At 74.3% G+C, this 55410-nt stretch carries 48 protein-coding genes and 2 pseudogenes (1 of these 50 only partly in view); 21 read left to right on the top strand and 29 right to left on the bottom strand.

Translation table 11 applies throughout. The features are described 5' to 3' along the window. Positions 1 to 106 precede the first annotated feature (106 nt). On the bottom strand, positions 107 to 466 hold the full coding sequence (locus ACIO9K_RS33355; protein ID WP_400335395.1) for a zinc ribbon domain-containing protein YjdM: 360 nt from the start codon (positions 464 to 466) through the stop codon (positions 107 to 109). Between the two features lie 288 nt (positions 467 to 754). Between ACIO9K_RS33355 and ACIO9K_RS33360 the strand changes: the two genes are divergently transcribed. Continuing rightward, positions 755 to 1993: a styrene monooxygenase/indole monooxygenase family protein gene (locus ACIO9K_RS33360; RefSeq protein WP_400335397.1), complete on the top strand. Its 1239-nt coding sequence runs from the start codon at positions 755 to 757 to the stop codon at positions 1991 to 1993. Positions 1994 to 2068: 75 nt separating this feature from the next. Here ACIO9K_RS33360 and ACIO9K_RS33365 read toward each other — a convergent pair whose 3' ends face one another. The 3 genes from ACIO9K_RS33365 to fxsT are packed head-to-tail and all read right to left on the bottom strand — an operon-like array spanning position 2069 to position 11044. After that, the gene (locus tag ACIO9K_RS33365) at positions 2069 to 3097 is read right to left on the bottom strand and encodes a hypothetical protein (RefSeq protein WP_400335399.1); all 1029 of its coding nucleotides are present in this window, start codon (positions 3095 to 3097) and stop codon (positions 2069 to 2071) included. Beyond that, the gene (locus tag ACIO9K_RS33370; protein WP_400335401.1) at positions 3094 to 4350 is read right to left on the bottom strand and encodes a CHAT domain-containing protein; all 1257 of its coding nucleotides are present in this window, start codon (positions 4348 to 4350) and stop codon (positions 3094 to 3096) included. The genes ACIO9K_RS33365 and ACIO9K_RS33370 overlap by 4 nt, the downstream gene beginning before the upstream one ends. Before the next feature lie 4 nt (positions 4351 to 4354). Continuing rightward, positions 4355 to 11044 carry an FxSxx-COOH system tetratricopeptide repeat protein gene (gene fxsT / locus ACIO9K_RS33375; RefSeq protein WP_400335404.1) on the bottom strand — a complete coding sequence of 2230 codons (6690 nt, stop codon included), beginning with the start codon at positions 11042 to 11044 and terminating at the stop codon, positions 4355 to 4357. Positions 11045 to 11181: 137 nt separating this feature from the next. Here fxsT and ACIO9K_RS33380 point away from each other — a divergent pair, with 137 nt between their 5' ends. Next, the gene (locus tag ACIO9K_RS33380; RefSeq protein ID WP_400335406.1) at positions 11182 to 11742 is read left to right on the top strand and encodes a putative glycolipid-binding domain-containing protein; all 561 of its coding nucleotides are present in this window, start codon (positions 11182 to 11184) and stop codon (positions 11740 to 11742) included. 13 nt (positions 11743 to 11755) lie between these two features. Here the strand turns inward: ACIO9K_RS33380 and ACIO9K_RS33385 are convergent, their stop codons facing one another. Together ACIO9K_RS33385 and ACIO9K_RS33390 are read right to left on the bottom strand one after the other, a co-directional pair. After that, entirely contained in the window at positions 11756 to 12499 is a 744-nt protein-coding gene (locus ACIO9K_RS33385; RefSeq protein ID WP_400335408.1) for an SOS response-associated peptidase, read from the bottom strand. Between the two features lie 37 nt (positions 12500 to 12536). Further along, positions 12537 to 13280: an AraC family transcriptional regulator gene (locus ACIO9K_RS33390; RefSeq protein ID WP_400335493.1), complete on the bottom strand. Its 744-nt coding sequence runs from the start codon at positions 13278 to 13280 to the stop codon at positions 12537 to 12539. Positions 13281 to 13309: 29 nt separating this feature from the next. Here ACIO9K_RS33390 and ACIO9K_RS33395 point away from each other — a divergent pair, with 29 nt between their 5' ends. After that, positions 13310 to 13441 (top strand): hypothetical protein, encoded by a 132-nt coding sequence (locus ACIO9K_RS33395; RefSeq protein ID WP_400335409.1) that lies wholly within the window; start codon positions 13310 to 13312, stop codon positions 13439 to 13441. 67 nt (positions 13442 to 13508) lie between these two features. Next, positions 13509 to 14651, top strand: a complete 1143-nt coding sequence (locus ACIO9K_RS33400; RefSeq protein WP_400335411.1) for an MFS transporter — start codon at positions 13509 to 13511, stop codon at positions 14649 to 14651. On the opposite strand, the gene ACIO9K_RS33405 is transcribed toward ACIO9K_RS33400, so the two are convergent. Continuing rightward, positions 14641 to 15486, bottom strand: coding sequence for a PaaX family transcriptional regulator C-terminal domain-containing protein (locus tag ACIO9K_RS33405; RefSeq protein ID WP_400335414.1), 846 nt, complete (start codon positions 15484 to 15486; stop codon positions 14641 to 14643). The genes ACIO9K_RS33400 and ACIO9K_RS33405 overlap by 11 nt on opposite strands. 67 nt (positions 15487 to 15553) lie before the next feature. On the opposite strand from ACIO9K_RS33405, the gene ACIO9K_RS33410 reads away from it, so the two are divergent. Together ACIO9K_RS33410 and ACIO9K_RS33415 are read left to right on the top strand one after the other, a co-directional pair. Beyond that, positions 15554 to 15847, top strand: coding sequence for a hypothetical protein (locus ACIO9K_RS33410; RefSeq protein WP_400335416.1), 294 nt, complete (start codon positions 15554 to 15556; stop codon positions 15845 to 15847). A 51-nt stretch (positions 15848 to 15898) separates the two neighbouring features. Then, positions 15899 to 17083: a saccharopine dehydrogenase family protein gene (locus ACIO9K_RS33415; RefSeq protein WP_400335418.1), complete on the top strand. Its 1185-nt coding sequence runs from the start codon at positions 15899 to 15901 to the stop codon at positions 17081 to 17083. Positions 17084 to 17158: 75 nt separating this feature from the next. Here the strand turns inward: ACIO9K_RS33415 and ACIO9K_RS33420 are convergent, their stop codons facing one another. From ACIO9K_RS33420 to ACIO9K_RS33435, 4 genes are all read right to left on the bottom strand, one after another. Further along, positions 17159 to 19234, bottom strand: a complete 2076-nt coding sequence (locus ACIO9K_RS33420; RefSeq protein WP_400335420.1) for an RICIN domain-containing protein — start codon at positions 19232 to 19234, stop codon at positions 17159 to 17161. Between the two features lie 103 nt (positions 19235 to 19337). Continuing rightward, positions 19338 to 21761: an RICIN domain-containing protein gene (locus ACIO9K_RS33425; protein ID WP_400335422.1), complete on the bottom strand. Its 2424-nt coding sequence runs from the start codon at positions 21759 to 21761 to the stop codon at positions 19338 to 19340. A 260-nt stretch (positions 21762 to 22021) separates the two neighbouring features. Beyond that, a complete protein-coding gene (locus ACIO9K_RS33430; RefSeq protein WP_400335424.1) occupies positions 22022 to 22771 on the bottom strand; it encodes a sulfite exporter TauE/SafE family protein in 750 nt (249 codons plus the stop codon). Beyond that, a complete protein-coding gene (locus ACIO9K_RS33435; RefSeq protein ID WP_400335426.1) occupies positions 22768 to 23196 on the bottom strand; it encodes a rhodanese-like domain-containing protein in 429 nt (142 codons plus the stop codon). The genes ACIO9K_RS33430 and ACIO9K_RS33435 overlap by 4 nt, the downstream gene beginning before the upstream one ends. Positions 23197 to 23922: 726 nt before the next feature. Between ACIO9K_RS33435 and ACIO9K_RS33440 the strand changes: the two genes are divergently transcribed. Next, complete coding sequence (locus ACIO9K_RS33440; protein WP_400335428.1) at positions 23923 to 24480, top strand: rhodanese-like domain-containing protein; 558 nt, start codon at positions 23923 to 23925, stop codon at positions 24478 to 24480. Positions 24481 to 24532: 52 nt separating this feature from the next. Here the strand turns inward: ACIO9K_RS33440 and ACIO9K_RS33445 are convergent, their stop codons facing one another. Further along, a complete protein-coding gene (locus tag ACIO9K_RS33445; protein WP_363622909.1) occupies positions 24533 to 25162 on the bottom strand; it encodes an HNH endonuclease signature motif containing protein in 630 nt (209 codons plus the stop codon). A 233-nt stretch (positions 25163 to 25395) separates the two neighbouring features. Here ACIO9K_RS33445 and ACIO9K_RS33450 point away from each other — a divergent pair, with 233 nt between their 5' ends. Together ACIO9K_RS33450 and ACIO9K_RS33455 are read left to right on the top strand one after the other, a co-directional pair. Then, entirely contained in the window at positions 25396 to 25866 is a 471-nt protein-coding gene (locus tag ACIO9K_RS33450; RefSeq protein WP_400335430.1) for a hypothetical protein, read from the top strand. Next, the gene (locus tag ACIO9K_RS33455; RefSeq protein WP_400335432.1) at positions 25856 to 26299 is read left to right on the top strand and encodes a DUF6262 family protein; all 444 of its coding nucleotides are present in this window, start codon (positions 25856 to 25858) and stop codon (positions 26297 to 26299) included. Before ACIO9K_RS33450 ends, ACIO9K_RS33455 begins: the two co-directional genes overlap by 11 nt. Positions 26300 to 27047: 748 nt before the next feature. Here the strand turns inward: ACIO9K_RS33455 and ACIO9K_RS33460 are convergent. From ACIO9K_RS33460 to ACIO9K_RS33470, 3 genes and pseudogenes are all read right to left on the bottom strand, one after another. Beyond that, positions 27048 to 27364: pseudogene (locus ACIO9K_RS33460) on the bottom strand (ribonuclease BN); the annotation flags it as partial. A 258-nt stretch (positions 27365 to 27622) separates the two neighbouring features. Further along, entirely contained in the window at positions 27623 to 28222 is a 600-nt protein-coding gene (locus ACIO9K_RS33465) for a cation transporter (protein WP_400335434.1), read from the bottom strand. A 127-nt stretch (positions 28223 to 28349) separates the two neighbouring features. Then, positions 28350 to 29009: a TetR/AcrR family transcriptional regulator gene (locus ACIO9K_RS33470; RefSeq protein ID WP_400335436.1), complete on the bottom strand. Its 660-nt coding sequence runs from the start codon at positions 29007 to 29009 to the stop codon at positions 28350 to 28352. Between the two features lie 111 nt (positions 29010 to 29120). Here ACIO9K_RS33470 and ACIO9K_RS33475 point away from each other — a divergent pair, with 111 nt between their 5' ends. Continuing rightward, positions 29121 to 29549, top strand: coding sequence for a nuclear transport factor 2 family protein (locus ACIO9K_RS33475; protein WP_400335438.1), 429 nt, complete (start codon positions 29121 to 29123; stop codon positions 29547 to 29549). Next, positions 29546 to 30394 (top strand): NAD(P)H-binding protein, encoded by an 849-nt coding sequence (locus ACIO9K_RS33480; protein ID WP_400335440.1) that lies wholly within the window; start codon positions 29546 to 29548, stop codon positions 30392 to 30394. The genes ACIO9K_RS33475 and ACIO9K_RS33480 overlap by 4 nt, the downstream gene beginning before the upstream one ends. 192 nt (positions 30395 to 30586) lie before the next feature. Here ACIO9K_RS33480 and ACIO9K_RS33485 read toward each other — a convergent pair whose 3' ends face one another. Next, positions 30587 to 31234, bottom strand: a complete 648-nt coding sequence (locus tag ACIO9K_RS33485) for a TetR family transcriptional regulator (protein WP_400335442.1) — start codon at positions 31232 to 31234, stop codon at positions 30587 to 30589. Positions 31235 to 31343: 109 nt separating this feature from the next. Between ACIO9K_RS33485 and ACIO9K_RS33490 the strand changes: the two genes are divergently transcribed. The 4 genes from ACIO9K_RS33490 to ACIO9K_RS33505 all read left to right on the top strand — a co-directional run bounded on the left by ACIO9K_RS33490 (position 31344) and on the right by ACIO9K_RS33505 (position 35745). Next, entirely contained in the window at positions 31344 to 31871 is a 528-nt protein-coding gene (locus ACIO9K_RS33490; protein WP_400335444.1) for an HXXEE domain-containing protein, read from the top strand. Positions 31872 to 32076: 205 nt separating this feature from the next. Next, positions 32077 to 33858 (top strand): endo-1,4-beta-xylanase, encoded by a 1782-nt coding sequence (locus ACIO9K_RS33495; protein ID WP_400335446.1) that lies wholly within the window; start codon positions 32077 to 32079, stop codon positions 33856 to 33858. A 37-nt stretch (positions 33859 to 33895) separates the two neighbouring features. Further along, positions 33896 to 35080, top strand: coding sequence for a sensor histidine kinase (locus tag ACIO9K_RS33500; RefSeq protein ID WP_400335448.1), 1185 nt, complete (start codon positions 33896 to 33898; stop codon positions 35078 to 35080). Continuing rightward, a complete protein-coding gene (locus tag ACIO9K_RS33505) occupies positions 35077 to 35745 on the top strand; it encodes a response regulator (protein WP_400335450.1) in 669 nt (222 codons plus the stop codon). The genes ACIO9K_RS33500 and ACIO9K_RS33505 overlap by 4 nt, the downstream gene beginning before the upstream one ends. A 127-nt stretch (positions 35746 to 35872) precedes the next feature. On the opposite strand, the gene ACIO9K_RS33510 is transcribed toward ACIO9K_RS33505, so the two are convergent. After that, positions 35873 to 36310 carry an aquaporin gene (locus ACIO9K_RS33510; RefSeq protein ID WP_400335452.1) on the bottom strand — a complete coding sequence of 146 codons (438 nt, stop codon included), beginning with the start codon at positions 36308 to 36310 and terminating at the stop codon, positions 35873 to 35875. 389 nt (positions 36311 to 36699) lie between these two features. Between ACIO9K_RS33510 and ACIO9K_RS33515 the strand changes: the two genes are divergently transcribed. Continuing rightward, complete coding sequence (locus ACIO9K_RS33515; RefSeq protein ID WP_363622932.1) at positions 36700 to 36903, top strand: cold-shock protein; 204 nt, start codon at positions 36700 to 36702, stop codon at positions 36901 to 36903. Between the two features lie 426 nt (positions 36904 to 37329). On the opposite strand, the gene ACIO9K_RS33520 is transcribed toward ACIO9K_RS33515, so the two are convergent. After that, positions 37330 to 37872, bottom strand: a complete 543-nt coding sequence (locus tag ACIO9K_RS33520) for a CGNR zinc finger domain-containing protein (protein ID WP_400335454.1) — start codon at positions 37870 to 37872, stop codon at positions 37330 to 37332. A 76-nt stretch (positions 37873 to 37948) separates the two neighbouring features. Here ACIO9K_RS33520 and ACIO9K_RS33525 point away from each other — a divergent pair, with 76 nt between their 5' ends. Continuing rightward, positions 37949 to 39535 carry an FAD-dependent monooxygenase gene (locus ACIO9K_RS33525; protein ID WP_400335457.1) on the top strand — a complete coding sequence of 529 codons (1587 nt, stop codon included), beginning with the start codon at positions 37949 to 37951 and terminating at the stop codon, positions 39533 to 39535. Positions 39536 to 39673: 138 nt separating this feature from the next. On the opposite strand, the gene ACIO9K_RS33530 is transcribed toward ACIO9K_RS33525, so the two are convergent. The 4 genes from ACIO9K_RS33530 to ACIO9K_RS33545 form a co-directional block, all read right to left on the bottom strand. Beyond that, positions 39674 to 40150, bottom strand: coding sequence for an SRPBCC family protein (locus ACIO9K_RS33530; protein ID WP_400335460.1), 477 nt, complete (start codon positions 40148 to 40150; stop codon positions 39674 to 39676). A gap of 28 nt (positions 40151 to 40178) precedes the next feature. Beyond that, positions 40179 to 42485, bottom strand: a complete 2307-nt coding sequence (locus ACIO9K_RS33535) for a condensation domain-containing protein (protein ID WP_363622940.1) — start codon at positions 42483 to 42485, stop codon at positions 40179 to 40181. A 62-nt stretch (positions 42486 to 42547) separates the two neighbouring features. Next, a complete protein-coding gene (locus tag ACIO9K_RS33540) occupies positions 42548 to 43336 on the bottom strand; it encodes an SDR family NAD(P)-dependent oxidoreductase (RefSeq protein WP_363586376.1) in 789 nt (262 codons plus the stop codon). A 91-nt stretch (positions 43337 to 43427) separates the two neighbouring features. Beyond that, positions 43428 to 44246, bottom strand: a complete 819-nt coding sequence (locus tag ACIO9K_RS33545) for an AfsR/SARP family transcriptional regulator (protein WP_363586377.1) — start codon at positions 44244 to 44246, stop codon at positions 43428 to 43430. A gap of 286 nt (positions 44247 to 44532) precedes the next feature. On the opposite strand from ACIO9K_RS33545, the gene ACIO9K_RS33550 reads away from it, so the two are divergent. Beyond that, a complete protein-coding gene (locus ACIO9K_RS33550; RefSeq protein WP_350884975.1) occupies positions 44533 to 45060 on the top strand; it encodes an NUDIX hydrolase family protein in 528 nt (175 codons plus the stop codon). 66 nt (positions 45061 to 45126) lie between these two features. Here ACIO9K_RS33550 and ACIO9K_RS33555 read toward each other — a convergent pair whose 3' ends face one another. The 5 genes from ACIO9K_RS33555 to ACIO9K_RS33575 form a co-directional block, all read right to left on the bottom strand. Continuing rightward, positions 45127 to 46836 (bottom strand): ABC transporter ATP-binding protein, encoded by a 1710-nt coding sequence (locus tag ACIO9K_RS33555; RefSeq protein WP_363622987.1) that lies wholly within the window; start codon positions 46834 to 46836, stop codon positions 45127 to 45129. A gap of 11 nt (positions 46837 to 46847) precedes the next feature. Then, entirely contained in the window at positions 46848 to 47837 is a 990-nt protein-coding gene (locus ACIO9K_RS33560) for an ABC transporter permease (RefSeq protein WP_363622942.1), read from the bottom strand. After that, positions 47834 to 48907, bottom strand: coding sequence for an ABC transporter permease (locus ACIO9K_RS33565; RefSeq protein ID WP_363622944.1), 1074 nt, complete (start codon positions 48905 to 48907; stop codon positions 47834 to 47836). The genes ACIO9K_RS33560 and ACIO9K_RS33565 overlap by 4 nt, the downstream gene beginning before the upstream one ends. A gap of 32 nt (positions 48908 to 48939) precedes the next feature. Next, complete coding sequence (locus ACIO9K_RS33570; RefSeq protein ID WP_363622946.1) at positions 48940 to 50658, bottom strand: ABC transporter substrate-binding protein; 1719 nt, start codon at positions 50656 to 50658, stop codon at positions 48940 to 48942. 144 nt (positions 50659 to 50802) lie between these two features. Next, entirely contained in the window at positions 50803 to 50895 is a 93-nt protein-coding gene (locus ACIO9K_RS33575) for an Ms4533A family Cys-rich leader peptide (protein ID WP_317620150.1), read from the bottom strand. Positions 50896 to 51245: 350 nt separating this feature from the next. On the opposite strand from ACIO9K_RS33575, the gene ACIO9K_RS33580 reads away from it, so the two are divergent. Then, positions 51246 to 52283, top strand: coding sequence for a dihydroxyacetone kinase subunit DhaK (locus ACIO9K_RS33580; protein WP_063345848.1), 1038 nt, complete (start codon positions 51246 to 51248; stop codon positions 52281 to 52283). Beyond that, positions 52280 to 52939, top strand: a pseudogene (dhaL, locus tag ACIO9K_RS33585) (dihydroxyacetone kinase subunit DhaL); the annotation flags it as partial. The gene ACIO9K_RS33580 and the pseudogene dhaL, both read left to right, overlap by 4 nt. Before the next feature lie 229 nt (positions 52940 to 53168). On the opposite strand, the gene ACIO9K_RS33590 reads toward dhaL, so the two are convergent. Both ACIO9K_RS33590 and ACIO9K_RS33595 read right to left on the bottom strand, forming a co-directional pair. Then, on the bottom strand, positions 53169 to 53861 hold the full coding sequence (locus ACIO9K_RS33590) for an HAD family hydrolase (RefSeq protein ID WP_400335465.1): 693 nt from the start codon (positions 53859 to 53861) through the stop codon (positions 53169 to 53171). A gap of 249 nt (positions 53862 to 54110) precedes the next feature. Further along, positions 54111 to 55052 carry a ScbA/BarX family gamma-butyrolactone biosynthesis protein gene (locus ACIO9K_RS33595; protein WP_400335467.1) on the bottom strand — a complete coding sequence of 314 codons (942 nt, stop codon included), beginning with the start codon at positions 55050 to 55052 and terminating at the stop codon, positions 54111 to 54113. 114 nt (positions 55053 to 55166) lie between these two features. On the opposite strand from ACIO9K_RS33595, the gene ACIO9K_RS33600 reads away from it, so the two are divergent. After that, positions 55167 to 55410, top strand: partial view of a ScbR family autoregulator-binding transcription factor gene (locus tag ACIO9K_RS33600; protein ID WP_363586384.1) — the beginning only. 416 nt of this gene lie beyond the right edge of the window; 244 of the gene's 660 nt are visible here — the first part of the coding sequence; the start codon lies at positions 55167 to 55169; its stop codon lies off the right edge, out of view.

Genomic DNA, 55410 nt, shown 5'->3' on the forward strand with positions numbered 1-55410 from the left:
CGAGCGGCTGTCCGGCGTGTCGAAGGTGACGGTGTACCGGCACGTCGCGCTGCTCGCCGAGGCCGGCTTCCTGGAGGTCGCCGAGGAGCGCCGGGCGCGGGCCCGGTCAGGCCTTCTTGACCACGCTCGACTTGAGCTGCATCGCGCCGAACCCCTCGATCCGGCAGTCGATGTCGTGGCCGTCGACGCCGTCGACCAGACGGATGTTGCGGACCTTGGTGCCCGCCTTGATGCCGGAGACGCTGCCCTTGACCTTGAGCGCCTTGACGACGGTCACGGTGTCGCCGTCGCTGAGCACGTTGCCGACCGCGTCCCGGATCACCCGCTCGCCCGGACCGGCCGGTTCGGCGGCGCCGCCTGCCGCGGGCATCCACTCGTGGCCGCACTCCGGGCAGACCATGAGGGTGTTCATCTCATAGGTGTACTCGCTGGAACACGACGGGCACGGGGGGAGGTGGTCGCTCATGCGCGCGGGCTGTCCTCTCGGGTCGGGCCGGGGGTCGGCGGCTCGCCAGCATGTATGAAGTTGAAGAATTTTTCAAATCGCTTGTTCGACGGCATCCGACCGCGGACGGTGACGTTCCCGGCCGGGCGTGCGCGGGCCGTGGACGCGGGTGCCCGATGACTGGTATCCAGGCCACTGGCAGCGCGACTGGCGGCCGACCGGTGCCCACCTCCCCCCGCGGGCTCACCAGCCCACGGACGGAAGGGTGTTGAGGCCGGGCCAGGACGTACAACCAGGAAAGCGGAGACGATGCGCAGAGTTCTGATCGTCGGCGCGGGGCAGGCCGGCCTCCAGCTGGCCCTGGGGCTCCAGGCCCACGGCTACGACGTGACGGTGATGACCGACCGCGACGCGGACGCGGTCAGGAGCGGCCGGGTGCTGTCCACCCAGTGCATGTTCGACGCCGCGCTGCGGACCGAACGCGACCTCGGCCTGGACCTCTGGGCGGACACCGCACCCCGGATCGAGGGCGTCGGAGTCTCCGTCGCCGGGCCGGAGTCCGCGCGGGTGATCGACTGGGTCGGGCGCCTGGACGCGCCCGCGCAGTCCGTCGACCAGCGGCTGAAGATGCCCGTCTGGCTGGAGACCTTCGCCGGGCGCGGCGGCCGGGTCGTGGTCCGCCCGGTGACCGTCGGCGACCTCGAACACCTCTCCGGCTCCTACGACCTGGTCCTGGTCGCGGCCGGCAAGGGCGACCTGGCCGCGATGTTCGAGCGCGACCACGAGCGCTCCCGCTACGACCGGCCGCAGCGCGCGCTGGCCGCCAGCTACGTGTACGGGCTCGGTCCGCGCCCCGAGCACGACTTCCCCGCCGTCCGCTGCAACGTGGTGCCCGGCGTCGGCGAACTGTTCGTCATGCCGGCGCTGACCGCGGCCGGCCCGTGCGACATCCTGCTCTGGGAGGCCGCCCCGGGCGGCCCGGCGGACGCCTTCGACGGGGTCCGCGACCCGGCCGAACACCTGCGGGTGACGCTCGACCTGATGAAGGCCTTCACTCCTTGGGAGTATGACCGCGCCCGGGCCGGAATCGAACTCACCGACACCGGCGCCACCCTCGCCGGGCGCTTCACCCCCGCCGTCCGCCACCCGGTCGGCGAACTGCCCGGCGGCGGAGCGGCGCTGGGCGTCGCGGACGTCGTCGTCCTCAACGACCCGATCACCGGCCAGGGCTCCAACAACGCCGCCCGGTGCGCGGCCGGCTACCTCGACGCGATCCTCGCGCACGGCGACAAGCCGTTCGACCGCGACTTCATGCGGGCCGCCTTCGACCGCTTCTGGCAGGCCGTCCGCCCCGGCACCGTCTGGAGCAACGCGATGCTCGCGCCGCCGCCCGAGCACGTCCTGCACCTGCTCGGCGCCGCCGGTCAACTCCCGCCCGTCGCCGACCGGTTCGCCAACGCCTTCAACGACCCGGCCGACCTGGAGCAGTGGTTCCTCGACCCCGCGAAGGCGGCCGCCTACCTGGAGTCGTTCACCCCGCGGGACTGACCGGCGCGGACTGACCCGCGCGGTGGCTGGCGTGGATCGGCCGGGGTACCCGAGCGGGACGACGGGCCCGTCCGGTCAGCGTGAGTGGGCGGCGAGGCTGAGCAGCAGGTGGGCGGATTCGGGGTGGTGGAAGTCGGAGTGGGCGCCCGCCGGGTTGAGGCGGGTGGCCAGGCCGCCGCGGTAGACCCGGGCGGCGTCGATGTTGACGATCGGGTGGTCCAACTCGGCGTGCGGGTACGGGGAGGCGGTCGGGCGCAGCCGGGTGCTGAACTGGGGGACGGGGGCGACGCCGGTGCCGGAGTGGCCGATGCCCGGGCGGCCCTCGGCGCGCAGGTGCCAGAAGCCGGTGGCGCGGTCCCAGCGGGAGTGGGTGAGCACCAGCGGGCCGCGCAGCGGGGCGCCGGGCCGGCCGGGGCCGAGGAACAGCCGGGGGAAGAGGTGGGTGAAGGCGTCGCGGGGCGCGGCCATCTGGAAGATCAGCGCGCTGTCGACGGTGAACGGCCGGGTGGGGTCGCCCGGCCGGCTCCAGCCCAGCACCGGTGGCCCGGCGGGCCGGTCGGCCGCGTACTGGACGGCCTCGCAGAGGAAGCGGCCGCCGAAGGAGTGGCCGACCAGGTGCAGGTACTGGCCGTTGCGGTTGGCCAGGACGCGGGGCGCGGCCGGGTCGCCGCGGTCGGCGTCCAGGTAACCGAGCAGGTGGCCCAGGACGCGCCCGGCCTGCCCCTGGGCGCTCATGGCGTGCGCCCGGGCCCGGATCCGGCGGTACCCGGCCGGCGACGGCAGGCTGGAGGACGGCCAGCGCACCACCACGCACCACGGGCGGAACCCCCTGGTCAGCCCGGGGTAGGAGGTCGGCGCGGACCGGTGCAGGGCGGCGGCCTCAGTGAGCAGGGCGGCGGCCGAGCGGTCGGCGGCGGCGGGGCTGGTCTGCCAACCGTGGACGTAGACGTAGACGTCGGTCGCCCGCGGGGGGATGCGCAGGTGCCGGGCGAGGTGTTGGGCGATCCGGGCCTCGGGCACCGGCGTGCGGGTGCCGGGGACGAGCAGCCGGCCCTCCTCGTCCAGGTCGACGGTGGCGGTGGCGATGGGCGTGGGCGCCGTCACGGGGTCAGCTCCAGGATGCTGTCGAGGCCGCAGTGCAGGGAGTAGGTGAGCGCCAGCGGGTTGCGGTACTCGCGGGCGAACCACCGGACCAACTGCTGGGTGATCTCGCCCGCCGTGGACTCCCCGGTCAGGTAGAGGTCGAGGAAGGCGAAGGCGTACTCGGCGGCGAAGACCTGCGGGATCTCGATCTGCGGGCCGAGCACGCCGTTGGCGCCGAGGTCGACCAGTGCCCGGCCGAGGTGCTCCAGTTCGGCGGCCGTGGACTGCCCGGTGTGGCAGGCGTTCAGCAGCACGAACGGCCGGAACATGGCGTCCGGCGCCTCGGCGTGCCGGCGGCGGTGGCGGCGCACCAGGTCGGCGTCGATCTGGCGGTCGTCGGAGAGCCGGACGGCGAGCTGCTCGTACGGGGAGTCGCCGGCGACGAACTGGCCGTGGCACCAGAAGTACATGACGTCCTCGTCCAGCACGGCGGAGGACAGCGCCTTGAGCAGCGGTTCGGACTCGGTGCGCACGGTCAGCTGGGAGCGGTCCTCCAGCAGTTTGCGGACCTCGGGGGCCCGGCCGACGTCGGTGAGCTGGTCGTCGGTGTTGAGGCTGGTGACGGGCCTGGTGCGGGCCGGGTACGGCGGCTGGATCGGCGGGTAGCCGGCGCCGGTCTGCTCGACCTGGTGGCGGTGGCCGAGGAAGTCCGCCCACGGGTCGGCGTGGCCGCCGTCGACGGCGAGCATCGGCCAGGGCAGGTGGAGGTCGGAGTCGAAGCTGATCCGCAGCGAGCCGCTCTCGGTGAGCGTCCGGGTGAGGTAGTCGCGGAAGACGGTGAGTTCACGGTCCGGCCCGTCGAGCATCACCTCCAGGAAGTACCGTCCCTCCTCGGCCAGTTCGGCGACCTGCCGCTCGGCGACGCCGGCCAGCCGGTTGAAGTCGACGGCCTGGGCGAAGGGGTAGCCGCCGATCGGCTCCGGGTCGTACTGGACCAGGCGGTCGCGCCAGATGGTCCGCAGCCGGGAGGCCCGGGCGAGCAGGGCGGGGGCGGACACCTTCAGCTCCGCGCGGTGGGGGCGGGACCAGGGCGTGCGCTCGCCGGGCCGGAAGGCGGAGACGAGCAGGTCGTCGCGGTGGCGGCGCAGCGAGACCACGAGGTCCAGCGGGGCCGGCTCCTTGGCCTGCGGGGCGTCCGGCGCCTGTTGCCGGGGGAGCCGGGTGAAGTCGGCGGAGGGGTTCTGGCGGATCTCGACGAGGAGGTCCCGGGCCACGCGATTACTCCTCGTCCTGGGCGATGTGGGTGACGGTGGGGACTTGGGTGACGGTGGGGACTTGGCCGACTTGGCCGACTTGGGGGACGTGCGTGACGTGCATGACGTGCGGGACGTCGACGACGGTGGACAGGTCCTGGAGCACGGAGCCGTGCCCCCGGTCGTAGACGGTGATCCGGACGGTGTGCGGCCCCGGCACGGACGGGGTCAGCGCGAAGCGGGCGGGCTCCCCGGCCGGGCTGTAGTCGGCGACGGGTGGATCGAGCACGGCGTCCGAGGCGGCGACGGCCACCAGGCGCAGGCCCGGCAGCTCGCCGGGGTCGGCCCGCGGCACCTTGGGTTCCAACCGCAGCTCCAGCCGCACGGTGGCCCCCACCGCCGGCTCGTCGAGCAGGGTGAGCCGGGGCCGCCAGGCCGTCCTCGGTACCGCGGGCGCCGGGGAGCGGCGCCGCGACCCGCGCGAGCACCGGATCAGCGCGGCCGGCTCGGACGGTTCCGGCCCGAGCTCCGCGCGGACGGGTGCGGCCGGCAGCGACTCCGGCCCGCCGCCGTCGAGTGGGGTCGGCGACTGCGCTGCGCCGCCGTCGAGTCGGGCCAGGGCCGTCCGGCTCTCCACCGCCAGCGGATGGCCGGGGCCCATCAGGGTCCGGCGCGCGGTGTGGACGGACACCAGCAGGTCCCGGGCGGCGTCCCGGCGCCCACTCGCGGCGAGCGCGGCGGCCAGGCCGACGGCCAGGGTGGGGAACACCGGGAGCAGCCCGGGGCGCAGGGTGCCGAGGCTGACGGCGACGTCGTCGGCGTGCCGGTGTCCGGTCACCAGTGCCCCGGTCGGGAGCCGGTCGGCGACGATGCCCTCGTACACCCGCACCGCCCCGACGGCGTCTCCGGCCCGCAGCCGCGCGTGGGCGAGGCTCTGGCGGATGCTCAGGGTGAGGGAGTTGCGCGGGCCGTGGCTCGCGGCGCACTCCTCGGCGAGTTCCTCCAGCCGGACGACGGCGCGCAGCGGCCGCGGGCCGCAGGCCAGGAGCAGCGCGTGGGCCTCGCGGGCGGCGAGGGTGGCGTCGTCGGTGCTGCCGAGGGCGTCGTCCGCGCAGGCGGCAAGGGTGGCGGCCAGGCGCACCGCCGCCTCGTGCTCCCCGTTGAGGTGGCGGGCGACGGCGAGGACGCACCCGGAGCGGACGAGGCCGGGCAGTGCGGGGCCGGCGGGTCGGGTCCAGTCCGCCGTCAGGGGTGACAGTTCGGCGATCGCGCCGGCGTGGTCCCCGGCGAGCAGCAGGGCCTGGGCGAGGCCGTACCGCACGGCGTGGGCGAGCAGGTGCTCCGGGCCGAGGGCCGATTCGGCGGCGGCCAGCGCCTCCCGGTAGCAGTCGGCGCCCTCCGCGTACCGGCCGGCCTCGACGAGGTTGAGCGCGATGCTGTCCCGGTCGTCGAGGGAGTCGAGGGCATCGATGGTGTCCGGGGCGCCGGGGTGTTCGGCACCGAGGATCCGGGTGCGGTCGGCCAGCAGGGCGCGGTAGAGCGCGTCGGCGCGGTCGTGCTCCCAGCGGCGGCGGTGGGCGTGGGCGAGGTCGGTGCACGCGGTGAGGGTGTCGGGGTGGTCCTGGCCGTGTACGCGCTCGTGGTCGGCGAGCAGCATCAGCCGTTCGACGATCTCCTGCCGCTGCCGGCCGGCGCGGGCGTGGACGGAGGCGAGGCCGGAGCGCTCGCCGAGGGTGTCCGGGTGGTCCGCGCCCTGGACCCGGGTCCGGTGGGCGATCAGCTCGGTGAACAGGGCTGTGGCGCGGTCGAGTTCGCCGGTGGCGAGGACGGCCTCGGCGAGTTGGGAGAGTTGGAGGAGGGTGTCCGGGTGGTCGGGGCCGTGGATGCGTGCACGGTCGGCGGCCAGCGCCTCCCGTTCGGCCTCGGCCTGGTGCAGGAGGCCCGCGAGCCGGCGGTCCTGGGCGAGGCTGCCGCGACAGGCGAGGGTGTCGGGGTGGTCCGGGCCCTGGAGCCGGATCCGGTCCCGCAGCAGCGCCTCGTCGAGTTCCGTCGCGGGGCGGTGGTCGCCGCCCGACCGGTACGTCCAGGCCAGCAGGAACCGGGCGCCGAGGGCGTCGGGGTGGTCGGGCCCGAGCACCCGCTCGGTGTCGGCGACCAGGGGCACGGCGAGGTCGAGCGCGCGTTGGAGGTCGTAGCCCGCGCGGTACGAGGAGGCCTGCCACCAGCGGGCGTTGAGGGTGTCGGGGTGGTCGGCGCCGAGCACCCGGGCCCGGTCGGCGGCGACGGCGCCGAAGGCCTCGGCCGCGCGGCGCTGGTCGTCCGCGTCGCGGTGGGCGGCGGCCTGCCACCACCGGGTGGTGAGCGTGTCCGGGTGGTCCGGGCCCTGCGCCCGCTCCTGGTCGGCCAGCAGCGCCGTGTACAGCTCGGCGGCGGCGGGGTGGTCGCCCGCCGCCACCACCGACCGCGCGAGGCCGAGCCGCGCGTCGAGGGTGTCGGGGTGGTCCGGTCCGAGCGCCCGCTCGTAGTCGGCGACCAGGGCCCGGAACAGGTCCACCGAGCGGTCGTGCTCGGCCGCCTCGCGGCAGGTCCGGGCCAGGCCGAGCCGGGTGTCCAGGGTGTCGGGGTGGTCGGCGCCCAGGACCCGGGCCAGGTCCGCGACCAGTGCCTCGTACAGCTCCAGGGCGCGGTCGAGTTCGCCGACCTCGTGGTGGCCCGCCGCCTGCGAGCGCCGGGTGCCAAGGGTGTCGGGGTGGTCGGGGCCCTGGATCCGGGTGCGGTCGGCCACCAGCGCGGAGTGCAGCTCTGCGGCGCGGCGGTGGTCGCCCGCCTCGGCGTGCGCCCAGGCCAGGGAGCCGCGGGCGTCCAGGGCCAGCGGGTGGTCGGCGCCGTGGATCCGGGTGCGGTCGGCGGCCAGGGCCTCGTAGCGGGCGATGGCGTGGCGGTGGTCGTTCGCGGAGGAGGTGGCCCAGGCCAGTCCGGCGCGCGTGGCCAGCGTCTCGGGGTGGTCGGCACCGCGGATCCGGGTGTCGTCGGCCACCAGCGCGTCGAACAGCTCCACCGCACGGTGGTGGTGGCCGGCCCGCTGGTGACCGTTCGCCTGCCACCAGCGGGCGGTGAGGGTCTGGGGGTGGTCGGCGCCCAGGATCCGGCCGCGATCGGCCGCCAGTGCGTCGTACAGCTCCACCGCGCGGCGGTGCTCGCCGGCCCGCTGGCAGTCGTGTGCCAGCCACCAGCGGGCATTGAGGGTGTCCGGGTGGTCGGGACCCTGGATCCGGGCCCGGTCCGCGACGAGCTCCTGGTGGAGCTCCAGCGCCCGGCGGTGCCGGCCGGCGGCGGTGAGCGCCTGCGCCAGCACCAGACGGGCGCCCAGGGTGTCGGGGTGTTCCGGTCCGTGGACGCGGGCTTGGTCGGCCACCAGGGTTTCGGACAGCGTGACGGCCCGCCGGTGGTCGCCCGCCTCCCGGCAGCTGTCGGCGTGCCACCGGCGGGTGTTGAGCGTCTCCGGGTGGTCGGGGCCCTGGAGCCGGGCGCGGTCGGCTGCCAGTGCTTCGTACAGTTCCGCCGCGTGCCGGTGCTCCCCGGCGTCCCCGTGCGCGGAGGCGAGCCACCACCGGGTGCTGAGGGTGCGGGGGTGCTCCTCGCCGTACAGCCGGATGCAGTCGGCGACCAGTTCCGCGTACAGCTCCACGGCGCGCGGGTGGTCGCCGCTCTCGTCGTGGGTCCGTGCCAGCTGGAGGCGGGCGCTGAGGGTGGTGGGATGCCCGGCGCCGAGCACCAGGGTCAGGTCGGCCAGCACCCGTTCGCGCTCGACGAGCGCCTCCCGGATCCGTCCCGCGCTCTGGAGGGCGTAGGCCAGGCCGGTGCGGGCGTTGAGGGTCTGCGGGTGGTCGGGGCCGTGGACCCGGTCGTAGTCGGCCACCAGCCGTTCGCGCAGTTCCACGGCCCGCCGGTGGTGCTCCGCCGCGCCGTGCAGCCAGGCCTGCCAGCCGCGGGTGTGGAGGACGGCGGGGTGGTCGGCGCCGAGCACCCGCAGCCGGTCGGCGACGAGTCGGTCGCACAGCTCCGCCGCGTGTCGGTGGTCGCCGGCGTCGCCGAAGGCCCGGGCCAGGCTCAGCCGAGCCTCGAAGGTCTCGTAGTGGTCGGGGCCGTGGACCCGCTCGCGGTCGGCGAGGAGCCGCTGGCATTCGGCGAGCGCCGTGCGGGGGCGCCCGGCGAGCAGCAGGGTGCGGGTGAGGTTGGACCGTTCGTCCAGGGTGTCCGGGTGGTCCGGGCCCTGGACGCGGGCGCGGTGGGCCACCAGGTCCTCGAACTCGGCCAGTTCACGGCCGGTCCGGCCCGCGACGCGCAGCGCGTAGGCGAGGTCGCTGCGCTCCTCCAGCGTGCCGGGGTGGTCCGGCCCCTGGGCGCGGGCGCGGTCGCGGACCAGCGCCCGGTGTTCGTCCACCGCCGTCCGGAGCTGGCCCGCCTCGCGGTGGGCGTGGGCGAGACCGCTGCGCGCGTCCAGCGTGTGGGGGTGGTCGGGCCCGAGGACGCGGGTGTAGTCGCCGACCAGATCGGTGAACCGGGTGACCGCCGAGGTCGGGTGCCCGGCCTCGCAGTGGGCCGTCGCCAGCCGGCCGCGCGCGAAGAGGGTCTGCGGGTGGTCCGGCCCCTGGACCCGGACGTGGTCGGCGACCAGCGCCTCGTACCCGGCGACCGCGGCCCGGTGGTCTCCCGCGACGACGTGGGCGGCCGCGAGCCAGTCGCGGCTGGTGAGGGTGTCGGGGTGGTCGGCGCCGAGCACCCGGGCCCGGTCGGCCACCGCCTGCTCGTACAGGGTGATGGCCAACCGGTGCTGACCGGCGGTGAGTTGGGCGTACGCGAGCCCGTTGCGGTGGGCCAGGATGTCCGGGTGGTCGGGGTCGTCCAGGACCCGGCCGGCGTCGGCCAGCAGCCGCTCGAACTCCGCTACCGCCGCCTGGTGTTGACCGGCCACCTGGAGGGCGTAGGCCAGGCCCGCGCGGCTGGTGAGGGTCTCCCGGCTGTCGGCGCCGAGCACCCGGGCCCGGTCGGCTACCACAGCGCGGAACTCCTCGACAGCGCACCGGTGTTCACCCGCCTTGCGGTAGGCGTGGGCGAGGGTGCTGCGGTCGGCGAGGGTGGCCGGGTGGTCGTGGCCCTGGAGGCGGGTGCGGTCGGCCACCACCGCCCGGCAGAGCGCGACGGCGCGGGCCGGGTCGCCGGCCCGGGTGTGGAGTTCGGCGAGCCGGCCCCGGGTGGCCAGGGTGTCGGGGTGGTCGGAGCCCAGCAGGCGGGTCTGGCCGTCGGCCATCGCGGTGACCAGCGGGATGGCGAACACCCGCTGGGCCCGGTCGGTCAGCTCGCCGGCGGCCAGCCGGTACAGCGCGACGGTCTGCGGGGTGGGGTGATCGGACGGGCCGCCGGCGGCCAGCTCGCGGATGTGCGGCAGCAGCGCCCGGCGCAGCCGGGGCCCGGCGGTCGGCCAGAGCCGGGCGGCGGCCTCGGCGAGCTGCTGTTCGGCGCGCCGGCGCAGCGGGCGGGCGCCGTCGGAACGGCGCAGCACGCCCTGGAGCAGGCGGTGCACGGTGACGGTCTCGCCGAGGGTGATCAGGTTGTAGTCGGCGAGCAGCCGCAGCGCGGAGTCGACCTCGGCCGGGCGGCGCGCGCCGAAGGGCGTCAGGGTTTCGCGCGGCAGTGCCTCGGGGGCGTACCAGGCGAGCGTGCGCAGCAGCTCGACGGCGAACGGGGCGGTGGCCTGGACGGCGCGCAGGGTGGTGTGCCAGAGCCGGGAGACGGTGGCCACCGCGCCGGAGCCAGTACCGGAGTCGGAGCCGGAGCCGGCGTCAGGGCGGTCCCGGCTGCTGGTGCGCAGCAGCTCGCGGTAGGCGGCGAAGGTCGTGCCGGTCTGCTGCACGTAGGCGCCGGCCTGGGCGAGGGCGAGCGGCAGGTGGCCGAGTTCGTCGGCGAGGGCGAGCACCTCGGCCTGTTCGGCCCGCGCCCCGGGGTGGGCGGCGCCGCAGAGCAGCCGGGTGGCCTCGGGGGCGTCGAGGACGTCGATCCGCACCGGGCGGATGCCGGGGTGCCAGCCGCCGGCGCGGCGGCTGGTGACCAACTGGTGGCCGCAGCCGAGCAGCCGGCCGAGATAGGGGGTGAGGTGGACCGGGTCCTCGGCGTTGTCGTAGACGAGCAGCCAGCGGTCGTGGGCGCGCAGCCAGGCGAGCGCCCACTCGACCTGCTGGCCGGGCGGGGCGGTGAGGGCCCAGGTGGGGTGGAGGTGGACGGCGAGGTCGGCGAAGGCCTCGGCGAGCTGCTCCTCGGACTCGGCGGTGATCCACCAGATCAGCCGGTAGTGCGCGGCCTCGGCGTAGGCGTAGTGCAGCGCGACGGTGGTCTTGCCGACCCCGCCGAGGCCGTGCAGCGTGGTGGCCTGGGTGACCAGCCCGCTGCCGTCGCCGTCCGACAGCGCCTCGGCGATCGCCCGCAACGCGTCGTCGCGGCCCACGAGCCGGTCCGCGGCGCGGGGCGGCAGGTTGGGAGCGGGGGCGCTCGCCTCGACGGTCAGCGCGGCCCGCGCCGCCTCGGGCGGCAGTACGGCCGCCCGCTGCTCGGCGTGCGGGTTCCCGGCGGTGGCGGGCGAGACCGGGCGGCGCCGCTGGTCGAAGGCCTCGTGGTCGGGCAGGCCGCCCTCAGGCCGGACATGCGTCGTCCTGGACATCAACACTTCGGCGCCCTCACCCCCACGTACGGTTCCGCCCGCCCACCGTAGTCGCGGGCGGGCGCCGTGTCACCGGATCCCGCCGGCTGCCCGGAGCCGGGCGCGCGCCTGTCGGTACCGGACGGTAGCGTACGCGGATGATCACGCACACCGCTCCCACCTGGCAGGTCGCCGAGACGGGCGGCCTGGAGACGTCCTGGGTCGAGCTCGGTGCCGCCGCCCTGCACGCCCGCGGCCGGGTCGCCGCCGCGCGGCCCGCGCCGTACTGGCTGACGTACGAACTGGAGACCGGTGAGGGCTTCGTCACCCGGCGGATGCGGGTCCGGGCCGAGACCGCCGACGGCGTCCGCGAGCTGGAACTGCGTCAGGACGGCGGCCGCTGGAGCGTCGACGGCGTGGAACGGCCCGACCTGGCCGGCGCGCTGGACTGCGACCTCGGGCTCTCCCCGGTGACCAACACCCCGCCGGTGCTGCGCCACGGCCTCCACCGGGGCCCGGGCGAGCGGCACTTCCTGATGGCGTGGATCCGGGTGCCCGACCTGACGGTGCACCCCTCCCGCCAGACCTACACCCACCTCGGCCTGGACGGCGGGCGGGCCACCGTCCGCTACGCCTCCGGGGACTTCCGCAGCGACCTCGTGCTGGACCGGGACGGCCTGGTCCTCGACTACCCCGGGCTGGCCGGCCGGATCGCCTGACGGCCGGGCGGCGTCAGTCCGCCAGTCCCAGCGGGTCCAGCGCGGGGTCGAGCAGTTCCGGCCCGTTGGCGCGGACGCTGTTGACGGCGGGGGAGACGGCCCGCACCCGCAGGGCGCCGTCGGCGGGGCGGCGCAGCAGGTGGTGGAGTTCGTCGGAGTCCGTGAGATCGGGGGCGAGCCAGGCGGCCAGGTCGGCGGGGGCGATGGTGAGCGGCATCCGGTCGTGGACGCGCCCGGCGCTGTCGGTGGCGTCGGTGGTGATGAGGGTGGCGGTGGCGAGCCAGGCCACCGGGTCGTCCTCGGGCCGGGTGTGGTCGCGCCAGAACTCGTACAGGCCGGCCATCAGCATGACCGAGCCGGTGCTGAGGAAGTACGGCTGCTTGTACTTCTTCCGGCCGGCGGCGGCGGGCACCTCGCGCCACTCGAAGTAGCCGTCGGCGGGGATGACGCAGCGCCGGGTGGTGAAGGCCTTGCGGAAGGCGGGCTTGAGGTGGACGGTCTCCGAGCGGGCGTTGATCATGCGGGCGCCGCCGGAGGGATCCTTGGACCAGGACGGCACCAGGCCCCAGCGCAGCGGGCGCAGCAGCCGCAGCAGCTCGCCGCTCTCCCGGTCGACGCGTTCCAGGACGGCGGGCACCGGGTCGGTGGGCGCCACGTTCCAGCTCGGCGCGAACGACTCGGCCGGATCCCAGCGCAGTTCCCCGAGCAGGGCGACGAGGTCCTGGGGCGTGGTGGTGGAGACGAAACGACCGCACATGCTCCCCACCCTGCCACCAGCGGCGGACGATTCGGGGTCAGTACGCGGGGTGGCGGCCCGGGGTGTGGCCGAAGGTGCGGCGGAAGACGTCGATGAAGGCGCTCGCGGAGGACCAGCCGCAGCGGTGCGCGACCGTGGTGACGGGCAGGCCCTCGGCGAGCAGCACCAGTGCGTGGTGCAGCCGCAGCTGGGTGCGCCACTGCGGGAAGGTCATGCCGAGGTCGGCCCGGAAGAGCCGGGAGAGCGTGCGGTCGCTGGCGCCGACCGCCCGGCCCAGTTCGGTGAGGGTGCGCTGGTCGGCCGGATCGGCGCGGAGCCGGTCGCAGACCGCGCGCAGCAGCGGTGTGGCGGGGGCGGGCAGGTGCAGCGGCTGCTGCGGGGAGGCGCGCAGCTGGTCGAGCAGGACGGCGCGCAGCCGGGCCCGTTCGGGGCTGTCGTCCTCGGGGGTGCGGGTGTAGGCGACGATCAGCTCGCGCAGCAGCGGCCCGACGGCGAGCACGGTCGGCCGGTCCAGGCCGAGCGGGTTCTCGGTGGCGGGCAGCCCGACCAGGTGGAGGTCCAGTTCGCCGTGGGCCTGGTGGGCGTGCACGGTGCCGGCCGGGACCCAGATGGCGCGGGTTCCGGGGGCGACCCAGGAGCCGGCGTCGGTGGTGATGGCGAGCACGCCGCTGGCCGCGTAGGCGATCTGGTGGTCGTCGTGGCGGTGGGCGTCGATCCCGGCGCCGGACGCCAGCCGCTGAACGCGGGTCGGGGCGACGGGGTCGTGGCGGATGTTCGGCATCACCTGGCAGATTATCGGAAGCCCGACAGGTGCCGTTGCGCCGAGCATGTCGGCATGCCGAAGACAACGCCGGACAACCCGCCGATCACTACGCCCAGTGCGTCCAACACCTCCAGTACGCCGAATACACCGAGTACGCCGAGTACGCCGAGTACGCCTGACCATCCGAAGAGCACATCCGGCAAGCGGGACTCCTCGATCACCCTGCTGTCCCTCGGACACGCCTGCGTGGACGTCTACCAGGGCGCGGTGGCCGCCCTGGTCCCGTTCTTCGCGGCCGAGCGCGGCTACGGCTACGCCGCCGTCTCGGGCGTGGTGCTCGCCGCCTCCCTGCTCTCCTCGGTGGCGCAGCCGCTGTTCGGCGCGATCACCGACCGCCGCCCGCTGCCCTGGCTGCTTCCGGTCAGCACCCTGGTGGGCGGCGTGGGCATCGCGCTCAGCGGGGTGAGCGGCTCGTACCCGCTGACCCTGGCGTTCGTGGCGCTGTCCGGGGTCGGGGTGGCCGCGTACCACCCGGAGTCCGCCCGGGTCGCCCGGCTGGCCGCGCGGGACGGCCACCGGGGGATGGCCTGGTTCTCGCTGGGCGGCAACCTGGGCTTCGCGGCGGCCCCGCTGCTGGTGTCCGTGGTGGTCTCGGGCGGCGGCCTGCGGCTGACCCCGCTGCTGGTGCTGCCGGCGCTCGCGGGCGCCGTCCTGTGCCTGCCGGTGCTGCGCGAACTGGAGCGCCGGCGGGCCGCCGGGACGGCTCCGGCGCCGGTGGCCGGGGCCGACGACCGGGCCTCGTTCGTGCGGCTGTCGCTGGCCGTGGTGTGCCGCTCGATCGCTTTCACCGGCCTGAGCACCTTCCTCGCGCTGTTCGCCACCCAGCGGGTCGGCGGCGGTACGGCGGCGGGCACCGCGGCGCTGGTGGTGCTGTACGCGGGCGGCGCGGTGGGTTCGGTGCTGGGCGGCGCGCTGGCGGACCGCTGGGGCCGGGTCGCGGTGGCGCGCTGGTCGTACCTGGTGGCGGCGGTGGCCGTGGCGGGCGTGGTGCTGGTGCCGGGCCCGGCGCTGTACGTCTTCGTGGCGCTGACCTCGGCGGGCCTGTACGTGCCGTTCTCGTTGCAGGTCACGCTGGGGCAGGACTACCTGCCTTCGCGGATCGGCACCGCCAGCGGGATCACGCTGGGCCTGACCGTCAGCATCGGCGGCCTGGCGAGCCCGGTGATCGGCGGTCTCGCCGACGCGACCTCGCTGCGCACCGCCCTGCTGCCGTTGGTGCTGATGCCGGTGCTGAGCTGGCTGCTGTTCCGCACCCTGCCGGAGCCGGTCGCGCCCGCAGCCCCGGCCGCGACGGAGGCGACCGAGCCGGGTCCGGCGGCTACGCGGTGACGGCCGCGACGACCTCGGCGTAGGCGTCGAACAGCCGGGGTGCGCCCGGCCCGGGGTCGGCGAGCAGCAGCGCCCAGCAGCGGGCGACGAGTTCGCGGGCCGCGGTGCCGGGCCAGGGCTGTGGCAGGAGCTCCGGCGGCAGCAGCGGGTCGGGCTCCATGGCCTCGGTGAGGGCGGCGGCCAACTCCAGGGCGACGGTGAGCAGTTCGGGGCCGGTGAGGCCCTTCTCCAGCCGGTCGAGGCGGTCGGACGCGACCTCGGCGAGCCGCTGGTGGCCCTCGGCGACCTGGTCCAGCGGCCACCAGCGCCGGGCGAGCGCGCGGGGGTCGTCGGTCTCGCCGGCGCGCAGGTCGGGGCTGGTGAGGAGGGTGAGGTGGCCGCGCACGTCCAGGGCGGCGGCCTCGGCCAGGACGTCCTCCTCCCAGGGGTGCGGCGAGACGTAGAGGCCGTTCTGCACCGGGGCGCCGCCGAGCCGGAGGATCGCCTCGCGCAGCGCGTCCCGGGCGGGCCGGGCGTGCTCGGGGACGGCGAATCCCGCGAGGTGCCAGACGCCGTCCCAGGGGGCCCGGCCGCGGTCCTGGGCGTACATCAACGCCACGTGCTCGACGTCGGGGTCGATCGAGCGCCGGGTCTCGGCGGTGGCCCGCAGCAGGGCCCGGCGGCCGCGCCCCTCCTGGACGAACCGCCCCTCGTCGGTGAGGCGCTTGACGGTCAGCCGGACCTGCTGGTCGGTCATCCCGAGCAGGCCGGCCACGGTGTACAGGTCGCCGCAGTCGACCGTGCCGTCCCTGCGGACCATCGCCTCGACCAGCACCCGGGTCGGAATCTCCACCATGGCGACCATCCTAATGCGTTCAGATCTGATACGTTCGTTTTGAGAACGATAGGTTAGCGGAACGAAGATGCGCCGGCGATGGCTGCTCTGGGGATCACTGCTGTCCGTGGTAGTGCTCCTGCTCGGCGCGGGTGGCTGGGTGGTGTACCGGAACGAGTACGACCTCAGGGAGGGACGCGTCACCATCACCGGCGGCAGACAGGCGCTGCGCGGCGTCCTCGCCCGCCCGTCCGGCGGCCGCACCCCCGCCGGCCTGGTCGTCCTCGTCCACGGGGACGGCCCCACCGCACCCCGCTCGCTGTTCAGCCCCGGCTACCTCGACGAGCACCGCGGCTTCCTGACCTCGCTCGGGCAGCGCTGACGGCCCAGCCGCACAGCCGGTGAACACAGGCCGGCGAAAGGAGAAACGACGATGAGAGTGCTCGCCCTCGGCGGAGCGGGAGCGATGGGCCGCGTCGCCGCCCGGGTCGCCGCCCGACTGCCCGGCGTCCACGAACTCGTGATCGCCGACCGCGACCCGGACGCCGCCCGCCGCACCGCCGCCGCCCTCGACGGCGGCCCGGTACCGGTCCGGGCCCGCCAGGTCGACGTCACCGACGGGGTGCAACTGCACGCCGCCCTCGCGAAGGCCGACGCCGTCCTCAACACCGTCGGCCCGTACTACCGCTTCGGCCTCGGCGTGCTGCGCGCGGCGATCCGCACCGGCACCCACTACCTGGACATCTGCGACGACTGGGAACCCACCGTCGCCATGCTGGAACTCGACGACGCGGCCCGCGCCGCCGGCGTCCGCGCCGTGATCGGCATGGGCGCCAGCCCCGGCGTCAGCAACCTGCTCGCCGTCCGGGCCGCCGCCCGCCTCGACACCCTGACCGACCTCTACACCGCCTGGCCCGTCGACGCGGGCGCCGAACCCGACGACACCTCCCTGCTCGGACCGGACGGTGCCCCGCTGGCGGCCGCCGTGCACTGGATGCAGCAGATCAGCGGGACGGTCGCGGTGGTCGACGGCGGCCGGGTCGTCCAGCGGCCCCCGCTGCGGCCGGTCGCCCTCGACCTGCCCGGCGGCCACCGCGGCACCGCGTACACCGTCGGCCACCCCGAACCGGTCACCCTGCACCGCAGCCTGCGACCCGGCGGCACGGCCGCCAACCTCATGGTCGTCACCACCAGGACGGCCGCCTACCTGGACGTCCTGCGGGACGACCTCGACGCCGGGCGTCTCGGCAACGAGACCGCCGCCGTCGACCTCGACCGCCCCACGCTGCGCCGCACCCTGCGGGCCGCCGCCCGCGCGGCCCGCTTCCCCGGCCCCGGCAGCCTCCCCGGCTTCTTCGCCGCCGCCACCGGCAGCCGCGACGGCCGGCCGGTCACCGTCCTCGCCCGGCTCACCGGCGCCGAGGCCCTGCTCGGCGACATGGCCGAGAGCACCGGCGTGCCGGCGGCCCTCGGCCTCGCCCAGCTCCTGGACGGCGGCGTCCGCGCCCCGGGCGTCCACCCGCCCGAGGCGGCGATCGACGCCGGGCGCTTCTTCGCCGACCTGGCGCGCCACTGGCCGGGCGTCGGCGTCGTGGTGGAGGAGCGCCCGGGAGCGTGATCAGGAGACGCGCTCAGGAGGCGTGATCAGGGGACGTGGTCAGGGGACGTGGTCAGGGCGCGGGCGCCGGTGAGGTCAGGACACGACGCTCCAGCCCTGTCCGGGGGCGGCGCCGTCGGCCGCGTCCGTGGTCACGGTCGAACCCGCCGTGCCGGTGCGGGCGTTGAGGACCAGGCCGGTGGCGACGTTGGTGACGGTGAGCGTGCCGGTGGCGCCGTCCTGGGTGACCCGCCACTCCTGCCAGCGGTTGCCGGGCGAGTAGTCGAGCAGGTAGGCGCTGTTGCCGGGGTCGGTGCCGGCGGCGAGCACGGTGTGCGCGTGGGTGGCGGTGGCGCAGTTGTCGGCGATCCGCACGGTGCCGTCCGGGTTGCTGGTGAAGGTCCACTGCTCGGAGGTGTGCGTGGGCCACCAGGTGTTGACGTCGGCGACGGCGCCGAGCGGCGAGCTACAGGTCCCCGCCACTTCGAGGACCAGCCCGCCGCTGCCGCCGGCGCCGATCGCGTGGTAGCGACCGTCGTCGACCACCGCGGCCGGCCCGGTGGCCGGCCGGGCGCTGAGCCGGTACAGCGCCACGCCGTGCGGGGCAACCGAGGCGCCGAGCGTGCCGGTGACGGTCGAACTCGCGCCCGTCCACAGCTCCTTGGCGGTGTAGCCGGGCCCGGTGAGGCCGAGTTCGCCGAGGCTGGTGCTCACCGTGCGGCTCGCGGCCGGGTCCTGGTTGACGAGCAGCACGGCGGTGTCGCCGTTCGCCAGCCGCCGCTGGAGGACGACCGGCGCGGTGGCGTTCGCGGGTTTGGCGCCGACCAGGGTGGCGGGCTTGGCCAGGGCGTCCTGGTCGATGGCTATGACGTCGCGGTTCTTCAGGATCGCCAGGCTCGCGGCGTCGATCCCGGTGGACCAGGTGTGGCCGTCCGCGCTGTGCTGGGACTGCGCGGCGGTGCGCAGGTCTGCGCCGGAGACCAGCGGGGCGGCGAGCATCGCGAGGACGGAGGTCTCGGTGCGGGACTCGTCGTCGGTGAACGGCTTGTGGCAGGTGCAGGTGTCGGTGGTGCCCCAGGCGCCGTAGACGTCCTGCCAGCCGGTGAACATCATGTCGAGGTCGTTCCAGCTGCCCGGGCGCACGTTGCCGGGGTACTGCAGCGCGGTCTGCAACTGCCCGTTCCAGAGCACCCCGTCGAGCTCGCTGTCGCGGTCGCCGCCGATCCGGCAGAGGTTGGCGACCTGGCCGCACCAGACGCCGGTCGGCGCGTAGCCGGGCGCCTGGAACGGCGCGGTGCCGGCGGCCTGCACCACCGGGTCGGTGCGCGCCGGGTCGTCGGCCGCGAGCAGGTACGGGACGCCGGTGTGGGCGGGCTGGGCGGAGACGCTGAGGGTGACCTTGGGCCGGCCCTGCGCGGCGGAGGCGGCGTCGAGGGCGTGCTGGAAGGCCTGGACGCGGGCGTAGACCGAGCGGGTGAGTTCCTTTCCCTCGCCCTGGGTGTAGTAGTTGTGGCCGTCCGGGCCGGTGATCTGTGGGCCGTAGGGGCAGTCGTCGTACTTGACGTAGTCGACGCCCCAGGAGACGAAGTCGCCCGCGTCGGTGCTCTCGTGGCCGAGGCTGCCGGGGTGCATCTGGCAGGTGAGGTAGGTGTCGGTGGCGTAGAGGCCGAACTTCACGCCCTTGCTGTGCGCGTACTGGGCGAGGTACTCGATGCCGTTGACGGTCCGCCCGTTGACGGTCTGTGACGGGAAGTGGTCCGGGCGGGGGATGAGGTGGCCGGAGGTGGGGTCGGTGCCGGTGCCGTCGGTGCCGGCGACGGGGTTTCCGGCGGTGTCGTAGAGCTGCATGGCGCCGTCGGCGTTGCGGACGAGGTCGGTGGTCTGGCCGTCGCGGTGCCAGAGCGACCAGCCGTCGTCGATGGTGACGGTGTCGTAGCCGGCCGCGACCAGGCCGTTGGCGGCCATGAAGTCGATGGTCTGGACGACCTGGTCCTCGGTGACCTCGGTGCCGAGGGAGTTCCAGGAGTTCCACCCCATGGGCGGGGTGAGGGCGTTGCCGTTGCCCAGGGCGGCGGCGGGGGCGGCCGTGCCGAGGGTGAGGGCGCCGAGGCCGGTGGCGGCGAGGGCCAGCGCGAGCACGGGTGCCGCGAGGCGGTGGGGGATGTGGCGCATGCGCACTCCTGCGGGTGTGGGGGAGGTGATGGTGCGTCGGGTGGTTCGGGGTGCGCGGCCGGCCGGTTGGGGGTCGGCCGGCCGCGGTACTGCGGTGTGGGGGTCAGTCGGTGACGGCGGCGCTCGCGGTGTGCCCGGGGGCGAGGGTGACGGTGGCGTAGGTGTAGGTCACGCCGTCGACGGTCCTGGTCCGGGTGGGCCGGGCCTTGCCGTCGACGGTGATCCCGCCGTGCGGGCCGGTGAAGCGGGCCTCCCAGGTGAGCGGCGCGCCGCCGGTGTTGGTGACGGTGCTGCTGCGGTGGCCGTCGTGCCGGACGGTGACCGAGCCGGCGCCGACCGGGATGTCGGCGACCTCCAGCCAGCCCATCGAGGCGGGCAGCCGGGAGGCGGTCACGAGGGTGTGCGCGGCGGCGTCGGGCTCGACGCCGAGCAGGCCCTGCACGGTCTGGCCGAGCAGGGTGAACGGGACCTCGGGGTAGTCGCCGTTGAGCATCCGGCCGCTCGCGTGGAGCTGGTCGACGCCCTGGTAGATCTGCCGCATCCACTTCCAGGCGGTGTCGCCGTCGTGGTTGGCGAAGAAGGCGTCCGGCAGGTAGGTGTAGGCCTCCAGGTTGGTCGAGCGCTGCGGGCCGGAGTCGGCGGCGTCGATGGCGGCGAGGAGGGCGTCCCGGCGCGGGCCGGGGTCGAGCAACTGCTTGACCGGCATCAGCACGCTGGACTCGTAGCCCCAGCCGGTCACCGGCTTGCCGGTGGTGTCGTAGCCGTGCACGACCTCGCCGGGCTGCTGCCGGTCCACGCTCCAGGTGGTGTTGACGTAGTCGCGCAGCGCGGTGGCGGCCTGCCGGTAGCCGGTGGCGGCGGCGGTGTCGCCCTTGGCGGTGGCCAGGGTCTCGGCGGCGAGGTACGCCTGGTACTGGGCGCCGATCGCGTCGCCGGCCTCGGCGTAGGTGCTGGTGGCGTTCTCGGCGTAGCTCGCGGTGCCGGCGAAGATGCTGCGGCTGGTGGCCTGCGGGATGGGGAGGCCGCCGTTGTCGACCGGGCCGGGGTGCTGGGCGATGAAGGGGCCGAGGGTGTTGCGGACGTAGCCGCTCAGCGCGGGGTCGTCGGCGTAGTCGCGGTCCCCCGTCCACCGGTAGGCCTCGCCGGCCTTCTCGACCAGCTCGAACGGCGCGGGCAGCTCGCGCACGAAGCGGTCGGGGCTCCGGTAGTCGATGCTGCCGTACGTCCTGGCGTCGAAGTTGAGCGCCCAGACCGGGTAGAGCTTGTTGGTCTCGGTGGCGGAGCCGGCGAAGCCGCGCAGCATGGTCTTGTTCTCGGCGTCCAGGCCGAGCAGGTGGGCGCCGACCAGCTGGTGGGCGAAGTCGCGGCTGTAGAAGTCGGAGCGGAACGGGTAGCCGGCCCAGTAGGTGGTGTCGTAGGTGGTGGTGCCGGTGCCGCCGGGGTTGTTCTCGTCCTGGTTGAGCACGCCGGTGGTGCCGGCCTGCTGCACCCAGCTGTTGGCCTTGGTCTTGGCCCAGTCGAACAGGGCGACGACCTCCGGGTCCGAGGAGCTGATCCTCGGGTCGCCGGGGGCGGACGGGGCGACGGAGGCGTCGTCCGCGTTGACCCAGCCGGTGGGGGAGGAGCCGATGCCGAGGGTGAGCCGGTCGCCGGCCGCGACGTGCACCCGGGGCAGGGTGTACTTCGCGTAGACGGGCTGCTCGGGCAGGGTCAGCGAGCGGACCACGGTGCCGTTGACGCTGACGGAGAAGGTGCCGCCGGCGCCGCCGGTGGCGATCCAGGCGGACAGGTCGTAGCTGCCGGCGGTGACGGCGGTGACCTGCTGGGCGATCCGGTGGCCGGAGCCGGCGTCCAGGTAGGCGAGGCGGGTGCCGCCGTGCGGGTTGTTGGTGGCGACGCCGGTGTGCTCGGTGAACGTCCAGCCGTCCGTGCCCTGTTCGAAGCCGGGGTCGGTGAGGGTGAGCGGTTCGCTGCGGGTGAGGGTCCAGCGGTGGGCGGGCCGGGCGTCGCAACGGCGGCGGTCGGCTGCGCTGCTCTGCTCGTGGTCGGCGGCGCCGTCTTGCTCGCGGTCGGCCGCCGTGGTGAGGCAGGCGCCGTGTGCGGTCAGGGTGTGACTCCCGCCCGGTGCCGGGGAGATGGCGAAGGTCTCGGCGGCGGGGTCGGTGCCGCAGTCGGCCGTGCCGGGGTGCCGCCCGGTGCCGTCGAGGGTCAGGCAGCGTCCGCTCGCGGCGTTGACCAGCCGGTAGCCGTCGGTGGTGCGGTGCAGTTGCCAGCGCTGGCTGAGCAGTCCCTGGCAGGCCGCGCCGACGACGGGCGTGCCGGCCGCCGGCTGCGCGTACTGCGGGCCGAGGCAGCCGCTGTCCAGGACGGAGCCGAGGACGTAGCCGCCGCCGTCGACCAGCGGGGCCGGGCCGTCGGCTCGGGCCGGTCCCGCGCCGACGGCTTGGACGGCGAGGACGGCCAGGACGGCCAAGCCCGAGGGCAGGGCGCGGACCGGTCGGCGGCGCGGGGCGCGGGTGGGGGGCATCGGGGCTCTCCTGTCGGACGGGTGGCGGTGCGTCAGGGGGCGGGGCGGCGTGCGCGGGCAGGGGTTTGAACGTTCAAATCGCCGGAGCGGCGCTGGGTGACATGTGCAATGTCACATGACTATCCGAGTCGCGTCAACGGTCGGCGCACGGTCGGCTGCCGCCCTCCGGACTCGTCCTCCGGTTCGCGCGCCGGGAGCCGGGGCCCGCCCGGCGTCGGTGCGGGGCGGTGGCCGGCATCAGCGCAGCGCGGCGACCGGCGTCAGCGCAGGGCGGTGACCAGCATCAGCGCGGCCACGCCGAGCAGGGCGAACGCGAAGGCCCGCTGGAGGGTGCGCCCGCTGAGCCGGTCGGCGAGCCGCTTTCCGTCCCAGGCGCCGAGGATCGCGGCCCCGGTGAAGGGTGCGGCCACGGCCCAGTCGATGGCGCCGGTCGCGCCGAGGCGGGGCAGCAGCGCGGCCAGCGCGTTGGCGGTGATCACCAGCAGGCTGGTGCCCACCGCCTCGGCCATGGTGAAGGCGAGCACCGAGACCAGCGCGGGGACGGCGAGGAACCCGCCCCCGACACCCAGCAGCCCGGTGACCGCGCCGAGCCCGGCGCCGGTCGCCGTCGAGCGGCCCCACCCGGCGGCGGAACGTTCCTGCGGGGCGGCCTTCGGCGGCACCAGCATCCGCCAGGCGGCCAGCCCGGCCAGCACCGCGAACGCGCCGGTCAGCAGCGCCCCGGGCAGGTGCGCCGAGAGCACCCCGGCGGCCGTGGCGGCGGGCAGCCCGGCGGCGGCGAACAGCGCGCCGGCGCGCCAGCGGACCCGGCCCGCCCGGGCGTGCGCGAGCAGGCCGGTCGGCGAGGTCGCGGCGACGATCACCAGGGCGGCGGCGGTGGCCAGGGCCGGGCTGAAGCCGAGCAGGTAGACCAGCGCGGGGACGGCGAGCATGCTGCCGCCCCCGCCGAGGCCGCCGAGGGCGAGGCCGACCACGGCCCCGGCGGCCAGCGCCAGGAGCAGCGCGGTCATATCGCGTCCCCGGCGTCCCCGGCGCCCCTGGAGTTCCCGTCGCCGCCGCTGCCGCCGCTGCCGCCGGTGCCGTCGCCGCCGCTGCCGCCGCCCGGCGTGGTGACCGGCAGTCCGGCCCGCTCCCAGGCGGTCATGCCGCCGACGACGTTCAGCACCTCGACGCCGCGTTCGGCGAGCAGCTGCGCCGCCCGCGCGGAACGGTTGCCCGAGTGACAGATCGCCAGGACGAGCCGTCCGCCCGCCTCGGGCGGCAGCGGTTCGCGGGCGGCCAGGGCGATCAGCGGCAGGTGGAGGGCGCCGGGGGCGTGGCCGGCCGTGAACTCGCCGCGTTCCCGGACGTCGAGCAGGACGGCTGTGCCGGCGCGGGCGAGCCGGTGGGCCTGGGCAGGGGTGGTCTGCCCGGGGTCGGGCGGCAGCGGGGGCATGCGGTTCTCCGGTGGTCTGGTCTGGTGCGGGCCGGACGGCGTCGGTCGGGCCGCCGCGGGGCGGCGCGCCGGGCGGGCGCCCCAGGGGCGTGGGCGCCTCCTCGGTTCCGCCCGTCTCCGACGGCGACGGGCGGCCCCGCGCAATGTCCACCATAGTACCCCTGGGGGTATTATCGACCTCGTTCGGTGATACCCCGCCCCGTATCGACCGCGGGGTCGTATGCTGGCACATATACCAGTGGGGGTATTGAGATCACGCCGAGGCGCCCGACGCCGCCCAGGAGGTTCCCCGTGCACTTCGCCCAGCTATCACGAGTCTGACGTTTCCGCCCAGCTCAGGGGCATGATCGACCATCCGGGGTCAGCAAAAGGTCAGCAAGATTCCCGGAGGTACCAGTCAGATGGCGACCGCAGGCCTCACCTGCGGCATGGGCAGCTTCTTCAAGGAGTGCGAGCATCCGGAGTCCCGCTGGAGCAAGTGCCCGCACGAGTGCAAGATCAGGTACCGCAATGGGGCGGGACGGCAGACGGAGGAGTCCGGCTTCGGCAACCAGGAGAAGGCCAAGGCCCGCCTCGCCGAGGTCTACCACGCGCGGAAGAACTCCCCGCAGAGCCAGCGCAAGGCGGACCGCATCAAGAAGTACGGCGGTATGCGCGCTCGACCCGGCCGCCGTCCGCGCCCTGACCGGCACCGAGTTCCTGCGCCTTCGCGCCGAGTGCACCCTGGTGGTCGACGGCCGCGACCCGGCCGCCTTCGCCGCCGGACACCTCGCGCAGTCGCTCAACGTCCCCGCTGATGGGCGTTTCGCCGAGCAGTCCGGCACCGTGCTCGCGCCGGAGCGCGAACTGCTGGTCATCGCCCCGGAGGAGCGCGGCGCGGAACTCGTCACCCGCCTGGCCCGGATCGGCTTCGACAAGGTGGCCGGCCACCTCGCCGACCCGGAGGAGGTCTTCCTCGCCCACCCCGAGCTGATGCGCCAGGGCGCCCGGCTCACCGTCCACACCCTGCGCGAGGAACTCGCCGGCCAGCAGCCCCCGCTGGTCGTCGACGTCCGCGGCGCCGGCGAACGCGAGGTCGGTGCCATCCCCGGCTCGCTCCACCTTCCGCTCGCCGAACTCCCGGCCCGCCACGGCGAACTGCCCACCGACCGCCCCGTCGTCCTGCACTGTCCCGGCGGCTGCCGCTCCTCGATCGCCGCCAGCATGCTGCGCCACCAGGGCCACCAGCGCGTCTACGACCTCATCGGCGGATACGGCGCCTGGGACGCCGCCCCGACGGCGTGACCGCGCCCGCGCGACGGTGCGCCGGGCCGCCCGGCGCACCGTATGCGCGAATCTACTGTCGGCGCTGTTCGGGGATTCCCGCGCGCCGCAGGTGCTCACGGATGAGCGTCGCGACAAGATCTCCCTCGGACAGGCCGGCGGCGAAGGCGGCGCGTGTGAAGGAGCCACGCTGTTCCTGAGGGAGGATCACCGCCCCGATGGCGGTGGCATCGGGGTGCCGCCAGCCGCAGCACATGCGGCGATGGCACTGGTCGGCAGATTCTGATCCGACGTTCGGCGTGGTCCACGGTTTGAACGGATACCGGGCCAGCATCGCCTCGCACTCCGCGAACCACTCCCACATCTCCTCCTTGTTACGGTGCCGTGCCGTTCCGAAATGGTGCCGGAACCAGTCGCGGCGGTCGGTGTTCCGCAACTCGCGCCTGACTTTCTCCACTCGGGCCTCGAATCCGAGAGCCATCCGCGTCGGCATCATGCGGGTGTCGAAGCTGACCTCCGGCCGCTCGCGGTGGAGCTTCTGGTCGGTGAACCACCGCTTCGCCGTGCGCTTTCCCTTCCAGCCGTTGCAGGGTTTGCAGGCGGGGATGAAGTTCCACCAGACGTCCGCACCCTCGTCTGCGACCGGCGTCTCGTGATCCAACGTCGTCGCGCGCAGGTTGAGCAGGAACTGCAGCACGCTCACCGTGGCGAGTTGGGCCGGTGACAGTCCGGCCGTCCGTCGCGCGGGCACCAGGCGTCGAAGTCCTCGTCGCGCGACAGCCCGTCCAGCCGGTCCCGCACCCACATCGCTGTGGTTCCACGGGGGTTACTCGCCCGCGCCACCCGCGCGGTCGCGGAAGGAACAAGCTCGCCAGAACGCGGGCGGAGAGACACCGGCTCACCTCGGAGAAGACGAACGGCGACGTCCCGCAGGAAGTGGTCCGGGTCCTGCTCGACTACGAGTCGTCCCGGATGACGGCCCACTACGCGCGGATCACCGACCAGACGGTGCGTCGGCGCTGGGAGGAGGCGATGAAGGTCAACATCAAGGGCGAACGCGCCGCACTGGACACCGACGGGCTGCTCGGCCAGGCCCAGTGGGCCAAGACCCGCTACGGCATCGCGACCCGGACGCTGCCCAACGGCCACTGCGGACTGCCCGTCCAGAAGACCTGCCCACACGCCAATGCCTGCCTGACCTGCCCGGTCTTCGTCACCGGCCCCGAGTTCCTGCCCGAACTCCGTGACCAGCGCACCAGGACCCTGACGCTGATCGACAATGCCACCAGCTGCGGACACACCCGCGTCGCGGAGATGAACCGGCAGGTCGCCGACAACCTCACTCGCATGATCGACCAGATGCAGGAGGACTCGGGCACGGGCGAGGAGAGCGCCGATGCGAGCTGACAACACCCACCTGATCACCGCCGCCGCAGCACGCCGAGCAGCAGCAACCCGGCAACACGCCACCAGGGCACTACGGCGCATGGACGCCGCGGGTGCTGCGATCACCTTCGAGACTGTCGCCCGCGAGGCCAAGGTCTCCCGGTCCTGGCTCTACAACCAGCCGGACATCAGATCCGAGATCGAGCGCCTCCGAGCCCGGCACCGCACGGTCCCCGCGGCCCGGCAGGTCCCTGACCGGCAACGGGCATCCGACGCCTCCATTCTTCGCCGTCTGGAAGCCGCCACCGCGCGAAACCAGCGATTGGAAGCGGAGAACCGCGAGCTCAGGGAGGCGTTGGCACTGGCGCTCGGCGAACGCCGCGTCGCCGACGTCCGAGGCACCGGAGTCAGCACAAGGGGCAGAACATCCACGACTGTCATCGGCCCGTGTTGACAGCTGGATATAGGAGGCACCGTCAATTCTTGTCGTTTGAGCGGGACTGCTGCCCCGTTCCTGCGGGAGAAGTGACCCCGAGCGTCTTGCCGTCCGCCCCGGCCCTCGCTACACCCTCGATCGCCAGACAAATTCCGAAAACACGGTCATGACTGGTCCAGCCGTTGACGCGTCCGCGATTGTTGCTGATCTGAACCCGCTTCCGGGCCTGGTCCACCGCTGACACCAAGTGCAAGTACACGGTCCCGGTGACCCGGGCGAGAACGATGTCTCCAACTTCCAGCTTCGACGGGTCAACCGGCGCGACGACCACCTGTTGCCGACTACGTATCAACGGAACCATCGAGGAGCCACTCGGTCGGAACTCCACGGTTGCCCCACCAGTGACTCTGCCTGCGACTGCATCCAACATGCCCATCCGCCGATAGTGCCCGACCAGGCCCCACCGCAGCGAAGCATTTCCGCTGCCGACGACAGCGCGGCACGTCGGCAGCAGGACCTCGGCGACACGCCGAGGTGCGTAATTTCACGGACGAGAACGCGGCACTGTCACCTGCGTCGAGGTAACTGACGGCATCCCCGACCTCCACCAGAGCGACGCCACGACACGTCACCACTCCCCGAGACCGCCGACCCCATGCCTGAACAGCGGAAACGCAGCCCTCAAACCCGGAAAGACAACAGCCACTGACCCCCGCGGGTGCGGGGAGGACTCAGTGGGCCTCGACGAGCTCCGGCAGGCCGCCGCTCACCTTCGTCGTCTCAGCGCGGCTGTCGCGCGCGGGAGTTCTTCGTGGAGCAGCCGGCCGGCCAGTGCGCCGCCGTACACGATGGCGCCGACGCCGACGAGCCAGGACTGGACGACGAGGACGGCTTCGACGGGGCCGTAGGCGAGGGTGCTGGTGGCGATCAGCGGTGAGGCACGAGCCGGGAGAAGAGTCTCAGGCCGAGCAGCCCGACCGTGTTGGCTACCGCACCGGGCAGCAGGGCTCTCCAGCCAACCCGTCCGCCGAGTGGCAGGTGTTGCGACCACCAGGTGAACAGGGCTGCGGTCAGCACCGCGGCGAAACCGCCGACGGGGCTTCAGAGGGTGTCGTCACCGTTCGGGCGGGTCCGGATGCTCGGCGGCCGTGTGCTGGCGGGCTTCGCAGAACGGGCCTCACGACGTACTGCGGATCCCGGGGCTGCTGAAGCCGACCCCGCTCGCACCGGCACGGCAACCGGGTACCCGACTCGAACGTGGGTCACGAACCAACTCCTGCCGCAGGGAAGCGAAGCAGCCGCCGGACACAACGCAAACCGCAACGATGACGGCGGTGCGACTCAGTGCTCGCCGGAGAAGATCTCCTTCGCCTCGCGGAGCGCGTAGTAGGCGAGTACGTAACCGGCCAGCGGGTCGGCCCACCACCAGCCGAGCGTGGTGTTCAGCAGGAGGCCCGCGAGGACCGCGACAGCGAGGAGGCCGTCGATCAGGGTCACCCGGCTCTCGGTCTTCAGCACCTGGTTGTCCAGCGCGGCGCCGGTTCGGGCCTTGCCGGCGGCCAGGGCGAACATCACGGCTGCCGTCACCGCGGTCCACCCGATGCCCAGTGACGAGTGGTGGGGGCGGAAGCCGGTGGCCAGCACGAAGGTGGACTGCACCAGCAGGTAGAGGGCCAGGAGCGTGAAGCCGCCGCCGATCAGGCGCAGCGCCCGTCGCTGCCGCGCCTCGCCGGTACCACTCAGTTCCCAGACCACCACCGCCGAGGCGCCGATCTCGATCAGGGAGTCGAGGCCGAAGCCGGCCAGTGCCACGGAACGGGCGGAGATCGCGGCCACCGCGAGTACGACGAAGCCTGCCACGTTCCAGGCCAGGGTCGTGCACTCCAGGGCGAACCCGCGGCGGAGCAGGGCCGTGCGAGCGGCGTCGTTGGAGGTGGTCATGCGTCGAGTGTCGCAGGCAGTTCCGCACGTTCGCCCGGCCCGGATCGAACGACGCCCGACCAGGACGGGATGGTTCGATGAACGGGCCGGCCCGGCGCAATGGGACGGGTAGCCGGCTCCGGACGCCTCATCGTCTCGTTTCTTCGACCGGGAGCCGGGGATCCGCGTGCTGCGGGCCTTCGGGTGCGGGTGCAGGTGTCGGGCGTGCGGTGGCGTCGAGGCACCGGGCGGTGAAGGCCTCCAACTGTGCCCGCAGTTCCTCGCGGGGCACCTGCTTCTCGCCCGCGAGGTGTTCGACGAGGTCTGCGCGGGTCGCCGCGAGCAGGGCATGGGCGGTGAAGTCCGGGTCGGCCAGGCCCGGGAGTCCGTGGAGCAGGTCGCGGAGGAGGGTGTGCCAGTGCTCGTAGTGGTCCGTGTGGTACGGGCTGTCGGCTCCCGTGCCCTCCAGGGCCAGGGCGAGGTGGCGGTTGTCGAGCTTGAAGCACAGGAGTGCGTCGAGCAGGGCCGGTACGCGCTCGGTGGGCGGGGTGGCGGGGCCCAGTGGGGGTGGGCCGGATCCGACGGCGGTCGTGAGGGGTTCGAGGCGCGTGCCGTAGAGGGCCCGGATGAGTCCGGTGCGGTCGCCGAAGGCGCGGAAGAGCGTTCCCTTGCCGACGCCGGCCGCTTCCGCGATGTCGGCCATGGTGACGTCCTCGGGGCTGCGGCAGTCGGTGAAGAGGGTGTCGGCGGCGGCGAGGGCGGCTGCCCGGTTGCGGGCCGCGTCCTTGCGGGGCTTGCGCTCGGGCATGGTCGTCCTCCGGTGGGTGGCAAGGGCCGGTTGCAAAGCGGACCAGCGGTCCGTATCTTTCAATGAAGCGGACCGCAGGTCCGTATCGTACGCGACCGAGGGACGGAAACCATGCTCGCGAACACCCGGCCGGCCGAGCTGTACCGCCACAGCCTGCGCCTGCTGCTGGACAAGGACATCGACGCCTGGGTCGGCCTGTGGGCCGAGGACGGCGTGATGGAGTTCCCCTTCGCCCCACCGGGTCGGCCGCGGCGACTGGAGGGGAAGGGCGCCGTCGCGGACTACATGCGCGACTACCCGGACCACGTCGACCTGCATGGCTTCCCCGACCTGCGGATCCACGAGACCGCGGACGCCGCGACGATCGTCGCCGAGATGCGCGGCGTGGGCCGCGTCGTGAAGGGCGGCGGCCCCTTCGAGATGACGTACATCGCCGTCGTGACCGTCCGGGGAGGGCGGTTCGCCGTCTATCGCGACTACTGGAATCCGCTCGTCCTGCAGCAGTCGGGCCTGGACTTCGCAGGGAGCAGCGCCTCATGACCGCCACCGCCACCACCCTCGTCACCGGGGCGACCGGCACCACCGGCAGCCGGACCGTCAGGCGAATGCTCGCCGCCGGACACCGCGTCAGGGCCGCGTCCCGGCGCGCGACCGCGCTGCCCGGTACGGATCCGGTGCGCTTCGACTGGTACGAGCCCGGCACCTTCGGGGACGCTCTCGCCGGAACGGACCGGGTCTACCTCGTGCCGCCCGTCGGCGAGCCGGACCCGGCGTCCGTCATGCTGCCGTTCCTCCGCAGGGCCCGCGCCGCGGGCGTGCGCCGGGCCGTGCTGCTCGGCTCGTCGGCCGTTCCGGTGGGCGGCCCTGCGGTGGGGCGGGTGCACCAGGCGCTGCCCGGCCTGTTCGACGAGTGGGCGGTGCTGCGGCCCTCGTGGTTCATGCAGAACTTCACGGGTGGGCACCTCCATGCTCGCAGCATCCGCGAGGACGGTGTCATCCGCACGGCGGCCGGGAGCGGGAGGGTCGGATTCGTCGACGCCGACGACATCGCCGCCGTGGCGGTCCACGCCCTCACCGACGACCGCGCACCGGACGGCGATCTCGTCCTGACCGGGCCGGAGGCGCTGAGTTACGACGATGCGGCCGCGATCGTCGGTGAGGTCATCGGACGTCCCGTGGTGCACCGCCACCTGACCTACGACGGCTTCCGGGACCACCTGGCCGCCGGGATGCCGCTCGGGTTCGCCGAACTCCTCGCGGGCCTGGACCGCGCGATCGCCGGGGGAGCGGAGGACCGCACCACCGACACCGTGCGGCGCCTCACCGGCCGCTCGCCGCACGGCTTCCGGCAGGTTGTGGAGCGGGAGTTGACGCGAGGGCGATGACCGGCCGGGGGGGGCGCGGGACCGCCGGGCCCGGCGGCCCCGCGCCTGGGCCCGGCGGTCCCGTTGCCGGCGCGGCGAAGGGGGCATGGCAATCGCTGTCATCGTCGGAGACCCGTAAGGCCGTGGGGTCGTAAGGCCATGGGGCCGTGGGACCGCCTGCCGCGGGATCGGCTGGTCCGTGGCAGGCGGTGCTCAGCCCTGCGTGTCGCCCTCCGGCCGTCGTTGCGGGGCAAGGAGTTCGTGGAGGGCGGGGGCGATGACGGCCGCGATGTGCTCGGGGGAGGCTTCCTCCAGGGGCGGGAAGCGGAGGACGTGGCGGCCGATGCCGATGCCGAGGGCGATCGAGCCGAGCAGGGCGGCCTTCAGCTGTGCTTCCTCGCCCGGGATCGCGACCACCATGGGGTCGCCGTCCGGGTCGGCGAGGAAGGCGGCCCGCAGCGTGGACCAGGCCTGTTCGTGGGAGAGCATGGCGCGGACGACGTGGAGCGCGCTGCCGCCGGTGTCCTCCAGGGCGTGGAGGAAGTCGAGCAGCATCCGCTCCCCGAGTCCCTCGCCGGTGTCGCCGCCCGTGCCGCCCTCGTCCTGCCACTGGGCGCCGCGCAGTTGGAACTGCTCGATGACCGCGCGGGTGAACAGCGACTCCTTGGACGTGAACCAGCGCATCACCAGTGATGCGTCGACGCCCGCCCGTGTGGCGATGGCGCGCACGGTGGTCGCGTCGTAGCCGTCCCGGCGGAAGAGTTCCCGGGCGGCGGACAGTACCGCCTGCTCTCCGCGCTCGCGGCGCTCTGCTCTGGAGGAGGCGAGCGGTGCGTCGGGCGTTTCGGCTGATGTCGACATGGTCGAAGCCTACCCGACTTGATCAACGCCGTTGACCGAATCGGAGCCGGGAGCTAATTTGAGTCAACGCCGATGACCCAATCTTCAACCGATGTGTGAGCAGGGGAACATGACGATGGACCTGGTACGGGCACGAGTCGACGCCCGGTGGTGGATCTGGGGGCTGCCGCTCTCCTTCGCGGTGCACGACGGGGAGGAGGCCGTCGCGATCGTGCTCGACGGCGGCCTGGACCAAGGCGGCATACGTTTCACCGTCGCGCAGTCCCTCACCGCGATCCTGGCGGAGTTCGCCGTGGTCTGGGCCCTCACCCTGTTCGCCGACCGCGCCCTGCGGGCCGGACACACCGGGCGTACCGGTCCCGGCGGTTGGGCGCTCGACGCCTACGCCGCCCTGCTGGGCGGCTGGACCCTGCACGGACTCCACCACATCTATCTCGGGCTCAGCGGCAGCGGCTACCCGCTCGGAGTGATCACCGCCCTGCCCGCAGTGGTGCTCTACGGCGCACTGACCTACGCGGCACTGCTGCGCGCCGGGCTGCTCGACAGGCGGCGGACGGTGCTCAGTCTGATCGCCGGGGCGCCCGCCGCCGTCCTGCTCGTCGCCGCCGCCCTCACCTTCGGCCGCCTCACCTCCTGAGCGCGGACGGTCCTCGCGGGAGCCCCGCGAGGACCGCTCCGACCCGCCCGAGCAGTCGCCGAGAGCGACGCCCCAGGGTGGCGCGGGTGGCGCTGTGTCAACCAAGGGACCATCTCGATCTCCGCCTCCCGGCCGACCGAACCTCACCTTCCCCGTTCTTAGGGTTGGTGTGTACCCCGCCGAAGCCCCTGACAGGAGCCCACCCGTGCCTTCCGCACCTGCACCCGCCACCGTCCCGAGCAGGGCCGCCGCGCTCGCCTCCCTCGCTCTCGCCGGTGTCCTCGTCATCGCAGCCTGCGACGCGCCCGGTGGTGGTGGCGCGGCCCCGTCACCGACCGTCACTGCCCCCACCGGGGGCGCCGTCACCCCGGCCGACCCGGTCGGCGGTACGGACCTGCTGGGCGGCGGGCACGACTGGTCGCACTTCGCCGGCGCCACCGCCGGGCCGGACGGACTCCGGATCCGCCCGCTCGGCCGGATGATCGTCCGGCAGGACGGCTCCGGCGGCCAGCCCAACCCCCCGGTCAACCTGCGCGGCCCGCACCTGGAGACCAGTGGCGACTTCGAGCTGACCGCAGACCTGCGCGGCACCTCGCACGCCGGCGCCTACCTCCAGCTCTACGGCGAGCTTCCGGTGGTCTACGACGAGTGGCGCCAGGAGCGGCGCAGCGTGCGGCTCGGCGTGGTGGACGGGCGGCTGGAGGTGGCAGTCTTCGACGGGACGAAGGCGGACCCGGCGTTCGTCCGGACCTTCGGCTCGGGTCTGCCGGACGACGTCACGCTGACCGTGAGCCGTCACGGCGACGCCCTTCGGTTCGCGGTCGGCGGCGGGGTGCTCGGTGAGCTGCCGGCCGTCGGGGCGTTCGGCTCGACGCAGGTCTGGTTCGGGGCGGACGCCGCTGTCGGCGGCCAGGGCTGGCGGCTCGCCGCCCTGCGGGTGCGGCCGTTGGAGGGCGGGGCCGTCGCCGTGGTGGACGGTGCCCCGTCGGCCGAGCAGCGGCCCGAGGCGGACTCGCTGCGCGCGCTGGGCGCGGGCCGGCCCCGCCCGCTGGGCGTCGGTGCTGCCGCCGCGAGCGCGCCGCTGGCGACCGACCAGGCCTACCGGTCGCTGCTGGCCGGGCAGTTCTCCGTGCTGACGCCCGAGAACGACATGAAGCCGCAGTTCGTCCACCCGCAGAAGGACGTCTACGACTTCACCGAGGGCGACAGCCTGGTCGACTTCGCCGCCGCCAACGGCATGCAGGTGCACGCCCACACCCTGGTCTTCGGTGAGGCGCTGCCGCGCTGGATGCGCGAGACGCCGGCGGGTGGGCGCGAGAAGGTGATGCTGGATCACATCGCCGAGGTGGCAGGCCACTTCAAGGGGAAGGTCGCCGAGTGGGACGTGGTCAACGAGCCGATGTCCGTCGAGGAGGGGGACTACGGTCCGGGCCGGGACGGGCTGCGCCGGCACGTCTGGCAGCAGGCGATGGGCGAGCGCTACATCGACAAGGCGTTCCGGGCCGCCCGCGCGGCCGACCCGGATGCCAAGCTGTACCTCAACGAGTTCGGCCTGGAGGAGGACGGTGCCCGCTGGGACGCCTTCCTCGCGCTGGTGAAGCGGCTCAAGCAGCGTGGTGTGCCGGTGGACGGGGTCGGCTTCCAGTCGCACATCCACGCGTCCGGCGACCATGTGAAACCGGAGACGCTGGCCGACCACTTCAAGGACCTCGCCGAACTCGGGCTCGCGGTGCGGATCTCCGAGATCGACGTGCACGGCGAGGACCGGCAGGCGCAGGCCGGCCAGTTCGGTCTGGTCGCCGAGGTCTGCGCGCAGACGCCGGGTTGCACCTCCTTCGGTACCTGGGGCGTGGGCGACCGCTACGGCTCCACCGCCGCGCACGACAGCTACCCGCTCGCCCCGGGGGACGAGCTGATGTGGGACACCGAGCTGAGGCCGAAGCCGGCCGTGGCCGCCGTCCGGGACGCCCTGGGCGCGGGCAGGTGATCACCGGCAGGTCACCCGGGCATGATCCAATGCCCTCATGCAGCAGCCCGCCGACCAGCCGAAACCCGATCCCGCCACGACGGTGGCGGGCCCCTACCCGCGGCTGCCCCGGCCGGTCGTCGACCTCGTACCCCCGGTGCTGATCCTCCTGCTGCTCGTCCCGCTGGCCGCCGCCGACCCGGACGTCGGGCCGACCGGCTCGCCGGCCGTCAACGCGGCCCTGATGGCGGGCGGCGCGCTCGCCCTGGCCGCCCGGCGGCGGGCGCCGCTGGCGGTCACCGCGGTCACCTTGCTCAGTGGCCAGCTGCCGCTCGCCGTCGCCCTGTACGGGCTGGCCGCCCGGCGCGGCCCCACCCGTGCGCTCGCGGTGCTCGGCGTCCTCGCCGGACTGCGGCTGACGATCCCGTTCGACCTCGGCGACCTCACCACGCTCTCCACCCTCGCCACCGTGGTCGAGGACCCGCTGGTGTTCGGCGCGGTGCCGCTCGTCCTCGGCCTGGCCGCCCACCAGCGGGCCCGCGCCGTCACCGTGCTCGCCGAACGCAACCGGCTGCTGGAGGAGGCTCGCCGGTACGGCGAGGAGCGGGCCGCCGCCGCCGAACGCGCCCGGCTGGCCCGCGAGATGCACGACGTCGTCTCGAACCGGGTCTCACTGATCACCCTGCACGCCGGCGCCTGCTCGCACGCGGCCGCCGACGATCCGGTGACCGTCGGGGAGACCCTGGAACTGATCCGCGGCCTCGGACTCCAGGCGCTCACCGAACTGCGCGGACTGCTCGGGGTCCTCACCCCGGCCTCGGAGGACGCCCCGTCGCTGAGCGGCCTGCCCGCCCTGGTCGGGGAGTCCCGACAGGCCGGCCTCGCCGTGACACTCACCGTGGCGGGCGCGGGGGAGGGCGTGCCCGAGCCCGGCCCGGCCGTCCAGTACGCGGCGTACCGGATCGTCCAGGAGGCGCTGACCAACGTGCACAAGCACGCCCCGGCCTCCACCGCCACCGTCACCGTCGAGGTCCGCCCGGACGGGCTGCGGGTGGCCGTGGTCAACACCGGGGGCACGTCCGCCGAAGGCCCCGGGCTGCCCTCCGGCGGGCACGGTCTGGACGGCATGCGCGCCCGGGCCGGCGATCTCGGCGGCACCCTGGAGGCGGGGCCCACCCCCGGCGGCGGCTTCGCCGTCCGGGCCGGGCTGCCGCTCGCCGCGATCGCGGGAGCCGCCGCGTGATCAGCGTCGTCCTGGCCGACGACGAGACCATGGTCCGCGCCGGGCTGAAGCTGCTCCTGCGGGCGGAGAGCGACATCGCGATGGTCGCGGAGGCCGCCGACGGGGAACAGGCGCTGACCGCACTCGCCGATTACCGGCCCGACGTGCTGCTGCTCGACCTGCACATGCCCCGGCTCGACGGCCCGGGCGTGCTGCGGGCCCTGAGGGCGCTGCCCGAGGCGGCGGGCGGGACCCGCGTCCTGGTGCTGACCACCTTCGACGGTGACGAGCACCTCTTCCCCGCCCTGCACGCGGGCGCCGCCGGCTACCTGCTCAAGTCCTCACCGCCCGACGAACTGCTGCGCGGCATCCGGGCCTGCGCGGCCGGCGAGACGGTGCTCTCCCCCCGGGTCGCAGGGCGGGTGGTGGCCCGCATGCTCCAGCAGGACAGCGCGCTGGCCGGGCACACCCCCGCCTCCGCCGAGGCCGCGCTGGCCGGCCTCACCGACCAGGAGCGGGCGGTGCTCGACCTGTTGACCGAGGGCCTGCCCAACGCGGCGATCGGCGAGCGCCTCGGCCTGTCCGTCTCGACGGTCAAGACCTACGCGAGCCGGGTCAACGCCAAACTCGGTGTGACCAGCCGGTTGCAGGCGGCCCTGCTCCTGCAACGCCTGCGCTCGGGCTGACCGGTCGTCGGTCCGGCGGGCGGCGCACAGAACACCGGCCCCGGCCGCCGGGCCCGATGCCGGTACACCGGACGAGGGCGGGAGCCGCGTCGCCGCCCGCACCCGGCTCCTTCCGGAGCGGTGCCGGTCAACCGGACCGGTGGGAAGGCCGGCTACCCCCGTCGTCCTCCGTGCCCTGCACGGCGCGGGTGGCCTCCGGGCTCGGCGGGCCCCGAAGGATCCGGGCCAGCGGCACCGCGAGTAGGGCCCCGGCGAGCGGCCCGACGAGGTAGATCCACACCGGACCGCCGTGACCGCCGACCACCACCGGCGCGAGGCTTCGCACCGGGTTCATCGAGGCGCCCGACGCCGGCCCCGCCCACAACCCGGCCAGCGCGATGTAGCCGCCGATGGCGATCGCCGCGTTGTGGCCGATGTTCCGCGCCCCCGAGGACGTACCGAGGATGACCGTCATGAGGCCGAAGGTCAGAAGGGCCTCCAGCGCCAGTCCGGCACCCCATCCGATACCCGGCCCGAGGCGGCTTGCTCCCACCTGGCCGCTGCCGCCGAAGAGCGCCCGCAACACGCCTGTGCACCATGGCGCTCGGCTCCCGTGAGCCGCTGCTACTGGTCATCGCTCTCCTCCGAGGTCGGTTCCTCTCCCAGGTCTGCCGGTGCGAGGCCCCCCGCATCCGTTCGGCAGGGGAGTCCCGCCCGTGTTCGCCACCGCCGGCGGCTCGACACGGCCGGAGCGCGTACGGCGCCACAGCCTCGCCGCTCCGTGTCGGGTTCGACTCCCTGGCTGAGGAGTCCGCTGCGGTGTAACGTTTTGATCAAGCTGTCGTGGTTCCGAAGTCATCGCCTGCGGTTGCGTGCCGTGTGCGTTCTTGCTGTTCGACGCCTTTCCGGACCAGGGCGATCACCTTCGGGCCCGCACCGGTGGGATCCCGATCAGTTCCCACGAAGGACAAGCGCATGGCTACCGGCACTGTGAAATGGTTCAACGCCGAAAAGGGCTTCGGCTTCATCGAGCAGGACGGCGGCGGCCCCGACGTGTTCGCCCACTACTCGAACATCGACGCCCAGGGCTTCCGTGAACTCCAGGAGGGCCAGAAGGTGGCCTTCGACGTCGTGCAGGGCCCGAAAGGCCCGCAGGCTGAGCACATCCGCCCCGCCTGACAGCAGCGCATGAGGGGGCGCCCCGCACGTACCCGCGTGCGGGGCGCCCCCGAGTCTCGGGGAACGGATCCCGTCGCACTGCTCGGTTCGGACGGACCGGCGAACGTTCGGGCCCCTCACGGCCGGGGGACTGCCCGCCACACCGCATGCACCTGTGGTCCGGGTCCACGCCGTCGCCCGCACGCCCACCCCGGCGGGGTCCATCATCTGCCCGACGAGACCCTGGTCTTCCCCGCCCACGGCGCAGGCTCCGCCTGCGGCCGGAGCCTGTCCGCCGACCGCCGCCTCGTCCTCCACTGCGCCGGCGGCCTCCGTTCGTCCGTCGCCGCGAGTGAGCCACCACGGCCACGCCGAGGCCTGCGACCTGCTCGGCGGCTACGCGGCCTGGGAGTCCGCCCCGGCCGGCCGAACGGTAGGGGCGGGCCGTCAGCCGGTGGCGCGCTGGGCCCGGTGGGCGGCGACCCGCACCCGGGTGGCGCAGCGCGGGGTGCAGAAGCGCTGCGGGGTGCGGCGGCCGGTGTCGACGAAGAACCGGTCGCAGTCGGGGGCGGCGCACTCGCCCCAGGCGCAGGTGCCGCGCTCGCTGAGCCACAGGCCGAGGGCCAGGGCGGAGGTGGAGAGAAGCCAGTGGGTGAGGCCGGCGGCCGGGGGCGCCTGGGTGTGCATCGACCAGGGGCGGCCGGGGAGGCGGACGAGGCGGGGGCGGGCCGGGTAGTGGTCGAGCAGGGTGTTGATCGCTTCGGCCGCCTCGTCCTCGCCGTGGAGGGCGAGGATGCCGATCAGCGGGGCGGCGGCTTCGCGCAGCTCCCTGGCGTCGGCGTCGGTGAGCCGGAAGGGCGGGCCTCCGTGGCGTTCCAGGAGGGCTTGCAGATCGGCGGCGCCCGCCTCGGGGTCGGCGCGGACGGTGTTCGCGAGCTCGGTGACGAAGTGGAGGCCGCGGGGGTTGCCGCCGTCGTGGTCCTGGGTCATGGGTGCGCCCCTTCCGATCGTTTGCGCACCCCATGGTAACGTCGAAATCAAAGATTAGGCGTTACGAAGGAGTGGCATGCGATTCCCGGCAACGACGTCCGTCCTGATCGTCGGCGCAGGCCCGGTCGGCCTGACCATGTCGCTCCTGCTCTCCGGGCACGGCGTGCCGCACCTGCTCGTCGAGGCACGCCAGGGCGCCTCCCGCCACCCCAAGGCCCGTGGCGTGTCCGCGCGTTCGATGGAGATCTTCCGCAGGCTCGGCCTGGAAGCCGACATCCGGCAGGCCGGGCTCCCGGCCTCGCACGTCTTCTTCTACCGCGGCCGCGACCTCGTCGACCCGGACTTCGTACGCACCGGCGTGGCCGGCGCCCCGGACGGCGGCACCGAGCGCACCCCGTCGCCGGGGCTCATCTGCTCGCAGGACGCCCTGGAGGCCGTGCTGCTGCGCCGGGCCCGTGAACTCGCGCCGGACGGCGTACGGTTCGCCACCCGGCTGCTCTCCTTCACCGAGTTCACCGAGCCCGCCGGTGTCGGCGCATCCGCAGGCGGCGGCGAGGGCGTGCACGCGGTGCTGGAGGACCGGGCCACCGGCGACCGGCACACCGTGCGCGCCGACTGGCTGATCGGCTGCGACGGCGCAGCGAGCACCGTCCGCACCGGCGCCGGGATCGCCATGGCAGGGCCGACCGGCCTCGGCCACTTCCTCAGCATCCGCTTCGAGGCGCCGCTCGGCGAGGTCGTCGCCGACCGGGCCAGCGCGTCCTACTTCCTCACCGAGCCCGGCCGCGGCGGCTTCCTGGCCGTGGACAACGACCGGCACTGGATCTACCAGCACCCCTACGACCCCGGGCGCGGCGATCTCGCCGACCTCCTCGGCGACCACCGGCAGCTGGCCCGGCTGGTGCGCGACGCCGCCGGACTGCCCGACCTCGACGTCACCGTCCGGGACACCCAGACCTGGCGGCTGGACGCCCAACTCGCCGACACCTACCGCCGGTCACGGGTCCTGATCGCGGGCGACGCGGCCCATGTGACACCCCCCACCGGCGGGCACGGCATGAACACCGGCATCGGCGACGCCGACAACCTGGCCTGGAAGCTCGCCGCGGTCGTGGCCGGGTCGGCCGGCGAAGCGCTGCTGGACACCTACCAGGCCGAGCGTCGCCCCGTCGCCCGCCAGGTCATCGACCTGTCCCTCGCCAACTCCCGCGCCCGCACCGGCTACCGGATCGACGACGAACTGCTGCTCACCGCGGCCTACCGCTCCACCGCCGTCCACGCCGACCCCGACGCGCCCGCCCGCCCGCCGCTGGACCCGGACGGCGAGCACCCCGACGGCGGGCCCGGCGGTCGCCTCCCGCACCTGCGCCCGGCCGGACTCCCCGGGGCGGCGTCGACGCTCGACCTCGTCGGCCCCGGCTTCACCCTGCTCACACCCACCGGCGACCCCGCCTGGCAACACCAGGCCGACACCGCCGCAGCGGCAGGCCTGCCCGTCGTGCTGCGGCCACTGCCCGCAGCCGACTGGCCCGGCCTCTCCGGCCTCCCCGCCACCGGCGCGCTCCTCACCCGCCCCGACGGCCACATCGCCTGGCAGGCGTCCCACCCGCCCGCCGGCGACGCCGAGTTGCGGGAAGTCCTGCGGCGGATCCTGTCGGCGTAGGCGGCCGACCCGACGCCACCGCCCGACCCGACGCCACTGGTCGGGACCGTCACCAGACGCCGGCGGAGGAGGACCGCGTCACGGTCGACGACGACCCGCGCGGGTACGTCCGCCGGCAGTACCGGCTCTGGCGCGACGTCAGGCCGTACGGGGTCCCGCCTCCAGCAGCTGGTCCAGCACCCGGCCGAAGACCAGGCGTCCGGCGCGGGCCACGAGCGGGTCGAGCGCCGCGGGCAGGCGCGCGACCCGGAGTTCCTCCGTCCAGGTCACCTCGGATCCGCCGGTCTCCCCGGCCTGCCCGGTGTCCTGGCCGGGGGCTCGCACGCGCAGTTCGGCCCAGCCGAGCACCAGCCGGCCCCGCTTCTCCAGCCGGCACAGCCCGTCGCGCCCGGGTGCGGGGGCGGCCAGGCCGACGATCTCCATCGGGTCGTCGAACCGGAACGGCCCGATGACCGTCCGGGCCAGGATGGCGTCCCCCGCCTGCCCGCCACCGCCCCGCACCACGGTGACCCGGGTGAACGGCACCCGGTCCCCGTGCCGGGGCCAGGCGGTCAGCCGCTCCCAGCAGACGGCCGGGGGCAGCGGCGAACGGCGGGTCAGGACGAAGCGGGCCATGCCTCAGGGTACGACTGCGGGCAGGGCGTCACGGCGGGGGCGTGCCGCCGAGGAGGGGGGCCAGGGCGAACAGGTCGGACGGGGCGGCGTCGTCGGGGAGCAGGACGACCAGCGGGGGGCGGGCCGGCGGGCCGAGCCGGGCGACCTCGTAGGCGGTGACGCCGCTGCCGGGCGCGGCGACCAGGGCGACCGGGGCCGGGGACTCCAGCAGCGGGGCGAGGACCGGGCGGTAGGCGGCCGGTGACGGCGGGCCGGCGGCCGGGCGGAGCACGCCGAGGGCCTGCGGCCCCGGCCAGCCGCGCGCGGTGCCCGGGTAGCGGGTGTGCGGGGCGTCGGGCGGGGGCAGCAGCAGCACCCAGCCCGCGCCCGGGCGGGCGGCCCGGCGCAGCACCTCCAGCCGGACGGCCGGGCCGTCCGTCGGCGCGTCCGGGGCCGGCGGGTGGTCGGCGGGCCCGCCGGGTCGGGGAGCGGGGTGTCCGGCGAGGGTGGAGCGCAGCACCTCCGAGGTGCTGAGGCCGCTCGGCAGGTCGGGGAAGGTGCGCAGCAGGTGGGCGCTCTGGCTGAGGAGTTCGACGGCGTCCCGGTCGGCCAGCAGGGCGCGGTCGTGGGTGGTGGTGAGGACGAGTCCGCCGGTGGCGTCGTAGTGGGCGGCGAGGGTGATCGGGTACGAGGTGAAGGTGCCGGCCGGTACGGGGTTCTCCACGTGGATGCCGTGCGCGGCCAGGTCGGTCTCCAGCCGCAGGTGGTGCGGGGCGGTCGGCTGGTGTTCCAGGACGACCAGGCTGTGCGGCCGCTGCCCGCGCGGGGTGGCGCTCCAGCGGTGGGCCTGTCCGGGCGAGACCCACTCGTAGGCGGCGAGGTCGAGCACGCCGTCGCGCAGGGCCGCGAGCAGTTGCGGCACCGTCGTGCCCGGGTGCACCCGGACGGAGATCGGCAGCGGGTTGCGCAGCGCGCCGGGCAGCCGGTCGATGCCGTCCAGCGGGATGCCCCGTCCGGAGACCGTCACCGCGAAGCCGACCCGCACCGCCCGGGCCGGTCGGCGCTGCTCGCGGGACTGCGCCGCGCGGTAGAGCAGCAGTGCCCAGGCGGCCTGGAGGGCGCTGCTCTCGCCCGCCCCCCAGGCGGCTGCCCAGCCGCGCAGCCGGACCGCCTCGTACGGGGTGAGCCGGCGCCGGGCGCGTCCGCTGCCGCGCCGGGTCGGGTCGGGGGCGAGCGGGAGGACGGCGCTGGCGGCGGTCCGGGTGGCCCAGAACTGCCGGGCGGCGTCGCTTCCCTGGGCGTCGAGCCAGCGGGCGTGGTCGCGGACGTCGGGGCGGCGCTCGCCGCCGGGCAGGACGCCGCCGGTCAGGTAGGCGCGGTAGAAGGCCTGGAGGAGCAGCCGCACGCTCCAGCCGTCGAGCATCGCGTGGTGGTAGGTGAGCAGGACCCGGGTGGCCGGCCCCTCGTCCTGGTCCTGCGGGCCGGAGTCGAGCAGGGTGGCGCGCAGCAGGGCGGGTCGGCGCAGGTCGAAGCCGCGGTGCCGGTCGGCTTCCAGCAGGTCGTCCCAGCCGACCGCGCCGTGCGGGTGCCGGGTGACTTCGGGGACGGCCCGTTCGTGCAGCACCATCCAGGGGTCGCCGGCGGTGTCGTCCCAGTCGAAGGCGGCGCGCAGCACCGTCTCGTGGTCGAACACGGACTGCCAGGCGGCGGTGAACCGGTCGGTGTCCAGCGGCCCGTGCCAGTTCCAGGACAGCTGTTCGACGTGCCGCCCGCCGTGGTCGGCGCGCCCGATGACCTGGCGCAGCATCTCCCGTTGCAGCGCGCTGGTCGGCACCGTGACGGGCGCCGGCGGGTGCGCCAGCGCCTCCCGCAGCCGCTCCACGAGTTCGGCGGCGCGCGCGGACGGTCCGGCGGCGATGCCGACGAACAGGCGCCGGAGGCCGTCCCGGCGGTCCTCGACCAGGACGGCGCGCAGCCGCGCTCCGGCGGCGAGGGCGCGTCCGAGGTCGGCCAGGACCCGGTCGAGCCCGTCGGGGCCGTCCACCGTGCGCTCCCAGAGCGCGTCCGCCCGGTCCTGGGGCGTGGGACTGGCCCCGTCGACGGCGCGCAGGGCGGCGCGCAGCACGTCGGCCTCGTACGTCTGTTGCAGCTCGACCAGCAGGAACTCCGGGGGCCGGCCGGCCCCGCGCGGCTGCGGCGGACGCCACCGGCGGGTGGCGGTGCGGGCCAGCGCGGCGTTGACCGCCCCGGTGTCGAGCCGTCTCGGCGGACGGGCGGCGGGCAGGCAGGGCTCGGGCGACGGGGCGCCGGCCACCAGCAGGGTGACGGGTGCGCTGGAGAAGTGACGGTTCGTCATCGCTGATCAGCGGGCACCGGAGCCCGGTTCCTTCCCGTGGGCCGGCCAGGGTTGCGCCGGGGTTACTGGGTGGCGAGGCCGCCGCAGACGTTCAGCGCCTGGGCGGTGATGCTGGCGGCGGTCGGGGAGGTGAGGTAGCCGGCCAGCGAGGCGACCTCCTCCGGGGTGGTGTAGCGGCCGAGCGGGATGTGCGTCTGGAAGTGCTGGTGGATGGTCTCGGGGGTGGTGTTGTAGGCGGTGGCGTACTCGTGGTGGATCCGGGTGGTGTGCGGGGTGTGCACGTAGCCCGGGCAGATGGCGTTGACGGTGGTGCCGGTCGGGGCCAGTTCCTTGGCGAGTGCCCGGGTGAAGCCGATCACGGCGTGCTTGCTCGCGGTGTACGGGGCGCCGAGGGTGACGGCCTGCTTCCCGGCGGTGGAGGCGATGTTGATGATCCGCGGGTGCGCGGTGCCGGTGAGGTGGCCGTGCTTGAGGGTCTCCCGGGTGACCAGGAAGACGGCGTTCAGGTTGGTGTCGATGACGTCGTACCAGAGGTCGTCCGTGGTGGTGGCGATCGGCCCGCCGCCGGTGCGGCCGGCGTTGTTGACCAGCACGGTGATCGGGCCGTGCTCGGCCACCACGTGCCGGATCAGCGCGCTGACCTGGGTGGGGTCGCGCACGTCGCAGGTGGTGCCGTCGGCCTGGTGGCCCTCGCCGCGCAGGGTGGCCAGCGCGTCGGTGATGTGCGGGCCGGTGCGGGCGCAGATGAAGAGACGGTGGCCGCGGCTGCCGAGCTCGCGGGCGATGGCGAGGCCGATCCCGCGGGTGCCGCCGGTGATCAGGGCGAGGGGTTGCTCGGGTGCGGTGGTCATGGCGGGTCCTGGGGGTGAGGGCGGGCTGGGAGCTCGGGCCGGTGGTGGGTGGTCGGTGGTCGGGGGTCGGTGGGGTGGTCGGGGCGGGAGCTCAGGCCGGGTAGAGGTTGTAGGTGGTCGGGTGGGCCGTGGTCGGGGTGTTGAGGGTGGGGTCGAGGGTGAGGATCGCGTGGTGCAGGTGTTGCAGGTGCGGGGAGGGCTGGATGCCGAGCTCGGTGGTGAGGCGGTGCCGCAGGTGGTGGTAGGTGGCGAGGGCGGTGGTCTGCCGGCCGGCCCGGTAGAGCGCGACCATGGCCTGGGCGTGCAGGCCCTCGTGGTGCGGGTGCTGGTGGGTGAGGTGGGTGAGTTCGGGGATGAGCTCGTTGTGCCGGCCGAGCCGCAGGTCGGTGTCGATGCGGCGTTCCAGGGTGATCAGGCGGCTCTCCTCCAGGCGCATGATCTCGATGGCCAGGATCGGCCCGGGCCGCACGTCGACCAGGGCCGGGCCGTGCCAGAGCGCGAGGGCCTGCCGGAAGTGGGTGGCGGCCTGGTGGTCGTGGCCGTGGTTGAAGGCGTGCTGCCCCTGGGTGGTGAGCAGGCTGTAGGTGTGGACGTCGAGGTTGTCCGGGTGGGTGGTGAGCTGGTAGCCGCCGTGCCGGGTGGTCAGGATGTCCTTGGCGGTGATGTGCGGGGTCGGCCCGAGGCCGTGGGTGATCCGGCGGCGCAGTTGCAGGATGTACGTCTGCATGGTGGTGAGCGCCTGTCTGGGCGGGTCGTCGCCCCAGATCTCCTCGATCAGGGTGGCGGTGGGCAGGATGCGGTTCGGGTAGAGCGCGAGGAGGGCCAGGATCTGGCGCTGCTTGGCGGCGGTGGGGACGACGGAGATGCCGTTGAGGTCGGCGGTGAGGGGGCCGAGGACCTTGAGGTGCATGGCGGTTCTCCTCTCGGGCGCGGGGCGTCCGCTCGGGTGGGCGTCATTCGGCTGCTTGTTCGGGTCGACGGAATGGTGGGGCGGACGCGTCGCACCCTAGTTGGGCCGGGGGGTGGGGGCCGGATTCCTCAAGTGCCCGTCGAGCGCGGTTCCGGGCGCTCTGGTGGGGCGCCTCCGGGCGGAGCGGTGCGGCGGGCCGGTGCGGCGGGTCGGTGCTCGACGGTGTGACGGGCGGGGCGCCCGGCGCGGACGGGGCCCGGGAACGTACGATCGGCGAATGGCTGACATGACGGAAACCACGCCAGGCTGGCTCGCCCCCGAGGAACTAGAGACCACCCGCGCCAAGATGCCGATCCTGTACGTCGAGGCCGTGCCGGTCCGCGTCGACGACGCCGGCGAGGTCACCCAGATCGGCCTCCTGCTGCGGATCGGACCGGACGGGACGGTCAGCCGCACGCTGGTCTCCGGCCGGGTGCTGCACCACGAGCGGATCCGCGACGCCCTGCTGCGGCACCTGGAGAAGGACCTCGGCCCGGTGGCGCTGCCCCGGATCCCGGCCTCGCTGCAACCGTTCACGGTCGCCGAGTACTTCCCGACCCTGGGGATCACCGAGTTCCACGACCCGCGCCAGCACGCGGTGTCGCTGGCGTACGTCGTGCCGGTGGCCGGCGACTGCCGGCCGCGCCAGGACGCGCTCGACCTGGTCTGGTTCAGCCCGCAGGAGGCCGCATCCCCGCTGGTGCAGCAGGACATGCCCGGCGGTCAGGGGGCGCTGCTCAAGCGGGCCCTGGCGCACGTCGGCTGCCTGAGCTGAGCACTCCGGCCGGGGCCCGCACCGGGTGAGGTGCGGGCCCCGGCCGGGAGCTGGTCAGGGCGTCGGTCAGGCTCCGGCGGATGCCAGGCGCGCGTTGCGCCGGGCGGTCGCCTCGACCGGGTCCAGCACCGGCACGGCCGCCAGCAGGCCCTTGGTGTACGCGTGCTGGGGGGAGTCGTACACGGCGTCGGCGTCGCCCTGCTCCACGATCCGCCCGGCCCGCATCACCGCGACCCGGTCGCTCACCTGCCGGACCACGGCGAGGTCGTGGGCGATGAAGACCAGCGCGAGGCCGAGGTCGCGCTGCAACTCGCCGAGCAACGCGACCACCTGGGCCTGGGTGGTGACGTCCAGTGCGGAGACCGGCTCGTCGCAGACGATCAGTCGCGGCTGCGGTGCGAGCGCCCGCGCGATGCCGACCCGCTGGCGCTGCCCGCCGGAGAACTCGTGCGGATAGCGGTGGTACCAGTCGGCGTCGAGGCCCACCCGTTCGAGGAGCTCGCCGACCCGGGCGCGGATGCGGCGCTCGTCGCTCCCACCGGCGATGCGCAGCGGGTCGGCGATGGACTCCCCGATGCTGCGGCGCGGGTTGAGCGAGGACACCGGGTCCTGGAAGACCATCTGCAACTCCCGCCGGAGCGGGCGCAGTTCCTTCTCCCCGAGCGCTCCGATGTCCCGGCCGCGGTAGTGGAGCCGGCCGCCGGTCGGCTCCAGCAGCCGGACCAGCATCCGCCCGAGCGTGGTCTTGCCGGAGCCGGACTCGCCGACGATGCCCAGCGTCTCGCCCGCGCGCACGGTGAGCGAGACGCCGTCCACGGCGGCCACGGGGGCCGCGCGCCGGGTGAGGCCGCCGCGGGTGGCGAACTCACGGCGCAGGTCGGTGGCTTCGAGCAGGACGTCGCCGTCGGTGCGCCCGGCGGCTCCGTCGGCGGCGGTGCCTGCGGCAGGCCCGGCAGGCCCGGCGGGCCCGGTCGGTGCGCCCGGAGCGTGGACCCGGGGCACCGCCGACAGCAGCGCGCGGGTGTACGGTTCGCGCGGCGCGCCCAGCACCTCGGTGACCGGGCCGTGTTCCACCGCCCGGCCGTCCTTCATCACCAGCACCCGGTCGACGCTCCCGGCGACCACCCCCAGGTCGTGGGTGACCAGGACCAGCCCGGCCCCGGTCTCGGCCCGCAACTCGTGCAGCAGGTCGAGGATCTGGGCCTGGACGGTGACGTCCAGCGCGGTCGTGGGCTCGTCGGCGACCAGCAGCCGCGGCTCGCAGGCCAGGGCCATCGCGATCAGCACCCGCTGGCGCATGCCGCCGCTGAACTCGTGCGGGCGCGACCGCGAGCGCCGTGCCGGGTCGGGGATGCCGACGCGGCCGAGCACCTCGACGGCGCGGGCCCTGGCGGCCCGGCGGGAGACGGCCCGGTGGACCCGTACGACCTCGGCGATCTGGTCGCCCACGGCGTAGTACGGGTCGAGGGCGGAGAGCGGGTCCTGGAACACCATGGCCGCCAACCCGCCGCGCAGCCGCCGCAGTTCGTCACCCTCGGCGGTGACGGCGTCGACGCCGGCGACCCGGACGGAGCCGCCGACCCGGGCGCCGGTGCCGCGGTGCAGGCCGAGCAGTCCGTAGGCGACGGTGCTCTTGCCCGACCCGGACTCGCCGACGATGCCGAGCGCCTGCCCGGCCTCCAGGGTGAAGCCCACGCCGTCGACGGCGCGTACGTGCCCGTCCCCGACCGGGAAGTCGACGACGAGATCCCGGACGTCGACCAGGGGAGGAGCCAGGGGTTCGGCGCTCACGTCAGGACCACCCTTCGATCGGTCACCGCGTAGAGCACGTCCGCGACGACGTTGGCGAGGACCACGGCGAACCCGGTGACGAGGGTGAGGCCGACGACGGTCGGCAGGTCGATCAGGCTGACCGAGCTGACCAGCAGCTTGCCGAGCCCCGGGAGCCCGAACAGCGACTCCGTCAGCACGGCGGACCCGAACATCGTCCCGAGGTCCATGGCGGTGAGCGCGATCACCGGGGTGAGCGCGCCGCGCAGCGCGTGCCTGGTCACCAGGCGCCGCTCGCTGACGCCGTACGCCCGGAAGGTCCGGATGTGGTCGTCGGCGAGGGTCTCCAGCATGGACGAGCGGGTCAGCCGGGCGTACTTGGCGGACTCGATGAGCGCGAGCGAGACCCAGGGCAGCAGCAGGCCCCAGAACCACTGCTGCGGGTCCTCGGTGAGCGGTACGTAGCTCGGGAACGGCAGCCACTGGAGCTGGGCGCACAGGACGATGAGCAGCACCAGGCCGATGACGAAGACCGGGATGGAGTTGCCGGCCAGCGTCAGCGCGGTCAGCAGCCGCTCGCTGAGCCGGCCCCGGCGCAGCGCGGAGAGCAGCCCGGTACCGACCCCGAGGGCCAGCCAGAGCACCATCGCGCCGAGTGCCAGCGAGGCCGTCACCGGGAGCCGGGCGGCGATCATGTCGGTGACCTGCTCGCCGCTGCGGTAGGAGACGCCCAGGCACGGCGCCGGGCAGTGCAGCAGGCCCGTCCCGGCGCTGAAGTCGCGGCCGGCGACGACGCCCTGGAGGAAGTGGGCGTACTGGAGGTAGACCGGTGCGTCGAGGCCGAGGCGTTCGCGCACCTGGAGGACCTGGGCGGGGCTGCACTTCTCGCCGCAGGCCAGCTGGGCGGGGTCGCCGGGGGCGATGTAGAAGACCGCGTAGACGATCAGCGAGATGGCGAGCAGGACGCCGACCATGCCGATGGCCCTGCGGAGCAGGAAGCGGGTCATGCGGTGGCCTCCTCGGTGGCGGCCGACGGGCCGGGGCTGGCGGGGTCCGGCGTGCCGCTGCCCGGCGATGCGGTGCCCGACGGTCCGTTGCCCGACGAGCCGGCGCCGCGCGCCGTTCCGACCCGCAGCCGGGAGGCCGCGCGGGGGTCGAGCTCGGTGCGGACGGCGTCGCCGAGCACGGTGAAGGCGAGCACCGTGGCGAACAGCAGGGCGGACGGGAGCAGCACGTACATCGGGTCGGCGCGGAACCAGGTGGTCGCGCCGGAGAGCATCTGGCCCCACGACGAGGTCGGCGGCTTGACGCCCACGCCGAGGAAGGACAGCCCGGCCTCGGCGATCACGTTGGACGGCAGCAGCACCGCGGCGTAGGTGATGACCGGCGCGGCCAGGGACGGCAGCAGCTCCCGGCGGGCGATCCGCCACCGGGTGGCGCCGGCGAGCCGGGCCGCGGCCACGTAGTCGAGCTGGCGGAGGCTGAGCGTCTGCGCCCGGACCAGCCGGGCGGTGCCGGCCCAGCCGAGCAGCCCGATGACCAGGGTCAGCAGGAGCGGGCGGGGGAAGTCGGAGGGCACGACGGCCATCAGCGAGATGGCGAAGACCAGCGAGGGCAGCGCGAGCATCACCTCGGTGGTGTTGCCGATCAGCTGGTCGAGCAGCCGGCTGCCGAGGCCCGCGGCGAGGCCGAGCAGGACGCCGATGGCGACCTGGACGAGGGTGGCGCCGACGGCGACGAGCAGCGAGATCCGGGCGCCGTGGACCAGTCGGGCGAACACGTCGCGCCCGGTGCCGGGTTCGACGCCGAGCCAGTGCTCGGCGCTGACGCCGCCGAAGGAGCCGGTGGGCACCCCGCCGGCCGCCGAGTCGAGCAGGTCGTTGTGGTAGCTGGTGGGGTCCTGGCCCTCGATCGCGCTGAGCAGCGGTGCCGCTGCCGCGATCAGGGCGAGCAGGGCGATGACGAGGCCGGCGGCGAGGACGGCGCGCCGCGCGAGCAGCCGCCGCCACACCGTCCGGCCCCCGGCGGCCGGGGAGGCCGCGAGGGCCTCCCCGGCCTGGGGTTCCTGTGGAGCCATGGTTGTCCGACCGATCCGTCCGATCCCGTCCGCTACTTGACCGCGACCTGGGAGATGTCGAGCACGCCGGTCCAGTCGCTGATGACGATGTTGCGGACGTCCTTGCCCGACAGCCGCTTGTAGACGGGGTGGAACAGCGGGACGGTCAGGGCCTGGTCGCCGATCCGCTTGTCCAGGGCACCCCAGCGCTTGGCCGCCTCGGCGTGGTCGGTGATCTTGTTGATCTGGTCGATCTCGTCGTTCACCGACGGGTCGTCCAGCTGCGCGGAGTTGAAGTTGTAGCCGTCGGTGACGATCTGCCGGCCGTCGAAGATCGGCGCGAGGAACGGGCCGCCGGAGGGCCAGTCGGCGCCCCAGCCGGAGAGGAAGAGGCCGGGTTCGGTGCTCACGGTGTGGATCGTCTTGGAGTACCTGGTGGAGTCCAGGGCGTCGAGCTGGACGGTGATCCCGGCCGCCTTCAGGCCGTCCTGGACGGCGGTGGCCAGGTTCGGGCCGTAGCCCTTGCCCGATTCGGTGGAGTGGGTGAGCGTGATGGTCAGGCCGTCCGGGTAGCCGGCCTCCTTCAGCAGCTCCTTGGCCTTCTCCGGGTTGCCGGTGGCGCCGGCCGGGAACGGGTCGTAGGGCGTGTACCCGAAGGTCTCCTGGGCGGGCAGGTAGGTGGTGGCGGCCTCGGCGAGCGAGGAGCCGCCGGCGGCGTTGACGACCGAGGTGCGGTTGAGCGCGTAGGCGACGGCCTGCCGGACCTTGGGGTTGTCGAAGGGCTTGACCTTGGGGTTGAACGCCAGGTAGTTGACGTAGCCGAAGTGGCCGGTGCCGACGCGGGCGGCGAGCGCCTTGTCGTCCTTCACCTGGGCGAGCTCGGAGGGGCCGAGGTTGGTGTCGGTGGTGACGGCGGCCGCGTCGGCGCCGGTGCCGGCGGAGAGCCGCTGGTTGATCACCGCCGGGTCGAGCCCGGACTGCACGTCGACGGTGTCCGGGTACGCCTTGCGCTGGTCGTCGTTGGCCGCGGACCAGTTGGGGTTGCGCTTGAGGACGAGGTGTGCGCCGTCGTTCTCGTTCTTGACGACCTGGTAGGGGCCGGAGGAGACGGGGTGCTCCTGGTACTTCGTCCCGGTGTCCTTGGCCTTCGGGACGGGGGCGAACTGCGTCTGGGTGGCCAGGTACGGGAAGTCGCCCTCGGGCTTGTTGAGACGGAAGGTGATGGTCTTCTCGTCCGGCGTCTCGATCGCGTCCAGACCGCGGCCGTCCTTGTACGGGCCCTGGTAGTCGGCGGCGCCGACCAGCCAGTCCCTCAGGAATGGTGCCCCGCCGGAGAGTTCGGGGGCGAATGACCTTTCGATGCCGTACTTGATATCGGCGGTGGTGATCGCCGAGCCGTCCTCGTACTTCAGGCCGTCCTTGAGGTGGTACGTCCACACCGTCGCGCCCTCCGAGGGGGTGCCGGTGTCGGTGGCGAGGTCGGGGACGACCTTGGTGCCGGCCGCGCCGTCGGCCCGGTTGCGGGTGGTGAGGGTGCGGAAGACCAGGGAGGGCACGTTGCCGCCGCCGGAGGTGTAGAGCCGTGCGGGGTCGAACTGGTCCTGCGGGTTCTGGTTGAGGACGGTGAGGGTGCCGCCCTGCTGCGGCGCGGCGTCCTTGCCGGTGCTTCCACCGCCGTCGCCCTTCGGTCCGCACGCCGCCACTCCGACGGCCAGGGCGACGGTGACGGTCGCCGCGGCGAGGCGGCGGGGGGTGAAGGTGGTTCGAGACATCGGAAAGGGGGCCTTTCGCTACCGATGGTGTACGGAGGAAGGCGGGCGACAGTGAGGCCGTGAGGAGAGTGAGCGGCACCGCGCCCGCAGGAAGGGGCGACGTCCCGGGGCGGCGATCACCGCTACGCGTCGGGACAGGCGGATTCAGCGACAGAGATTGTCGGAAACGCAGTGCGCGGCCACGCCGATCAGCGCCAGCTCAATGGCGGCGCACTCGATCGGGTGACGGTCAGACATGCCGAGAAGACTGTATGACTTTAAGCGGAATGTCAAAACTCCGGATAGCATCCGGCCGCCACGGGAACGCCGGGAACGGATTACGGCCCGGGCGCCGGGAGATCGTGCGGAAGCGGGGGGAAACCGGGGCCCGTGCCCGCCGGACCGGCGGGCACGACATCACCCGAGTGGGTGCCGCGACCCTTCGGGGCGCCGGCGCCCCGAAGGCCCGCAACCGCCCGCCGGGCGGCCGTTCCGGGCCCTCGCGCACTTCCGTCTGCGGGTTGCCGCGCGCGGGCGCCTGCCCAAGCATGGGTGAACGTGATCGGCGATCGCGCGCAGCGCGGCCGCCCTACCGAGCGGAGCCGGACGTGGCCCCTTACCTCGAAACCGATCAGGACGCCCTGGTGGCGAGCGCACTCGCCGGATTCGCCCGGGCCCACCCATCGCTCGTCGTCCACGACCCCGACCTCGGATTCGTCCGCGCCCGTGACCGGGCCCCCGGGCGCCGGGTCGGACTGCTCTCCGGCGGCGGCTCCGGGCACGAGCCCCTGCACGTCGGATTCGTCGGCCGGGGCATGCTCGACGCCGCCTGCCCGGGCCGGATCTTCGCCTCACCGCACAACCGGCAGATCTTCGAGGCCTCGCGCGCGGTCGCCGGGGAGGACGGCGTCCTGCACATCGTGAAGAACTACACCGGCGACCGGATCAACTTCGGCATCGCGGCCGAACGGCTGCACCGCCAGGGCATACCGTGCGCCAGGGTCCTGGTGGACGACGACCTCGCCTCCGAGTCCGAGTCCGTCGCCGCCGGCCGGCGCGGGACGGCGGCCACCGTCCTGGTGCAGAAGATCCTCGGAGCAGCCGCCGACCTCGGGCTCGGACTGGCGGAACTCTCCCTGCTGGGAGCAGAGTTGGCCGGGCGCTGCCGCAGCATCGCGGTGGCCGGTGCCGCACACACCTCCCCGGCCACCGGCCGGCCGGCCTTCGAGGTGTCGGACCGGACGGTCGAGTTCGGCGTCGGCATCCACGGCGAACGGGCCGAACTCTCCCTGGAGTGCGAACCGCTGGCCGTCCTGGTGGGCCGGATGGCGCTGCGCCTGCTGGAGGCGCTGCGCCCGGCCCGCGCCCCCCTGGTCGCGCTGGTCAACGGGCTGGGCGCGACCACCGGCCTGGAGCTGTACGCGGTCCTGTACGAACTGGCCGCCGTCCTGGACGCCGGCGGGCGCCGCCTGGCGCGCAGCCTGGTCGGCGACTACGTCACCGCCCTCGACATGCGGGGGTTCTCGATCACCCTGCTCGCCGCCGACGAACAGACGCTCGCGCTGCTCGACGCCCCCGCGTACACGGCGGCCTGGCCGGTCGCGCAATCGGCGCCGGCCCCCGGTCACCAGGAGGTCAGGAGATGACGGGCACGAAGGCCTTCGACGGCCTCTTCACGGCGGGCTGGATGCGGCGGTTCGCCGAGACCGTCGCGGTCACCGAGGAGGAGCTCACCCGGCTCGACCAGGCCGCCGGGGACGGCGACTTCGGCGTCAACCTGCTCACCGGCGTGCGGTGCGCCCTGGCCGCGCTGGACCGGCTGCCACCGGGGCGCCAGGCCGCGGCGGTACCGCTGGGCGCGGCGGCGGGCGCGTTCCTGGACGAGGTCGGCGGGACGAGCGGGCCGCTGTTCGGCCTGGTGCTCCAGGAGCTGGCGGCGGCCGTCGGCACCGGCCCGCTGACCGGCCCGGCCCTCGCCCGGGGAGCGACGGCGGCGCTGGAGGCCGTCCAGCGGGTGGGGGAGGCGCGGCCGGGTGACAAGACGCTCGTCGACGCCCTGCACCCGGCCGCACTGGCCCTGCGCGGCTGCACTCCCGATGCCCGCCCGGACGACTGCCTCGCGGCGGCCGCCGCCGCCGCGGCGGCGGGCGTCCGCCGGACCAGGGCCCTGCGGGCCCGCCGCGGCCGGGCCAGCTATCTCGGCGAACGGGCCTCGGGAGTGCCCGACCCGGGCGCCGTGGGCATCGCGCTGCTGTTCGCCTCGGCGCACGCGGTGCCGCGGACGCTGGGCGGCGTGCTGCGCGAGGACAGCGCTGCTGACAGCGCGTCCACCGGCAGCGCGTCCACCGACACCGCGCCGACCGACACCGCGTCCACCGACACCGCGTTCGGCGGGCCCGATCCGCTGTGCGGCCCCGAGCCGGCCCCCGCCGGACCGTGAGCGCCTGGCCGGTTCCCCGGCCGGCTTGCGCTCCGCCGGGCGCTGCTCGGCCAGGGGCTGCTCGGCCGGGGGCTGCTCGGCCGGGGGCCGCTCAGCTGGTGAGGGCGAGAGCGCTCCGGCGCCGGACCCAGTCGAGCAGTCCCGGCTCGCCCAGGGTGGCGACCCACAGGTCGACCGCGTCCCGCGCCTCGGCCGACGGGTGCGGTCCGACACCGATCACCCGCAGCCCCGCCAGGACGGCCGAGCGGATGCCGCAGAAGGTGTCCTCCACGGCGAGGCAGTCGGTGGGCTCGGCGCCGCAGAGCCGGGCGGCGGTCAGGTAGACGTCCGGCGCCGGCTTGGGCCCGATCCCCTCGGCCGGGACCACGATGTGCTCGAAGTGTTCGAGCAGTCCGGCGCCGCCGAGTCCGGCCTCGATCACGTCGCGCGGGCAGTTGCTGGCGACCGCCAGCGGGACGAACCCGCTGAGCCGGCCGACCAGTTCGGTCGCGCCCGGCATCGGGACCGGGTCGGCGTCGACGAGCGCCCGGAAGCTCGCCAGCAGCCGGTCGGTCAGCTCCGGCGTCAGCGAGGGGTCGCCGGCGGTCTCGGCCATCAGCCGCCCGCAGTCCGAGTAGTGCAGTCCGGCCGCGCGCGCCGTGAACTCCGGTCCGGCCGTGAGTCCGTAGCCCCGCAGCACCTCCGCACGGGCCTCGTGCCAGTGCGACTCGGTGTCCATCAGCGTGCCGTCGCAGTCGAAGACGACGGCTGCAGGGGTCCAGTCGTTGATTCTCTCCACGGTCATGCCTACGCCCTTCAGGTGGGATTGGCTCTGTGGGATTCGCCGGGGTGCGCGTCGGGACGAGGGGGGCGGCCACGGCCTGGGGCCGTCGCCGCTTGCCGACCTGTCCGGGGCCGGAATCTGGAGCGCGGCAAAACGACGCGCATCGGCGTCCGGGCCGGAGAAAACGACCCGGAACATAACGATCGCAACGTTACGATCGATATGTTTCGCGGTCAAACTTGACGGCCCTAGATTTGCCGGGTCTTTACTTCAATAGCCCAACGACCCCACGGCGGTGATATGACCGTTCTGACGAATATGAAAAACACACAAATGCTCGTACTCGGTGATGCCGACTTCCGGGAGGGGGGCGAACTCGGTGAACCGCACGGCCTTCATCCGGTAGTCGACGGGGTGCGACAGCCGCCCCGCGCTCCGCAGTGCCGCGGCCTGCCGGGCCGCCTCCAGCAGCACCATGCCGGGCATGTGGTCGGACGGGTGGTCGAAGAAGAACGGGTGCGCCGGATCGGCCGGGCAGATCAGGAGGGGGCCGTCCGCCCACGAACGGCTGGCCGCGCGCGTCACCAGCACGTCGGAGGGCAGGGCGACGCCGACCTCCGCCGGTGACGGGGGGTCGGGGGGCGGGCCGGAGTCCGCGGGGTCCCCGGCCAGCGCGGTGCCGCGCAGGGCCGGGTAGGCGGGCCGTTCGACGAAGCGCGTGCCGCCCTCGATCCGGGCGAACACCACTCCCCGCGCGGAGCAGTCGACCCGCAGCCGCATGCCGGTGGGCCGGTGGTTTCCGGCCGAGGTCCGCAGGTCGTGCACCTGGGCCCGGCAGAGGACCGCCGCCGGGCCGTCGCCGCGCGGCTCGGCCGCCGGGTCGACCCGGCAGGACACGTCGGTGATCAGCAGGTGCGTGTCGGCCGGCACGCCGTAGTGGCGCAGCGGCAGGTAGATGCCCAGCTGACGGGCGGTCTCCACGGCGAGCAGCGGGTCGTGCCGGTCTCCGCGTCCGCGCGGGAAGGTGGGGTGGGAGCGGGGCCACTGGGCCGCCGCCTCGAAGCGGTCGCCGCCTCGGGCCCGGACGTCGGTCAGCAGCACCTCCGCCACGGCGGCGCGGTGGACCAGTTCACGGGGAACCGTGCGGGACCAGCTGAGCGGTCGGGCAGGATGCCGGGCCGCCGAGGAGGGGAGGAAATCCAGCATCTTCATATTTACAGAAAATATCAATCTCCTTGGTTTCGCATGTCGTCAGTTGGCGCTCCGGCCCGCGGATCACTACAGTGCGTGCGAAAAGCCGGGGTGATCTTGAAAAGGCAGAGGCGCGTGCAGAATCGGGCGGAGACGACACGGAGGTCAGTCCTCGAATCAGCTGCGCGATTGTTCGACGAACGCGGGTACGCGGGCACGAGCATCAGCGACATCAGCGCGGCCTCAGGCAGGACGAGCGGGGCCATCTACTTCCACTACACCAGCAAGGAGAACCTGGCCCGCGCCGTGATCGAAGCGCACTTCGCCACCTGGCCGGAGCTGGTCGCGCGCCACACCCGCACGCCGGTGCCGGCGCTGG

This window comes from Kitasatospora sp. NPDC087271, assembly GCF_044744605.1.
Lineage (GTDB): Bacteria > Actinomycetota > Actinomycetes > Streptomycetales > Streptomycetaceae > Kitasatospora.

Bases quoted from the DNA above. Each gene is read 5' to 3' on its own strand.
- ACIO9K_RS33570 (WP_363622946.1), bottom strand. From the start codon at position 50,658: ATGTCTCGAACCACCTTCACCCCCCGCCGCCTCGCCGCGGCGACCGTC.
- ACIO9K_RS33455 (WP_400335432.1), top strand. From the start codon at position 25,856: ATGCGAGCTGACAACACCCACCTGATCACCGCCGCCGCAGCACGCCGA.
- ACIO9K_RS33405 (WP_400335414.1), bottom strand. From the start codon at position 15,486: ATGGTGGAGATTCCGACCCGGGTGCTGGTCGAGGCGATGGTCCGCAGG.
- ACIO9K_RS33490 (WP_400335444.1), top strand. From the start codon at position 31,344: ATGACGATGGACCTGGTACGGGCACGAGTCGACGCCCGGTGGTGGATC.
- ACIO9K_RS33410 (WP_400335416.1), top strand. From the start codon at position 15,554: ATGCGCCGGCGATGGCTGCTCTGGGGATCACTGCTGTCCGTGGTAGTG.
- ACIO9K_RS33535 (WP_363622940.1), bottom strand. From the start codon at position 42,485: ATGACGAACCGTCACTTCTCCAGCGCACCCGTCACCCTGCTGGTGGCC.
- ACIO9K_RS33520 (WP_400335454.1), bottom strand. From the start codon at position 37,872: ATGACCCAGGACCACGACGGCGGCAACCCCCGCGGCCTCCACTTCGTC.
- ACIO9K_RS33540 (WP_363586376.1), bottom strand. From the start codon at position 43,336: ATGACCACCGCACCCGAGCAACCCCTCGCCCTGATCACCGGCGGCACC.
- ACIO9K_RS33545 (WP_363586377.1), bottom strand. From the start codon at position 44,246: ATGCACCTCAAGGTCCTCGGCCCCCTCACCGCCGACCTCAACGGCATC.
- fxsT (WP_400335404.1), bottom strand. From the start codon at position 11,044: ATGTCCAGGACGACGCATGTCCGGCCTGAGGGCGGCCTGCCCGACCAC.
- ACIO9K_RS33475 (WP_400335438.1), top strand. From the start codon at position 29,121: ATGCTCGCGAACACCCGGCCGGCCGAGCTGTACCGCCACAGCCTGCGC.
- ACIO9K_RS33530 (WP_400335460.1), bottom strand. From the start codon at position 40,150: ATGGCCCGCTTCGTCCTGACCCGCCGTTCGCCGCTGCCCCCGGCCGTC.
- ACIO9K_RS33415 (WP_400335418.1), top strand. From the start codon at position 15,899: ATGAGAGTGCTCGCCCTCGGCGGAGCGGGAGCGATGGGCCGCGTCGCC.
- ACIO9K_RS33380 (WP_400335406.1), top strand. From the start codon at position 11,182: ATGATCACGCACACCGCTCCCACCTGGCAGGTCGCCGAGACGGGCGGC.
- ACIO9K_RS33485 (WP_400335442.1), bottom strand. From the start codon at position 31,234: ATGTCGACATCAGCCGAAACGCCCGACGCACCGCTCGCCTCCTCCAGA.
- ACIO9K_RS33420 (WP_400335420.1), bottom strand. From the start codon at position 19,234: ATGCGCCACATCCCCCACCGCCTCGCGGCACCCGTGCTCGCGCTGGCC.
- ACIO9K_RS33435 (WP_400335426.1), bottom strand. From the start codon at position 23,196: ATGCCCCCGCTGCCGCCCGACCCCGGGCAGACCACCCCTGCCCAGGCC.
- ACIO9K_RS33470 (WP_400335436.1), bottom strand. From the start codon at position 29,009: ATGCCCGAGCGCAAGCCCCGCAAGGACGCGGCCCGCAACCGGGCAGCC.
- ACIO9K_RS33385 (WP_400335408.1), bottom strand. From the start codon at position 12,499: ATGTGCGGTCGTTTCGTCTCCACCACCACGCCCCAGGACCTCGTCGCC.
- ACIO9K_RS33425 (WP_400335422.1), bottom strand. From the start codon at position 21,761: ATGCCCCCCACCCGCGCCCCGCGCCGCCGACCGGTCCGCGCCCTGCCC.
- ACIO9K_RS33550 (WP_350884975.1), top strand. From the start codon at position 44,533: ATGACGGAAACCACGCCAGGCTGGCTCGCCCCCGAGGAACTAGAGACC.
- ACIO9K_RS33465 (WP_400335434.1), bottom strand. From the start codon at position 28,222: ATGACCACCTCCAACGACGCCGCTCGCACGGCCCTGCTCCGCCGCGGG.
- ACIO9K_RS33500 (WP_400335448.1), top strand. From the start codon at position 33,896: ATGCAGCAGCCCGCCGACCAGCCGAAACCCGATCCCGCCACGACGGTG.
- ACIO9K_RS33595 (WP_400335467.1), bottom strand. From the start codon at position 55,052: ATGAAGATGCTGGATTTCCTCCCCTCCTCGGCGGCCCGGCATCCTGCC.
- ACIO9K_RS33590 (WP_400335465.1), bottom strand. From the start codon at position 53,861: ATGACCGTGGAGAGAATCAACGACTGGACCCCTGCAGCCGTCGTCTTC.
- ACIO9K_RS33525 (WP_400335457.1), top strand. From the start codon at position 37,949: ATGCGATTCCCGGCAACGACGTCCGTCCTGATCGTCGGCGCAGGCCCG.
- ACIO9K_RS33355 (WP_400335395.1), bottom strand. From the start codon at position 466: ATGAGCGACCACCTCCCCCCGTGCCCGTCGTGTTCCAGCGAGTACACC.
- ACIO9K_RS33515 (WP_363622932.1), top strand. From the start codon at position 36,700: ATGGCTACCGGCACTGTGAAATGGTTCAACGCCGAAAAGGGCTTCGGC.
- ACIO9K_RS33480 (WP_400335440.1), top strand. From the start codon at position 29,546: ATGACCGCCACCGCCACCACCCTCGTCACCGGGGCGACCGGCACCACC.
- ACIO9K_RS33560 (WP_363622942.1), bottom strand. From the start codon at position 47,837: ATGACCCGCTTCCTGCTCCGCAGGGCCATCGGCATGGTCGGCGTCCTG.
- ACIO9K_RS33575 (WP_317620150.1), bottom strand. From the start codon at position 50,895: ATGTCTGACCGTCACCCGATCGAGTGCGCCGCCATTGAGCTGGCGCTG.
- ACIO9K_RS33430 (WP_400335424.1), bottom strand. From the start codon at position 22,771: ATGACCGCGCTGCTCCTGGCGCTGGCCGCCGGGGCCGTGGTCGGCCTC.
- ACIO9K_RS33390 (WP_400335493.1), bottom strand. From the start codon at position 13,280: ATGCCGAACATCCGCCACGACCCCGTCGCCCCGACCCGCGTTCAGCGG.
- ACIO9K_RS33565 (WP_363622944.1), bottom strand. From the start codon at position 48,907: ATGGCTCCACAGGAACCCCAGGCCGGGGAGGCCCTCGCGGCCTCCCCG.
- ACIO9K_RS33360 (WP_400335397.1), top strand. From the start codon at position 755: ATGCGCAGAGTTCTGATCGTCGGCGCGGGGCAGGCCGGCCTCCAGCTG.